59 protein-coding genes, 12 tRNA genes, 1 rRNA gene, 1 pseudogene and 1 other annotated feature (1 of these 74 only partly in view) are annotated in these 56,994 nt (G+C 44.9%); of the genes and pseudogenes, 15 read left to right on the top strand and 58 right to left on the bottom strand.

What is annotated here, in order from left to right; genetic code table 11:
- The 14 genes from ACFODW_RS05315 to ACFODW_RS05380 all read right to left on the bottom strand — a co-directional run.
- Positions 1-392 (bottom strand): 16S ribosomal RNA (locus ACFODW_RS05315); the annotation flags it as partial.
- A 137-nt stretch (positions 393-529) separates the two neighbouring features.
- A tRNA-Ile gene (locus ACFODW_RS05320) sits at positions 530-603 on the bottom strand.
- Between the two features lie 9 nt (positions 604-612).
- Positions 613-686, bottom strand: a tRNA-Gly gene (locus ACFODW_RS05325).
- A 32-nt stretch (positions 687-718) separates the two neighbouring features.
- Positions 719-795, bottom strand: a tRNA-Pro gene (locus ACFODW_RS05330).
- A 4-nt stretch (positions 796-799) separates the two neighbouring features.
- Positions 800-876, bottom strand: a tRNA-Arg gene (locus ACFODW_RS05335).
- Positions 877-936: 60 nt separating this feature from the next.
- Positions 937-1,020 (bottom strand) — tRNA-Leu (locus ACFODW_RS05340).
- Positions 1,021-1,082: 62 nt separating this feature from the next.
- A tRNA-Leu gene (locus ACFODW_RS05345) sits at positions 1,083-1,167 on the bottom strand.
- A gap of 14 nt (positions 1,168-1,181) precedes the next feature.
- Positions 1,182-1,257, bottom strand: a tRNA-Lys gene (locus ACFODW_RS05350).
- A 24-nt stretch (positions 1,258-1,281) separates the two neighbouring features.
- A tRNA-Gln gene (locus ACFODW_RS05355) sits at positions 1,282-1,356 on the bottom strand.
- Between the two features lie 4 nt (positions 1,357-1,360).
- Positions 1,361-1,437, bottom strand: a tRNA-Asp gene (locus ACFODW_RS05360).
- 24 nt (positions 1,438-1,461) lie between these two features.
- Positions 1,462-1,533, bottom strand: a tRNA-Glu gene (locus tag ACFODW_RS05365).
- An 8-nt stretch (positions 1,534-1,541) separates the two neighbouring features.
- Positions 1,542-1,632: transfer RNA gene (locus tag ACFODW_RS05370), tRNA-Ser, on the bottom strand.
- 3 nt (positions 1,633-1,635) lie between these two features.
- Positions 1,636-1,710 (bottom strand) — tRNA-Asn (locus ACFODW_RS05375).
- Positions 1,711-1,961: 251 nt separating this feature from the next.
- Positions 1,962-2,435 carry a SprT family protein gene (locus tag ACFODW_RS05380; protein WP_390304019.1) on the bottom strand — a complete coding sequence of 158 codons (474 nt, stop codon included), beginning with the start codon at positions 2,433-2,435 and terminating at the stop codon, positions 1,962-1,964.
- 215 nt (positions 2,436-2,650) lie between these two features.
- Here ACFODW_RS05380 and ACFODW_RS05385 point away from each other — a divergent pair, with 215 nt between their 5' ends.
- Positions 2,651-4,114, top strand: coding sequence for a catalase (locus ACFODW_RS05385; protein ID WP_390304021.1), 1,464 nt, complete (start codon positions 2,651-2,653; stop codon positions 4,112-4,114).
- 78 nt (positions 4,115-4,192) lie between these two features.
- Here the strand turns inward: ACFODW_RS05385 and ACFODW_RS05390 are convergent, their stop codons facing one another.
- The 14 genes from ACFODW_RS05390 to acpS all read right to left on the bottom strand — a co-directional run bounded on the left by ACFODW_RS05390 (position 4,193) and on the right by acpS (position 15,812).
- A complete protein-coding gene (locus ACFODW_RS05390; protein ID WP_390304023.1) occupies positions 4,193-6,346 on the bottom strand; it encodes a Tex family protein in 2,154 nt (717 codons plus the stop codon).
- Positions 6,347-6,444: 98 nt separating this feature from the next.
- Positions 6,445-7,041, bottom strand: a complete 597-nt coding sequence (locus ACFODW_RS05395) for a SpoIIE family protein phosphatase (protein WP_390304025.1) — start codon at positions 7,039-7,041, stop codon at positions 6,445-6,447.
- Positions 7,038-7,829, bottom strand: coding sequence for an RNA polymerase sigma factor SigB (gene sigB, locus ACFODW_RS05400; RefSeq protein ID WP_390304027.1), 792 nt, complete (start codon positions 7,827-7,829; stop codon positions 7,038-7,040). Before sigB ends, ACFODW_RS05395 begins: the two co-directional genes overlap by 4 nt.
- A complete protein-coding gene (gene rsbW / locus ACFODW_RS05405; protein ID WP_390304029.1) occupies positions 7,801-8,277 on the bottom strand; it encodes an anti-sigma B factor RsbW in 477 nt (158 codons plus the stop codon). Before rsbW ends, sigB begins: the two co-directional genes overlap by 29 nt.
- Positions 8,277-8,609 (bottom strand): STAS domain-containing protein, encoded by a 333-nt coding sequence (locus ACFODW_RS05410; protein WP_390304031.1) that lies wholly within the window; start codon positions 8,607-8,609, stop codon positions 8,277-8,279. The genes rsbW and ACFODW_RS05410 overlap by 1 nt, the downstream gene beginning before the upstream one ends.
- A gap of 125 nt (positions 8,610-8,734) precedes the next feature.
- Positions 8,735-9,748: a PP2C family protein-serine/threonine phosphatase gene (locus ACFODW_RS05415; RefSeq protein WP_390304033.1), complete on the bottom strand. Its 1,014-nt coding sequence runs from the start codon at positions 9,746-9,748 to the stop codon at positions 8,735-8,737.
- Positions 9,749-9,856: 108 nt separating this feature from the next.
- Positions 9,857-10,258: an anti-sigma regulatory factor gene (locus ACFODW_RS05420; RefSeq protein ID WP_390304035.1), complete on the bottom strand. Its 402-nt coding sequence runs from the start codon at positions 10,256-10,258 to the stop codon at positions 9,857-9,859.
- A 2-nt stretch (positions 10,259-10,260) separates the two neighbouring features.
- Positions 10,261-10,617 carry an STAS domain-containing protein gene (locus tag ACFODW_RS05425; protein ID WP_390304037.1) on the bottom strand — a complete coding sequence of 119 codons (357 nt, stop codon included), beginning with the start codon at positions 10,615-10,617 and terminating at the stop codon, positions 10,261-10,263.
- Between the two features lie 6 nt (positions 10,618-10,623).
- Positions 10,624-11,502, bottom strand: a complete 879-nt coding sequence (locus tag ACFODW_RS05430; RefSeq protein ID WP_390304039.1) for an RsbT co-antagonist protein RsbRA — start codon at positions 11,500-11,502, stop codon at positions 10,624-10,626.
- Between the two features lie 279 nt (positions 11,503-11,781).
- Positions 11,782-12,141, bottom strand: a complete 360-nt coding sequence (locus tag ACFODW_RS05435; protein ID WP_390304041.1) for a type II toxin-antitoxin system PemK/MazF family toxin — start codon at positions 12,139-12,141, stop codon at positions 11,782-11,784.
- Between the two features lie 3 nt (positions 12,142-12,144).
- A complete protein-coding gene (locus ACFODW_RS05440; RefSeq protein ID WP_390304043.1) occupies positions 12,145-12,435 on the bottom strand; it encodes a CopG family ribbon-helix-helix protein in 291 nt (96 codons plus the stop codon).
- A 372-nt stretch (positions 12,436-12,807) separates the two neighbouring features.
- Positions 12,808-13,827: a LolA family protein gene (locus ACFODW_RS05445; RefSeq protein ID WP_390304045.1), complete on the bottom strand. Its 1,020-nt coding sequence runs from the start codon at positions 13,825-13,827 to the stop codon at positions 12,808-12,810.
- Between the two features lie 52 nt (positions 13,828-13,879).
- The gene (locus ACFODW_RS05450) at positions 13,880-15,397 is read right to left on the bottom strand and encodes an NAD(P)H-hydrate dehydratase (RefSeq protein ID WP_390304047.1); all 1,518 of its coding nucleotides are present in this window, start codon (positions 15,395-15,397) and stop codon (positions 13,880-13,882) included.
- A gap of 58 nt (positions 15,398-15,455) precedes the next feature.
- Entirely contained in the window at positions 15,456-15,812 is a 357-nt protein-coding gene (gene acpS, locus ACFODW_RS05455; protein WP_390304049.1) for a holo-ACP synthase, read from the bottom strand.
- A gap of 146 nt (positions 15,813-15,958) precedes the next feature.
- Between acpS and ACFODW_RS05460 the strand changes: the two genes are divergently transcribed.
- A complete protein-coding gene (locus tag ACFODW_RS05460) occupies positions 15,959-16,729 on the top strand; it encodes a rhomboid family intramembrane serine protease (protein ID WP_390304051.1) in 771 nt (256 codons plus the stop codon).
- A 42-nt stretch (positions 16,730-16,771) separates the two neighbouring features.
- Here ACFODW_RS05460 and ACFODW_RS05465 read toward each other — a convergent pair whose 3' ends face one another.
- From ACFODW_RS05465 to ACFODW_RS05480, 4 genes are all read right to left on the bottom strand, one after another.
- A complete protein-coding gene (locus tag ACFODW_RS05465; protein ID WP_390304053.1) occupies positions 16,772-18,223 on the bottom strand; it encodes a PH domain-containing protein in 1,452 nt (483 codons plus the stop codon).
- Complete coding sequence (locus ACFODW_RS05470) at positions 18,213-18,692, bottom strand: PH domain-containing protein (RefSeq protein ID WP_390304055.1); 480 nt, start codon at positions 18,690-18,692, stop codon at positions 18,213-18,215. Before ACFODW_RS05470 ends, ACFODW_RS05465 begins: the two co-directional genes overlap by 11 nt.
- A 118-nt stretch (positions 18,693-18,810) precedes the next feature.
- Positions 18,811-20,277 carry a DEAD/DEAH box helicase gene (locus ACFODW_RS05475; protein ID WP_390304057.1) on the bottom strand — a complete coding sequence of 489 codons (1,467 nt, stop codon included), beginning with the start codon at positions 20,275-20,277 and terminating at the stop codon, positions 18,811-18,813.
- A gap of 146 nt (positions 20,278-20,423) precedes the next feature.
- On the bottom strand, positions 20,424-20,585 hold the full coding sequence (locus tag ACFODW_RS05480) for a hypothetical protein (RefSeq protein ID WP_390304059.1): 162 nt from the start codon (positions 20,583-20,585) through the stop codon (positions 20,424-20,426).
- A 109-nt stretch (positions 20,586-20,694) separates the two neighbouring features.
- On the opposite strand from ACFODW_RS05480, the gene ACFODW_RS05485 reads away from it, so the two are divergent.
- Together ACFODW_RS05485 and ACFODW_RS05490 are read left to right on the top strand one after the other, a co-directional pair.
- Positions 20,695-21,609: a DMT family transporter gene (locus tag ACFODW_RS05485; protein ID WP_390304251.1), complete on the top strand. Its 915-nt coding sequence runs from the start codon at positions 20,695-20,697 to the stop codon at positions 21,607-21,609.
- Positions 21,610-21,661: 52 nt separating this feature from the next.
- Complete coding sequence (locus ACFODW_RS05490; RefSeq protein ID WP_390304061.1) at positions 21,662-22,516, top strand: DegV family protein; 855 nt, start codon at positions 21,662-21,664, stop codon at positions 22,514-22,516.
- A 146-nt stretch (positions 22,517-22,662) separates the two neighbouring features.
- Here the strand turns inward: ACFODW_RS05490 and ACFODW_RS05495 are convergent, their stop codons facing one another.
- From ACFODW_RS05495 to ACFODW_RS05510, 4 genes are all read right to left on the bottom strand, one after another.
- Complete coding sequence (locus ACFODW_RS05495; protein WP_390304063.1) at positions 22,663-23,358, bottom strand: alpha/beta hydrolase; 696 nt, start codon at positions 23,356-23,358, stop codon at positions 22,663-22,665.
- 184 nt (positions 23,359-23,542) lie between these two features.
- A complete protein-coding gene (locus tag ACFODW_RS05500) occupies positions 23,543-23,911 on the bottom strand; it encodes a YppG family protein (protein WP_390304065.1) in 369 nt (122 codons plus the stop codon).
- 72 nt (positions 23,912-23,983) lie between these two features.
- Entirely contained in the window at positions 23,984-24,274 is a 291-nt protein-coding gene (locus ACFODW_RS05505) for a glutaredoxin family protein (protein WP_390304067.1), read from the bottom strand.
- A 92-nt stretch (positions 24,275-24,366) separates the two neighbouring features.
- Complete coding sequence (locus tag ACFODW_RS05510; RefSeq protein ID WP_390304069.1) at positions 24,367-25,281, bottom strand: diacylglycerol/lipid kinase family protein; 915 nt, start codon at positions 25,279-25,281, stop codon at positions 24,367-24,369.
- A gap of 128 nt (positions 25,282-25,409) precedes the next feature.
- Here ACFODW_RS05510 and ACFODW_RS05515 point away from each other — a divergent pair.
- The 3 genes and pseudogenes from ACFODW_RS05515 to ACFODW_RS05525 form a co-directional block, all read left to right on the top strand.
- Positions 25,410-25,574 (top strand): annotated as a pseudogene (locus ACFODW_RS05515) (phosphonate ABC transporter, permease protein PhnE); the annotation flags it as partial.
- Positions 25,575-25,642: 68 nt separating this feature from the next.
- Positions 25,643-27,241, top strand: coding sequence for a bifunctional metallophosphatase/5'-nucleotidase (locus tag ACFODW_RS05520; RefSeq protein WP_390304071.1), 1,599 nt, complete (start codon positions 25,643-25,645; stop codon positions 27,239-27,241).
- A gap of 137 nt (positions 27,242-27,378) precedes the next feature.
- A complete protein-coding gene (locus ACFODW_RS05525; RefSeq protein ID WP_390304253.1) occupies positions 27,379-28,026 on the top strand; it encodes a VOC family protein in 648 nt (215 codons plus the stop codon).
- 104 nt (positions 28,027-28,130) lie between these two features.
- Here ACFODW_RS05525 and ACFODW_RS05530 read toward each other — a convergent pair whose 3' ends face one another.
- Both ACFODW_RS05530 and ACFODW_RS05535 read right to left on the bottom strand, forming a co-directional pair.
- The gene (locus ACFODW_RS05530; RefSeq protein ID WP_390304073.1) at positions 28,131-28,451 is read right to left on the bottom strand and encodes a thioredoxin family protein; all 321 of its coding nucleotides are present in this window, start codon (positions 28,449-28,451) and stop codon (positions 28,131-28,133) included.
- A gap of 75 nt (positions 28,452-28,526) precedes the next feature.
- Positions 28,527-29,339: a DUF368 domain-containing protein gene (locus ACFODW_RS05535; protein WP_390304075.1), complete on the bottom strand. Its 813-nt coding sequence runs from the start codon at positions 29,337-29,339 to the stop codon at positions 28,527-28,529.
- Positions 29,340-29,546: 207 nt separating this feature from the next.
- On the opposite strand from ACFODW_RS05535, the gene ACFODW_RS05540 reads away from it, so the two are divergent.
- The 3 genes from ACFODW_RS05540 to ACFODW_RS05550 all read left to right on the top strand — a co-directional run bounded on the left by ACFODW_RS05540 (position 29,547) and on the right by ACFODW_RS05550 (position 30,579).
- Positions 29,547-29,705 carry a YfhE family protein gene (locus ACFODW_RS05540; RefSeq protein WP_390304078.1) on the top strand — a complete coding sequence of 53 codons (159 nt, stop codon included), beginning with the start codon at positions 29,547-29,549 and terminating at the stop codon, positions 29,703-29,705.
- Positions 29,706-29,836: 131 nt separating this feature from the next.
- Positions 29,837-30,268, top strand: coding sequence for a DUF4064 domain-containing protein (locus tag ACFODW_RS05545; protein ID WP_390304080.1), 432 nt, complete (start codon positions 29,837-29,839; stop codon positions 30,266-30,268).
- A gap of 131 nt (positions 30,269-30,399) precedes the next feature.
- Positions 30,400-30,579, top strand: a complete 180-nt coding sequence (locus ACFODW_RS05550; protein WP_390304082.1) for a hypothetical protein — start codon at positions 30,400-30,402, stop codon at positions 30,577-30,579.
- A 98-nt stretch (positions 30,580-30,677) separates the two neighbouring features.
- Here the strand turns inward: ACFODW_RS05550 and ACFODW_RS05555 are convergent, their stop codons facing one another.
- The 9 genes from ACFODW_RS05555 to ACFODW_RS05595 all read right to left on the bottom strand — a co-directional run bounded on the left by ACFODW_RS05555 (position 30,678) and on the right by ACFODW_RS05595 (position 42,966).
- On the bottom strand, positions 30,678-30,950 hold the full coding sequence (locus ACFODW_RS05555) for a YkvA family protein (RefSeq protein WP_390304084.1): 273 nt from the start codon (positions 30,948-30,950) through the stop codon (positions 30,678-30,680).
- Between the two features lie 86 nt (positions 30,951-31,036).
- On the bottom strand, positions 31,037-32,725 hold the full coding sequence (locus ACFODW_RS05560; protein WP_390304086.1) for a glycoside hydrolase family 13 protein: 1,689 nt from the start codon (positions 32,723-32,725) through the stop codon (positions 31,037-31,039).
- Between the two features lie 51 nt (positions 32,726-32,776).
- The gene (treR, locus tag ACFODW_RS05565) at positions 32,777-33,490 is read right to left on the bottom strand and encodes a trehalose operon repressor (protein ID WP_390304088.1); all 714 of its coding nucleotides are present in this window, start codon (positions 33,488-33,490) and stop codon (positions 32,777-32,779) included.
- Between the two features lie 11 nt (positions 33,491-33,501).
- The gene (treC, locus tag ACFODW_RS05570) at positions 33,502-35,157 is read right to left on the bottom strand and encodes an alpha,alpha-phosphotrehalase (RefSeq protein ID WP_390304090.1); all 1,656 of its coding nucleotides are present in this window, start codon (positions 35,155-35,157) and stop codon (positions 33,502-33,504) included.
- 30 nt (positions 35,158-35,187) lie between these two features.
- Entirely contained in the window at positions 35,188-37,140 is a 1,953-nt protein-coding gene (gene treP, locus ACFODW_RS05575) for a PTS system trehalose-specific EIIBC component (RefSeq protein WP_390304092.1), read from the bottom strand.
- A 249-nt stretch (positions 37,141-37,389) separates the two neighbouring features.
- Positions 37,390-38,889: a BCCT family transporter gene (locus ACFODW_RS05580; RefSeq protein ID WP_390304094.1), complete on the bottom strand. Its 1,500-nt coding sequence runs from the start codon at positions 38,887-38,889 to the stop codon at positions 37,390-37,392.
- A gap of 145 nt (positions 38,890-39,034) precedes the next feature.
- Positions 39,035-40,864, bottom strand: coding sequence for a translational GTPase TypA (typA, locus tag ACFODW_RS05585; protein ID WP_390304096.1), 1,830 nt, complete (start codon positions 40,862-40,864; stop codon positions 39,035-39,037).
- 83 nt (positions 40,865-40,947) lie between these two features.
- Positions 40,948-42,276, bottom strand: coding sequence for a sensor histidine kinase (locus ACFODW_RS05590; protein WP_390304098.1), 1,329 nt, complete (start codon positions 42,274-42,276; stop codon positions 40,948-40,950).
- A 3-nt stretch (positions 42,277-42,279) separates the two neighbouring features.
- Positions 42,280-42,966: a response regulator transcription factor gene (locus tag ACFODW_RS05595; protein WP_390304100.1), complete on the bottom strand. Its 687-nt coding sequence runs from the start codon at positions 42,964-42,966 to the stop codon at positions 42,280-42,282.
- 137 nt (positions 42,967-43,103) lie between these two features.
- On the opposite strand from ACFODW_RS05595, the gene ACFODW_RS05600 reads away from it, so the two are divergent.
- Entirely contained in the window at positions 43,104-44,417 is a 1,314-nt protein-coding gene (locus tag ACFODW_RS05600) for a S1C family serine protease (RefSeq protein ID WP_390304102.1), read from the top strand.
- Positions 44,418-44,501: 84 nt separating this feature from the next.
- On the opposite strand, the gene ACFODW_RS05605 is transcribed toward ACFODW_RS05600, so the two are convergent.
- Positions 44,502-45,182 carry a TraR/DksA C4-type zinc finger protein gene (locus ACFODW_RS05605; RefSeq protein WP_390304104.1) on the bottom strand — a complete coding sequence of 227 codons (681 nt, stop codon included), beginning with the start codon at positions 45,180-45,182 and terminating at the stop codon, positions 44,502-44,504.
- A gap of 65 nt (positions 45,183-45,247) precedes the next feature.
- Positions 45,248-45,694, bottom strand: a complete 447-nt coding sequence (locus ACFODW_RS05610; RefSeq protein ID WP_390304106.1) for a GNAT family N-acetyltransferase — start codon at positions 45,692-45,694, stop codon at positions 45,248-45,250.
- A 148-nt stretch (positions 45,695-45,842) separates the two neighbouring features.
- Here ACFODW_RS05610 and ACFODW_RS05615 point away from each other — a divergent pair, with 148 nt between their 5' ends.
- Entirely contained in the window at positions 45,843-46,718 is an 876-nt protein-coding gene (locus tag ACFODW_RS05615; RefSeq protein WP_390304108.1) for an NAD(P)-dependent oxidoreductase, read from the top strand.
- A gap of 111 nt (positions 46,719-46,829) precedes the next feature.
- Here ACFODW_RS05615 and ACFODW_RS05620 read toward each other — a convergent pair whose 3' ends face one another.
- The 5 genes from ACFODW_RS05620 to ACFODW_RS05640 all read right to left on the bottom strand — a co-directional run bounded on the left by ACFODW_RS05620 (position 46,830) and on the right by ACFODW_RS05640 (position 50,003).
- Positions 46,830-47,132, bottom strand: coding sequence for a hypothetical protein (locus ACFODW_RS05620; RefSeq protein WP_390304110.1), 303 nt, complete (start codon positions 47,130-47,132; stop codon positions 46,830-46,832).
- Between the two features lies 1 nt (position 47,133).
- Positions 47,134-47,817, bottom strand: a complete 684-nt coding sequence (locus tag ACFODW_RS05625; RefSeq protein ID WP_390304112.1) for a class I SAM-dependent methyltransferase — start codon at positions 47,815-47,817, stop codon at positions 47,134-47,136.
- A 247-nt stretch (positions 47,818-48,064) separates the two neighbouring features.
- Positions 48,065-48,262, bottom strand: coding sequence for a cold shock domain-containing protein (locus ACFODW_RS05630; RefSeq protein WP_390268574.1), 198 nt, complete (start codon positions 48,260-48,262; stop codon positions 48,065-48,067).
- 171 nt (positions 48,263-48,433) lie between these two features.
- Entirely contained in the window at positions 48,434-49,351 is a 918-nt protein-coding gene (locus ACFODW_RS05635; protein ID WP_390304114.1) for a metallophosphoesterase, read from the bottom strand.
- Between the two features lie 88 nt (positions 49,352-49,439).
- Positions 49,440-50,003, bottom strand: a complete 564-nt coding sequence (locus tag ACFODW_RS05640; RefSeq protein ID WP_390304116.1) for a YkoP family protein — start codon at positions 50,001-50,003, stop codon at positions 49,440-49,442.
- A 142-nt stretch (positions 50,004-50,145) separates the two neighbouring features.
- Between ACFODW_RS05640 and ACFODW_RS05645 the strand changes: the two genes are divergently transcribed.
- From ACFODW_RS05645 to ACFODW_RS05655, 3 genes are all read left to right on the top strand, one after another.
- Positions 50,146-51,264, top strand: a complete 1,119-nt coding sequence (locus tag ACFODW_RS05645) for an MGDG synthase family glycosyltransferase (RefSeq protein ID WP_390304118.1) — start codon at positions 50,146-50,148, stop codon at positions 51,262-51,264.
- A gap of 151 nt (positions 51,265-51,415) precedes the next feature.
- A complete protein-coding gene (trhO, locus tag ACFODW_RS05650; RefSeq protein ID WP_390304120.1) occupies positions 51,416-52,381 on the top strand; it encodes an oxygen-dependent tRNA uridine(34) hydroxylase TrhO in 966 nt (321 codons plus the stop codon).
- A gap of 112 nt (positions 52,382-52,493) precedes the next feature.
- Positions 52,494-52,973, top strand: a complete 480-nt coding sequence (locus ACFODW_RS05655; RefSeq protein ID WP_390304122.1) for a glutathione peroxidase — start codon at positions 52,494-52,496, stop codon at positions 52,971-52,973.
- A gap of 38 nt (positions 52,974-53,011) precedes the next feature.
- On the opposite strand, the gene proS is transcribed toward ACFODW_RS05655, so the two are convergent.
- The 4 genes from proS to ACFODW_RS05675 all read right to left on the bottom strand — a co-directional run.
- Entirely contained in the window at positions 53,012-54,451 is a 1,440-nt protein-coding gene (gene proS, locus ACFODW_RS05660; RefSeq protein ID WP_390304124.1) for a proline--tRNA ligase, read from the bottom strand.
- Between the two features lie 99 nt (positions 54,452-54,550).
- Positions 54,551-54,778: a binding site (T-box leader), on the bottom strand.
- Between the two features lie 172 nt (positions 54,779-54,950).
- Complete coding sequence (thiD, locus tag ACFODW_RS05665) at positions 54,951-55,790, bottom strand: bifunctional hydroxymethylpyrimidine kinase/phosphomethylpyrimidine kinase (protein ID WP_390304126.1); 840 nt, start codon at positions 55,788-55,790, stop codon at positions 54,951-54,953.
- A gap of 28 nt (positions 55,791-55,818) precedes the next feature.
- Entirely contained in the window at positions 55,819-56,304 is a 486-nt protein-coding gene (locus tag ACFODW_RS05670; protein ID WP_390304128.1) for a DUF456 domain-containing protein, read from the bottom strand.
- Positions 56,305-56,379: 75 nt separating this feature from the next.
- A protein-coding gene (locus tag ACFODW_RS05675; RefSeq protein ID WP_390304130.1) for an ABC transporter ATP-binding protein crosses the window boundary here: on the bottom strand, positions 56,380-56,994 show its end. 810 nt of this gene lie beyond the right edge of the window; 615 of the gene's 1,425 nt are visible here — the last part of the coding sequence; its start codon lies beyond the right edge, outside the window; the stop codon is at positions 56,380-56,382.

Here is a 56,994-nt window from a genome sequence, read left to right on the forward strand (position 1 = left end):
GAAGATTCCCTACTGCTGCCTCCCGTAGGAGTCTGGGCCGTGTCTCAGTCCCAGTGTGGCCGATCACCCTCTCAGGTCGGCTACGCATCGTCGCCTTGGTAGGCCATTACCCCACCAACTAGCTAATCCGCCGCGGGCCCATCTGTAAGCGACAGCCAAAGGCCGCCTTTCAACTTCCGTCCATGTGAATGGAAGTGTTATCCGGTATTAGCCCCGGTTTCCCGGGGTTATCCCAGTCTTGCAGGCAGGTTGCCCACGTGTTACTCACCCGTCCGCCGCTCGTTCCACAGGTGTCACCCCCGAAGGGGATCTACCTGCTTCCCGCGCTCGACTTGCATGTATTAGGCACGCCGCCAGCGTTCGTCCTGAGCCAAGATCAAACTCTCCAAAAAANTTGTTTCTTCTTGACATACTGGTTGTTTTGTTCAGTTTTCAAAGAGCAAATTGTTTGTGTTGCTTATGAACGCAACTTCTTAATAGTAACATGAAGTGAAATTCATGTCAACACTTATTTTCGCTTGGAGCGAAATGGGCCTGAGTGGACTCGAACCACCGACCTCACGCTTATCAGGCGTGCGCTCTAACCAGCTGAGCTACAGGCCCAAATGAAAATGGAGCGGGTGAAGGGAATCGAACCCTCGTCATCAGCTTGGAAGGCTGAGGTTTTACCATTAAACTACACCCGCAAAGTTTGATAGATAATAGAACTGTATTCCTATGGTCGGGAAGACAGGATTCGAACCTGCGACCCCATGGTCCCAAACCATGTGCTCTACCAAGCTGAGCTACTTCCCGTATATGGCGCGCCCGAGAGGAGTCGAACCCCTAACCTCTTGATCCGTAGTCAAACGCTCTATCCAATTGAGCTACGGGCGCTTTAAGAACAACGTTTACCAATATAACATATCGGTTAACTGAAGTCAACAATTAATTGAGTGCGGCCGAGAGGACTTGAACCTCCACGGGAAAAATTCCCACTAGGCCCTCAACCTAGCGCGTCTGCCATTCCGCCACGGCCGCATTTGAATGAATATAATGATTAATGAAAAAAAGAAATGCTGTGATGATCACAGCAATGGTGATGCGGATGAAGGGAGTCGAACCCCCACGTCCTAAACGGACACTAGAGCCTGATTCTAGCGCGTCTGCCAATTCCGCCACATCCGCATAACACAATAGTATGGTGAGCCATGGAGGATTCGAACCTCCGACCCTCTGATTAAAAGTCAGATGCTCTGCCAGCTGAGCTAATGGCTCGAAATAAATCACACAAAAATGAAATGGCTGGGCTACCAGGATTCGAACCTGGGGTACACGGGATCAAAACCCGATGCCTTACCGCTTGGCTATAGCCCAACAGTGGCGGTCCGGACGGGACTCGAACCCGCGACCTCCTGCGTGACAGGCAGGCATTCTAACCAGCTGAACTACCGGACCCAACCTATATTTTTGTAAAAAAGATGACCCGTACGGGATTCGAACCCGTGTTACCGCCGTGAAAGGGCGGTGTCTTAACCACTTGACCAACGGGCCATATAGAATGGCGGAGAAGGAGGGATTTGAACCCTCGCGCCGCTTACGCGACCTACACCCTTAGCAGGGGCGCCTCTTCAGCCACTTGAGTACTTCTCCGTATGGCTCCACAGGCAGGATTCGAACCTGCGACCGATCGGTTAACAGCCGATAGCTCTACCACTGAGCTACTGTGGAATAATATACAATAAGTATAAAATGAAGTAGCATCCAAATGTCGTAAACTCTGTGAAGTTTCGGTCGAACTTTGTTGCGATTCGTTTTCCGCAACGTTTAATATAATACATTGTTTTTCTTTGAATGTCAACAGTTTTTTAAGAAATTATTTTTGAATTCTGTCGGCTTTTGCTGTCATGTCTTGCTTCAAAATGTCAGCTTAATTAATTTACCATGGATAAATAGATCCGTCAATGGTTTTATTTAAAAATCTATTTTCGTTGTGTTCCCTGCGTAACAGGCTTCAGCTTCCCTTTACACCTTCCGCAGCTGTACTTTTTCACATTCACCCTACGCACTCTTTTATATTCCATGCCGCATTTAGTACATATGTATATATGGTTATGCCTATTTTTTTGGGATGGAAGTGGATTGCAGTGTCTTGGTGAGCCTGTCTGGAGCAGCAAGGCTTTAAATTCTGGATCTCCATGTTTATAACCTTTTCCTTCTATATGAAGGTGATAATGGCACAGCTCATGTTTAATAATACCTTCGAATTCGGTGCGGTCCATTTCTTCTGCATATTTGGGATTCAACTCAATTACTTTTCTTGCAGGTATGTATCTTCCACCAGTTGTCCTAAGCCGCTTGTTAAATCTGACTTCATGCAAAAACGGCTTTGCGAAGTATTCAGTTGATATTCGATCTACCAGTTGATAGAGCTCTTTATCATTTAGTAAGCTCATTTGAATAACTTCCCTTTCTATTTGCTCTTTATATTCTATTATATATATTGTTCCGTTCCCTATCAAACAGTTTTCTACATGATACCAAAAATATTGTCATTTTTTTCAGTAATTTATAATCAGTGTAATTAAATATTGAATTTTATTTGGAATGTATTATAATTGGTTGTAGGCAACATTTTAAATTATAACTGTTAGAGAGAGGGGATTAACATATGGCCAATAATAGAAAGAACCTAACTACAGCTGCAGGTGCACCGGTAGGGGACAATCAAAATTCCATTACCGCAGGACAGCGCGGTCCTGTATTGATACAGGATTTCCATCTCTTGGAAAAACTTGCGCACTTTAATAGGGAACGTATTCCGGAGCGGGTGGTCCACGCTAAGGGTGCTGGTGCACATGGCTACTTCGAAGTGACAAATGATGAAATCTCTAAATATACAAAAGCTGATTTCCTCAGTGAAAAAGGGAAGCGTACAGATATGTTCATCCGCTTTTCTACAGTAGCAGGTGAAGTAGGTTCTGCTGATACTGTGCGAGATCCGCGCGGCTTCTCAGTAAAGTTCTATACAGAAGAGGGGAACTATGATCTGGTGGGAAACAATACACCAGTCTTCTTTATCCGTGATGCCATCAAATTCCCGGACTTTATCCATACACAGAAACGCAATCCTAAAACAGGATTAAAAGATCCGAATATGGTGTGGGACTTCTGGTCCTTGTCACCGGAGTCTCTCCATCAGATAACATATCTTCACGGGGATCGCGGCATCCCTGCAACATACCGGCACATGAACGGGTATGGCAGCCATACATTCAAGTGGGTCAACGACGAAGGAGATCAGTTCTGGGTGAAATACCATTTCGTCAGCGACCAGGGGGTGAAAGGACTGGATCCCGAACTGGCTGATAAGCTTGCCGGCGAAAACCCCGACTATCATCGGGAGGATTTGCATAATGCGATTGAAGAGGGTGATTATCCTTCTTGGACGCTATATGTTCAAATTATTCCTTTCGAGGATTACAAGACTTATAAATGGGACCTATTCGACGTAACAAAAACTGTATCCAAAAAGGACTACCCTCGCATTGAGGTCGGTAAAATGGTACTCAACCGCAATCCTGAGAACCATTTTGCTGAAGTGGAACAGGCTGCATTTGCCCCGGGTCAGTTTGTCCCTGGAATTGAAGCTTCACCAGATAAAATGCTTCAAGGCCGAATCTTCAGTTATGCAGATGCCCACCGATATCGTTTAGGTGTAAACAACCACCAGATTCCGGTCAACCGTCCGAAAAATGAAGTCCAAAATTACCAGCGCGATGGTTACATGTCCGTGGACGGAAACGGTGGCAGCAAGCCAAACTATGAACCAAACAGCTTAAACGGCCCTGCAGAGGACCTTACTAAGAAAACAACGCCATTTGATGTGGAAGGCCAAGCAGACAGTGTATCTTATAATAGCGATGATCATTACACCCAGGCCGGGGATCTTTACCGCCTAATGAGCGATGATGAGAAGGCACGCCTTGTCAAAAACTTTGCTGATCATTTAAGACCGGTTGAAAGTGAAGAAATAAAACTTCGCCAGATTGAACACTTCTATAAAGCCGACCCTGAATGGGGATCAGCAATAGCTGAAGATCTGGGGCTGTCTGTTCCGGAGAGCGTAAAATAAACCAAACCTTTCTATATAAGGGATGCCGTTCAGGATCCCTTGCTACATGAAAAACCCGGCTGTAAAAGCCGGGTTTTCTTAATTCTCTTCATTTACCATAGTCAAGGCGATTCTTCCCTTATCCACATCCACTTGTTCTACCCAGACGGTAACCACATCTCCAACAGAAGCAATATCCATTGGATGCTTGACAAATCGTTTGGACATTTTCGAAATATGCACCAAGCCATCCTGTTTGACTCCTATGTCTACGAAAACTCCGAAGTCGACGACATTCCTCACCGTTCCCTGCATTTCCATGCCCGGCTTAAGATCCTCCAACGTCAACACATTGCGCTTCAATAAAGGCTGGGGGAAATCATCCCGTGGGTCCCGCTCAGGGCGGCTAAGCGCCTGGATGATATCTTCCAGAGTGAGCTCACCAACCTCCAAAGCCTCACCCATCTCCTTTTTATTCAAAGAGTTTAGCTGCTCCCTCAGTTTTTCAGTGCCAATATCCTCGCTGGTACAACCAACAAATGCTAGGAGTTTCTCTGTCTGTTTATAACTCTCTGGGTGAATAGGGGTACGGTCCAATGGGTGTTCTCCATCAGGGATACGCAGGAAGCCGATCCCCTGTTCATATGTTTTTGCCCCGAGGCGAGGTATCTTTTTCAATTGCTTTCTATTCGTAAACTTCCCTTCATCATCCCTCTTCTTCACAATATTGTTTGCAACAGTTTTACTTAGCCCTGCTACATATTGTAGGAGAGACGATGATGCAGTATTCACGTTCACTCCCACCTGATTAACTGCTGTCTCTACCACAAAAGTTAACGATTCATTCAATGCCTTCTGGCTGACATCATGCTGGTACTGCCCTACACCGATCGACTTTGGGTCAATTTTCACCAATTCCGCGAGCGGATCCTGTACTCGCCGCGCGATGGAGGCAGCACTTCTCTCTTCTACCTGGAGATCGGGGAATTCCTCTCTAGCCAATTTTGAAGCTGAATATACACTGGCACCGGCTTCATTCACAATAATATATGGGATATCCAGTTCATTTCCTGAAATCACGTCAGAAATAAACTGCTCTGTTTCCCTTGAGGCTGTACCATTCCCTATAGCAATCAGTTCAATACCGAATTTCTTGACCAGATTCATAACCATCTTTTCTGCTCCAGCCTTATCATTTCTAGGTGCGGTCGGATACATCACGCCAACTTCCAGCACTTTCCCTGTTTCATCTACTACCGCTAATTTGCAGCCAGTACGGAATGCGGGGTCGACCCCAAGAATCCTTTTGTCCTTCAACGGCGGCTGTAAAAGAAGATTTTTAAGATTGGTTGAGAAAACCTCGATTGCCTGTGCTTCCGCCTTTTCAGAAAGACTGTTCCTAATTTCCCTCTCTATCGACGGTTGGACCAGCCTCTTATAGCTGTCTTCAATGGACGCTTCAATGAGTTTACCTGCTTCCAGATTACCATTCCTTTTAATGATTTTCTTTTGCAAAAAGCTGTAAATGCGTTCAATTGGTGCGTGTACGGCTACCTTTAGAACCCCCTCTTTTTCCCCGCGGTTTATCGCCAGAATTCGGTGGGAAACCATGGATCTTACAGGCTCATCAAAATCATAGTACATTTCAAAGACACCTTTTTCATCTTTCTCGGCATCCTTTGCTTCCGAATGGATTTTACCTCTTTTAAAAGTCTCCTCTCGAATAAACTCTCTGAAAGCCGGATCATCAGATATCCATTCGGCGAGGATATCGTTAACTCCTTCCAAAACTTCCTTTACTGAATGGAGTTCATGCTCTTCAGACACATATTTTTCCGCTTCTGTAGATATCTGAATGGAGGTTTGCTCCCAGACCTGCTGTGCCAGAGGCTCTAATCCTTTTTCTTTAGCAATTGCAGCTTTTGTTCGTCTCTTCTGCTTATATGGGCGATAGAGATCTTCTACACGTTGTAGCTGGACAGCCTGATTAATTTTATGTTCCAGCTCTTCCGTCAATTTACCTTGTTCCTCAATAATCCGCAAAACTTCCTGTTTTCTGTCTGCCAGATTCCGCGCATATGTCCACTTGTCTTGAACCTCTTTAATTTGCACCTCATCCAGCCCGCCTGTGGCCTCTTTGCGGTAGCGGGCAATGAACGGAACTGTGTTTCCTTCATCTAATAATGCTATAACTTTTTCTACCGTCTTGGCATGTATGCTGGTTTCTTCAGCTACCCATTTGGTCAAATCCAATATAGTTTCCTCCTTTATGCTGTATTATGGCCTTCGCGATTCTTATGTACATAGGAAAAGGCTGGCACACTTCGGATGCCAGCCTCGTTCTAAGGGGTTCAGCTATTATAGCGTATTGCAATCAATGTTGTGTCGTCATCCCTGACTTTATCGCTAACTAATTCGAAGGTTCGTGTAATATCTTTAACATTCTGATTGAGGAGATATCGCTGTGATAAATCTTTATCCGTTACTCCATCTGAGAACATGATGAAATTCGTTTCCGGCTCGAGTTTTTGCTGCACCACTTTAAAAGGCCTTTGATATCCGGCAAGGTAACCTCCATTAGGAATATTGCGCTTCTTCTTCTGGTCATTCGTGATCGTCATCACGCCAATATTGCCAATGGAGGAAAAAGAGACCATTTCTGCTTTATAATCCAGCTTTAATATTCCGATCACTACGCCTCTTTTACCAGATAATTCTTTGTTGCAAATTTTCACAAGCTGTTCCACCGTAGCATGGACATTATCTTTGATTATATCTATGACAATCTGTGAAGACTCCTTGGCGAACTCTCCGCTTCCCAGACCGTCTGCCAGTGCACAGACAAATTCGTCTTCAGATTCCGTGTAGAAATAACTGTCTCCACAATAGTAATTGCTTTTTTTAGGACGCTGAAATACAGAAACTTCTACCCTCTTGGATGGTGTCAATCAAATACCTCCGAGCTTTCAGATTGAATGGCCTCACGGAGCTTGCGCAGTGCACGGCGCTGAAGTCTAGATACATGCATCTGGGAAATACCCAGCATTTCACCGGTTTCTTTTTGGCTCAGATTATCAAAATAGGTGCATTGCAGAATCTGTTGTTCCCTTTCAGATAGAATAGGGAGGACTTTCTCCAAAATCATCTTCTGGTCTATATTCTGATACCCATCCTCTTCGTTTCCTACCAAGTCAAGAATAGATACAGTACTGCCATCAGAATCCGCTTCTATTTTATGGTCTACAGAAAGGGCTTTGTAACTTTTTCCCATTTCCATGGTCTCCAAAATATCCTCTTCCGATGCATCCAGATATTCAGCAATCTCTTTGACGGTCGGGGACTTCTGGTTCGCGGTGGTTAATTCATCTACGGCTTTTCGGATCTTAGGTCCAAGTTCCTTGATTCTGCGTGGTACATGGACACTCCAAGTTTTATCACGGATAAACCGTTTGATCTCTCCGATGATAGTGGGGATAGCGAAAGATTCAAAGGATTTACCAAAAGATGCATCGTACCTTCTGACAGCTGCCAGCAACCCAATCATCCCGACTTGTACCAAGTCTTCATGGATGGTGCTGTTTTTGGAGTATTTTCTGGCAATGGATTCGACAAGATCCTTATATGTTAGTACAATCCTCTCCTGTACTGCTTCATCTGTCGGATCCTTCTGCAAATATTCAATCCACTGGTAAACCTCATCTCTCCCCCTATTGTGTGGTTGAGATTTGGTCGTCATCAAAGCCCACCTCTGTTTCATCCAGGTACTTGGTCATCAGCACTATGACCCCGTAGTTGCTGTTAATCTGTACTTTATCCATGAGTGCATCAATCAGGAACAGACCAAAACCCCCTTCTCTCAGACTTTCAACAGATTCCGTGTTTTTGTATGGACCAATTCCATCTTTGATCTCATTCAAATCAAAACTGCCGCCATGGTCTGCCACCATCACTTCTAAACGGTCATCATATACGCCAAAACCGACGGTAACTTCCCCGTCCTCCTGCTCCTGGTACGCATGATCCACCGCATTGGTGATAGCTTCGGATATAGCTACTTTCAAATCTTCAATATCTTCATACGAAAAACCCATCCTGTTTGCGATGCCCGAGACACTAAGTCGAATGACTCCGACATATTCCGCCTTGGCAGGAACCTTCATCTCCACAAAATCAAATTGTTCCATTATTCACTTCCACCTCGAATCGTAGCATTAATGTCCATAATTTCATCCAGTGCCGTAATTTTGAAAAGGCGGTAGACCCTATCCTGTATGTTGACTAATTTCATTTTACTGTCATTTTCATTCGTCGATTTCAGAGCACTGATAAAAATGCCCAGGCCTGTACTATCCATATAATTAACGTTTTCCAAGTCAACTTCCACTATATGGCCAGACTGCCTGGTTAATGGCAACAGGGTGTCTTTCAGTTTGGGTGCAGTGTATGCATCTATTTCACCAGATAAGTTTAAGATTGATTTATCATTGCCTTCCACAACATTCAGTTCCAAATTCATAAATTTTAACCTCCTGGATCGCTGATGATATGTAGTAAAGTTATCATATAAGCGAATTATATCTTAGTATCTGCTACATTTATTCTTACCACATTTCATTACTTATTACCCATTTTCCCGAGGCCCTAAACTTCTTTTCGTAAAATAAGCAGGGTGAAATCATCTCTTAACTGAAAATCCTGGAGCCGTTCGAAATGCTTGTATACCTGAGTAACCATCTCCTGTGCGGGAAGATGGGAATATGTCCGTATTACATCCAAAACTTCGTCCATTTCGATGAACCGGTCGCCGTCGCGGCACTCGGTCACTCCGTCGGTCAACAGTATGACCATATCGCCTTTTTTAATATCCTGCTCATACTGCTGATACCCCGCATCAGCTGAAACACCCAGCACTAGGCCGCGCGCCTCTATCTCCTGGAATTTATCAGTTTCTGCATTATAGTAGAATCCAGGTTCATGACCCGCCGAAGCATACCGCAGTTTGCTTAATTCAGGCAGATACTGTGCATAGAACATGGTGATGAACATACTTGGGTCTACGTTCCGTTCTACCACGCGGTTCAAGTTCTTCAGAATAGCCTCCGGAGTCATCGATTCCTCGGGATAACTGTCCATGGAATATTTAATCATAGACATGCATAAAGCAGCTGGAATGCCTTTACCGATAACATCTGCAATCGCTATTCCGATGGAGCCATCTTCCCCTTTTACAAAGTGATGATAATCCCCGTTCATCTGGTGGGCAGGAACGCTCACTACCCCGATATCCAATCCTTCCACATCAGGCTTGGATGTTCCCAGAAGAGTTTCTTGCATGCTCGCCGCCACGGAGATTTCCGATTTCAAAGCAAGCTGCTGCTCTCTTAGCATTTGTATCTCCTGATGCGCTAATCCATAAGAAATCATAGCCTCCAGAAGAAAATCCATCGAATGCTGAAACTCCTCGGAAAGACCCGGATATAACTCGGACAGCGCCTGTATATGCAAGTTCACTATTTCTTCGGGAAGGATGTGATTTTTAATGAATGATTTACTGACTTGTTCCACTCCGTATAAAGATTGTTCATCCTGTGTTTGGATATAGTGCTTCAATAAATCCTTATATGTGGCTGCATCTAATTTAACAACTTCATCCATGGTTTGTTCCTCCCCCCGTCCTCTATCGACCGGCATGTTCCTTTTTTTGATTTGGTTCCGTTTGTTTTAGCAACGCATTTACTTGCAGCACATTCAATTACGCTGCGGCTACCGGACCCATTTTATCGACTTTATCGTCGTCCCTTTTCCTGCCTCCGATTGTATATCAAATTCATCCATCAAGCGCTTCACACCCGGTAATCCCGCTCCCAGCCCTCCGGATGTGGAATAGCCATCCTGCATGACTTGGCTGATGTCCCCGATTCCCGGACCGGAATCAATAGCAGTCATGGACAGACCCTTATGCTCCATATTATCAATAACCTCGAAGCAGATCTGTCCTTCTTCCGCATATAAATATATATTACGGGCTAATTCGGATATCGCTGTCGCAATACGGGCCTGATCAACTGTACCGAAACCTATTTCTTTTGCTATGTCCCGCCCCAGTTGTCTCGCACCGACGATATCCCACTCTTTTTGTATATTCACGCATGATTGGGGTTTCATACCTATTCCCCCAATTCCTGATAAAGTTTAATAAGACCCTGTTCCAGGTCCAAGGCAGTTGGAACGTTCTTTAAATGTATGCCCAAATCTATAAGGGTCATTGCAACTGCAGGCTGGATACCGGTTAAAACCACTTTGGCCCCCATAAGGTCTGACATTGTCACTACATCGCCCAATACCTTTGCAATGAAGGAATCGATAATTTCAACAGAGGTCAAGTCAATGACGACCCCCGAAGCACCGCTTTCATGTATTTTACTCAGCAGATCCTCCTGGAACTGGATGGCTGTTTTATCATCTATTTCCGTTTGTATGGATATTAATAAGTAATTGTTCAGTTTTAAAATAGGTATTCGCAATTAGGATCACTCCCCTTGTCCTTTCTGTATAGAGCCAAGAATCTCGTCAATATTGTTGTCTTTTCCTTCTATATCTACAATTTTCCTGTCGGTAATCTCGAGGGCCCTTGTGAAGCCTTTTTTCAACGAGCTCTTCGTTGGGAATTTACTCAAATCGATGCCCAGGTTGACAATCGTCTGTGCAATTTCAGGGCGAATTCCTACTAGGATGCAGGTGGCGCCTACCAGACGGACCGCCTCTGCAGCCTGAATGATATGGTGGGCAACCATAGTATCTACAACCGGCACCCCGGTAATATCAATCAGGACCACTTCCGATCCATTCTTGATGACTCCCTCCAGCAGATTCTCCATAATCAGTTTAGCTCTTTCTGTGTCTATTGTACCGATCAAAGGCATGACCGTTATACCTTCCGTGACAGGGATGAGAGGTGCAGACAGTTCCTGCAGTGCTACACGCTGCAACGAAACAATATGCTCCCAACTGCCGGAATACTCGTTGACGAGCTCGCGGATGATAGGTTCCACCCATTTATCGACACTTTCCAAGACTTCTGAAATAAAGGCCGAATCCACTTTCTCGGACTGGCTAAGTATATAATCGATTGTCACCCTTCTAAACACTTGCAGGCCGTCCGTAATATAGCTTAAAGGCCAACCGAGATTAATGATTTTTTCGGAAAAATTCTCCACGGTTGAAGTAGCACCCTGGCTTTTGATGCTGGTGAATATTACGTTGACAAATTCCCGGTTCGTGCTTTCAAAAAGCTCATCAGAAATTGTCGAAGTATAATTTCCGTCTTTCAATGATTCAATCTCGTCCAGCCACATTTGAACAATGGTGTCACTGTTATCAAGCGCGATACGCTTAAATTTCTCGTCCATGATATTCCCCTTCCATATCCTAAATTATTATGGATATTGTTACATGACAACATAATAAGTGCAAATAATACTCTTTATTCCGCACAAGGTTCATCTTAGTATAATGTATATTGTAACATAGAATCGGGTATACACTTAACGAAAGCCATCCGTGTACCCGTTCAGGAAAAGGGACGATTAAAACGTGGAGGCTGTTCCTGTTTTATAGGAAGCCTTCATCCGGAATTCTACCATCTTGAACAATTAAAAACCCCTTGTATCCATTTACAAGGGGCTTGCCTATTGATCATATAAATCTTTGAGTCCAAGACTTATTTCCAATGCCTGGTTGATTTTTTTCATCATTTCTTTATCCAGTTTCGTGATTTTATCCGTTAGCCGCTGTTTATCCAGAGTCCTAATCTGTTCCAGCAATATAACGGAATTGCGGTCAAAACCATAGCGCTTAGCATCTATTTCTACATGTGTCGGTAGTTTTGCTTTCTGGATCTGCGCTGTAATTGCCGCCACGATGACGGTGGGACTAAAGCGATTGCCTATATCATTCTGTAGGATCAACACTGGGCGTACGCCTCCCTGTTCTGATCCGACCACAGGGGAAAGATCGGCGAAATATACTTCGCCTCTTTGCACGATCAAGCTTTACACCCCGATCACAGAACGCTCTGAGGTATGGACAGCCTCCTCTTCAGCTTGGAAAGCTTCCGAAGCGATAGTAAGGTTGATCCGTCCCATTTCCTCGTAACCCTTTTGCATCGCTTCATGAAAATGCTGTACGTGCTCTTCTTTCTTATGCTGCAGATAGCTCTTTGTCGCCTGGCATATGAAATCACTTAAGTCACTGTTCTCATATTTCATAACTCCATCCACCTCATCCAATAGGTTTGTAGGTAATTTAACTAAGATCTCCTGTAGACTCTCTGACAAAACCATACACCTCCGCCAACTGATGAACGATCTCTCTGAAATTCATTTTTAATCATATCATTGAAACTGGACTATTGCAAAGGGGTATCGCGAGATTTTTAAAAAAATCTTTGTTTTTGTCGTTTAGTTTACTTTTTTTGGTGGTATAAAAAACAATTGAAACACTCCTACCGGCGTCTATATAAATTTAATAATGAAAACAGTTGCTTTTCCGGCAGGATTCCAACCGCCCATAGTACCTCCTTTTCCTCACACTCCAATTAAATATATGCTCCAATTTCGCAATCATGTTTAAAGAATGGGAAAACAGCAGATTTACGGGCAAAAATAAGAGCAGACCCCCCTCCGCAATAGGAGTGTCTGCCTTCTGTCCAATTATCACTTCACTTCTCTTCCTTCCACTGACCTGGCTATCTCAATAAACTCTTCCCGTGTCAGGTCTTCGCTTGCCACTGTATAATCTACTCCATTGTGATGCCACTCTATCTTATTCTCTGATACAGCGGCCACCGACGGTCCAAGATTGACGATATCGCCATTTACCGGCTGAGGAGAAGAAAGAGTCGGAAGAATTTCTGCCGTCTCCTGAACCAAAGTGAAATTCTTTTCCCCTTTATAAGTCATGATTACCCGTTTGCCATTTTCCAGATCTACTTCTTTTTCCTCTTCCAATTCAGCCCCGGCTACAAATGTTGGATACACTACCTCCAACTCCTCGGCACCCACTTGGCCTGAAACAGGCGTTTCATTTGCCGATGTAGTCATGTTTTTATCCATAGAGAAATCCTCTTCTCCAAAATCAGGATCCATTTCGAACTCCGAAAAGCTGACTTGTACGAGGGCATTCTGATCCTTGTCCAAAACTTTCACCAGTGTAGGTGTATAGCTGTTTTTATCGAAGTGTATCTCCTGATACGGCAGATTACTATTGCTTTGATAGTTTGTTTTGGTGGTAAAAATATACTTGGATTCCGTTGCTTCAAAGGTTGCTTCCTCATCTGAAAGGACATCATTCACTAGTGATTGGTATAAATAAGGCTGGCTTGAATTCTCCGGCCATTCAGACTGGAATTTGAAGCTTTTATTCAAAGCAGGAGTCAATACAAACACGCCATCTTCATTTTTCAGGATGATCTGATTTCCCTTTTCCTCTTGATCACTTGTCAATGACACCCGGTAGAAGTCTTCTTTTTCATGCCATATATCAATCTGGAATACTTGATCTTCCTGGCCTGTACTCATTACCATCTCCGCTTTTGCTTTGTATCCTGTCATGTCCTCCAGATTATCTTGCAATTTCGAGACGACATCTTCCTGCGACTTTTCCCCACATGCGGCAAGTACAAAAACCAATCCCAATCCCAATATCACTACCATCATATTGCGTATACTCTTCATTGACATATCTCCCTTGTCTCAGTCAAACATTAGGGAACATTGCCGCGCAATATCAAGAAATCGTACGATAGGCCATGGAAATGCCCTCGATGACATCTGACGCTGTCAAATCATGATGGGCACGCTTATATTCGACCATCAAGTCAGCTGCCATACCATGGACAAAACATGCATTACACAATGCCTGAAAAATTTGCTGATCTTGCATTACCATTGCATGAACCATACCGGTCAGCACATCACCGCTCCCCCCTTTAGCGAGGCCCGGGTTGCCGGTGCTGGTAACGGCTTGCCGTCCGTCAGGGGCAGTAATGATGGTATGCCTTCCTTTTAAAATCAGATAAACCTCGTACTCTTTAGCAAACTCAGCCGACAGCTGAAAAGGATGTTTCAAAATCTCGGAGATGGGCAGATTTAACAATCCCGACATTTCCCCAGGATGAGGTGTCAGTATGGTTGGATGTTCTCTTTGTGACAATGATTCAAGCTGGTCCTTAATATGGTGAAGCCCGTCTGCGTCTATTATAAGCGGGCCCTTGGAGTCATGGAGGACACGGTGAATGAGCCCGGCAGTTTGGGCACTCCTCCCTAATCCAATGCCGACAGCCACTGCATCGTACCCGCTTAGTGAAAGGGAGGGATCATCAACCAAGTATCCATCCATGTCAGAGAGGGGCAGATACATAGCCTCCATACAAGTCGGAGCAATCATCTGGATGACCCTTTCTGAACTCCCGACAGTCAATAGACCTGTCCCTGTCTTCAAGGAAGCCTTCGCCGCCATTGCTGCAGCCCCTGGCATGTTGGCACTCCCACCGATAATCAGCCCTTTGCCATGCTTTCCCTTATGGGCATACTTTTCCCGTTTCGGCATGGTCTGCTGGAACTGTTCTGCTGTCCAGAGCTGTCTATTGGCATATTTGCGGAAAGACTCGGCAGGGAATCCAATGTCCAGTTTTTCCCAGTCGCCGTAATAGTTAGCGGTATTTTCAAGGAATGCTGTCATTTTTGGCGCTCCCACTATATAAGTTAGGTCAGCTTGTACTGCCTGGAAGCCGGCAATCCCCTCATCCGCTGGTAATCCCGATGGGAGGTCGACAGATATCACCTTTGCCTTTGAATGGCTGATGCAGTCGGCGATTTCTCCTAATGGTTCCCGCAATTCCCCCGAAATACCGATTCCGACCATAGCGTCGACAATCACATCCGTTTCCGCCAGCCTGGCCAACATGCGCTGCTTGTCATCGGCCGAAAACAGCCTTCCCCCATAATTCAAGTAGAGGTTTTTGTGGTAGTGGGCATTCCCAGTGATTTTATCATCGGGCACTACCTGGACAACCTGAACATCATAGAGCATATTGTGTAATGTCCTTGCAATGACAAACCCATCTCCTCCGTTATTGCCGGCCCCTGCAAACACAGTAATCCTGCTGGAACTGTCGAGCATCTCTTTCATTTTCCCGCTGATGGCCCTTCCAGCATTCTCCATTAGTATCCTTCCGTCCAACCCTGCTACATGCATCGTGTAATGGTCAATATCGTACATTTCTTTTGCGGTGACAATATACAATTTGTTCCCTCCTACCCGCACTAAAATATATGAGACAATCCTAGCAATTATGCAACCGTCATTCTTCAATGATTACTTGGGCAGCCGCATAATCCTTGCTGTGGGTTATCGATATAAACAGCTTACTATCCTCATAGCCCTTAGCCCGTATAGCCGGCGCTCCACCTTTGTCAGAGGATACTTCTATATGCTGGAAACTCAATTTTCCGATGCCTGTTCCGGCCGCCTTAGCCAAAGCTTCTTTGGCTGCAAACCTGCCGGCTAGGAACTCGACTTTTCTGCGAGGATTCCCCATTTCCATAAATCTCTTCTTTTCTTTTGGGGTAAGTACCCTTTCGGCGAGACGGCTCCCCCTTTGCAAGCTCCTGCTGATCCGTTCAAGATCTACAATATCCAAACCGATTCCTTTTATCATTTCATTCCAGTCCTTCCTGATTTACATTGCAGCCGAGCCGACGGCCACTCGAGTACAAACGAGTGGTTATACGATCCGAAATTTACTATTATAATAATAGTAACCGATAGATAAAGAAATGAAAATTCATCTGCAGGAGGATATGCATGTTCATTCGGAATGAAAGAAGTATCAAAGAATTCATCCAGTTTTACCCCGTTACGGGGATTATTGTAATTATCAACCTTTCCCTCTGGCTGCTCATCAACTTTCTTCAGCTTCCATTTGGGCAGTCCATCTACCAATGGGGAGTAGGAAGCAATTTCTTCATCGAAAACGGGCAGTATTGGCGTCTGATTACACCTATATTCCTGCACGGGGACTTGATCCATGTCCTGTTCAATTCATTTGCGCTTGTCCTCTTCGGGCCTGCTCTGGAACAAATGATTGGAAAAGGCAAATTCATCATAGCCTACCTAGGGGCCGGCGTAGTGGGTAATATAGCCACTTTTCTTCTGGGGCCATCATCCATCATATATACACATCTTGGAGCCTCTGGATCCATTTACGGACTTTTTGGCATGTATCTGTATTTAATCGCCTTCCGCAAGCATTTAATTGATCCCGGAAGCAGACAGATTGTCATGGTCTTCCTGCTGATTGGTGTAGTGATGACTTTCCTCCGGCCAGGCATCAATGTCCATGCACATATCTTCGGATTAATTGGAGGATTTCTGCTCGGGACCATGCTGTTTTCAAATGCAAGTCCCTATTCCCCTTGGAGAAACCGCCATCATTTCCGCCAAAGGGGAGAAGACGAGATCGGCTTTGATCCTAACCGCTGGCAAAAGAAACGCCTCAGCCCGTCAACAAAGAAAAAAATCATATGGACTGTGGTCCTGTTACTCTTCCTTATCGCCTGGTGGAATCGAACGTAAAGAAGAACAGACTGTCCCTCATCAGGTCGCAGTCTGTTCTTCTTATTTTCCTCCGGCCGGATGGCCATTGGCTGAATACCAATCAGCCAAGCGGTCTGCTTCCGACTCATCCATCTGTTTGATTTGATAATGCTTCCCGGCGCCAAGCTTGCCGATAATCGATACTTTCTGGGTCGCCAGCCTTTGCACCTGCTGTAATTTATGCTGTCTTTTTTCAAATGCCTGGATCCTTTTATGAAACATTCTTACCGTAACCCTTCCAAAGATACGGTACCGTATACTCATCCTTTTTTCACTTACAGCAAAGCCGCTGTCCCGATATTGCAAATAGCCCAGGCATAGTGCTCCTATAGCCAGGATTACTACCGCCCAGAGAATGGGAGGAAACATATACCAGAAAACCGCTCCAACTAGCAGGAAGGGCAGGGCGGCCCGCGACAAATAATACTTTCTTGCTCTTTTGGGCAGTGGGCGAAGCTTTTTCGGCTCCGCTGCATAATCAGGCAGAATATCTTCTAAGAAAGGTTCCACTTCAGCACGTTTCATCATTGGGAAGAGAATGGTGGAGAAGTCTTCCCCTTTATCCATCGACCCACCGGCTACCTCCGCAAAAACGGCAGCATATCCGAATGGCTGCCTGACGAGACTTTCGGCAAAACCGACAGCTTGGATTCTTTTCAATGGAATGGTTATTTGCTTCTTTTCCAACAGGCCCCGTGTGATGAACAGCTCCTCATCTTTTTTAACTATCGTAAAGTTGCCGTATTTTATCATCGTACCGGCAATCCCGAGAATCCACAGAAGTAATAGTACGAGGATGCCTAAGCCTACCATCAGTACAATACTCAGACCAATCACCCAATCGGCTGTCGAGTCATAAACCCTTTCGGGGATGAACTGTTGAATTTGTGAAAAGAAAAAAGCAAAGACCGCAAGAACCACACCGGCACTTCCGGAAGTAGTACCCGCCAAGAACAAGCGCTTAAAAGTTATTTGATAAGTTGGGTAACTGGGTTCATCCTCTACCACGCCTGAACCCTCGTCCATCCGCTCATCTCTCGAGCTCTTCAGTTCTTCCCGCAACTGCTCCGCTTCCCGTAATTTGACAGCCTTCAGGGAGGCTTCTGCATCCATCCCGCCTCCTGCCGTCTCAATTTGAACCTTTGTCAGGCGAAAGATACGATGAAGAATTCCTGATGTTAAATCGATGGATTGGATGCGGTTAATGGAAATAAACCGCTTCTTCCGGATGAATACACCGTATTCAATCCGCAGCTCTCCTTCCTCCACTCGGTAAGTAAACCGGTACCAAGAAACAATACTCACTGCTGCCATAATGACAAGTATCGCTGTACCGGCCACCGCAAAGTACGTAAACAAGTCATCCCGGAACGTGACAAACCCGAAAACGATCGGAAAAATTGCTTCTTTTAATACCCTGATGAAATTAAAGAGAATCCCAACCGGGTGCAGTCGTCTCGGTTCAGACATCATCTTCGTCCACCCTTGCCAGCGCTGAGAGCCGATCCCTCAATTCAGAAGCATCTTCTTCCAATAAAGCGGGTATTTCATGCGTAGTGGCAGCTGTAGAGATAGTGACAGTGGCTAGACGGAATCGTTTTAAGATTGGCCCCTGCTTTGTGTCTACATGCTGGACTCGCATCATGGGAACCAGTGTCCTGGTGACAATGAGGATTCCATACTGTATGTAGATTTCCTGTTCAAACACTTCATACCGCCATCGCCGCCACCTAAATTTCGGAAGCAGAAATACAAATAGATATGTACTAATGGCACTGAGTGCAGCGGCTGCAATTACGATACTCCATGGGAAATCATACAGATATGATACTACCACCCCTGCAACTGTCGCCAGCCATAGAATGACTGCATAGATGGCTGCTGTGATCCTCCAAGCTTTCATGGCTTCCTGTGCAATTGTGTTGCCCGGCGGCTGTCTCATTTTCTCTCCCCCATTTCCTTTTATCTCATTTCCTACGGTACAGCTGCTATTAAGGTTTCATTATTTATATAACAAAAAAAGCTCCTATTCTAAAAGGAGCTTTTTTCCGGTGTATTAATTAATCACGGTTGCGGCGCTTCTGAAAATTCCCTTTTCTGTTGCGTCCGCCCTGGTTGCGGCCTCCTTGGTTCCGACCGCCCCCCTGTCCGCGTTTTCCGAAAGGACGTTTATTGTTGGACCGGCGGTTATCCTTGCCTTTTTTCACACTGATTGGCGCCGCAGATGATATCTTGACCGGTGTATCCCTGCGTTCCTTCGTCAGCATCTTCAAGGCAGCTGAAATAACAGTTACAGAATCATGGTCTTCCAACAGCTCGTTCGCTGTTTCATGATAGGATTTCAATTCAGCCTTTTCGATGGTTTTCCTGATTTTATCCAATGTAACCTGCTGTTGGCCACGCTGTGCATCTTGGTTTGTTGGTGGCGTCAGACGCTTCATTTTGCTCTTGGTGGTTCTTTCAATCACCTGCAGATGAGCCATTTCCCTTGGGGTGATAAAAGAAATTGCTTCCCCGGTCCGGCCCGCTCTTCCGGTTCGGCCAATACGGTGGACATAGCTTTCCGGATCTTGCGGAATATCAAAATTATAAACATGTGTCACACCGGATATATCCAATCCTCGGGCTGCAACGTCCGTAGCCACGAGCACATCCACCCGGTTGTTCTTGAATTTATTCAGAACAGACATCCGTTTCCCCTGTGTCAGGTCCCCATGGATCCCCTCTGCGCGGTATCCTCTGGTCTGGAGGCCTTCTGCCACTTCATCTACACGCTTTTTCGTCCGCGCAAAGACGATAGCAAGCTCTGGAGAATTAATATCCAGATGATTGTTGAGTGTATCGAATTTAAATTTCTCCGGAATTTCAATGAAATACTGGTCGATATTCTCCACAGTCATCTCTTTTGCTTTTACTTTTATTTCCTTTGGCTCTTTCATCAAGTTAGTAGCGATATCGCGGATTTCTTTCGGCATTGTTGCAGAGAACAACAGGGTCTGCCTTTCTTCCGGGATGCCCTTCAAGATGTCACGGATATCGTCAATGAAGCCCATGTTGAGCATTTCATCCGCCTCATCCAATATGGCAACCTCTACCATATCAATCCGGATGGTTTTTCTGCGCATATGATCCAGCAGTCTCCCAGGGGTTGCCACTACAATTTGCGGGCCGTCCTTCAAAGCCTTGATCTGCCTGTCCATATGCTGGCCGCCGAACACAGACAACGCACGGATTCCTGTAAACTTGGCAATCCGGTTGAGCTCTTCCGCCACCTGGATAGCCAGTTCCCTTGTAGGGGCTACAACTAGTCCCTGTACTTTACGCTGTTTTGGGTCGATTTTTTCGAGCATCGGTATGCCGAACGCAGCCGTCTTTCCTGTCCCTGTCTGCGCTTGCCCGATGACATCATTACCCTCCATTGCAAGCGGGATCGTTTCCGCCTGTATTGGTGTTGCTTCTTCAAATCCCATATTTTCCAATGCTTTTAAAATAGGGTTTGAGATACCAAGCTCATTAAATTTCGTCACTTGAACTTCTACTCCTTCTTTTCATCAAAATTTATTCTCAAAAGAGGCCTGTCATTTTTCACATACTATAGATTCATTAATAATTATCCCCGTCGAATATCCAGAATAAACGTATTCAATTAATACGCAGGGGAAGTATTGGGAAACTACGATTGCGCCATATCTGACGCTGGTCGCTGACTAGTTGCACGTTCAACATAAACCGTTCCAACTGGTCCGGTATCATGATTTGCCTTCCAGCGTGCAAAATAGGCTTCGCCAGTTTCTGGCAAGAGGCCTCGCTCGAAAATGAATGCAATATTCATCATAACATAATTTTCCTTCCGCCACTAACTATGCGAAATGATTTTTTGGCGGATGCATGATAAAATGGACAAGATTATTCAGTTATGAATGAAAATTAAAGGAGGTTTGACATTGCGCCGCCCTCCATTCAATCCATACGCAGCGATCGTAATAGGGGTGATCAGCATCTCTGCGTCAGCTGTACTGGTCAAGCTTGCTGATCAGGCACCAGCTGCAATCATTGCAAATTACCGCTTGCTTTTTGCAGTACTGCTTATGCTTCCAGTCATATTATTAAAATACCGGCATGAATTCCGGGATATCAGCAGGAAAGATTGGAGTTTATCCATCCTCGCAGGTATTTTCCTTGCCCTGCACTTTATTCTCTGGTTTGAGTCCTTGAATTATACATCTGTGGCAAGTTCGGTTGTCCTCGTAACATTACAGCCGATTTTTGCTTTCCTGGGAACTTATCTCTTCTTTCAGGAACGTTTCTCCCCTGGTGCCATCATCAGTATGCTCATCGCGCTTTTCGGGAGTTTCATTATTGCCTGGGGGGATTTTCAGATAAGCGGGATTGCCCTATGGGGAGACTTGCTCGCGCTGCTCGGGGCCATCGGGGTAACCATATATTTCCTGATGGGGCAGAGGGTAAGAAGAAACTTGTCCTTGATGACATACACCTTTGTTGTTTACGGAGCAAGCTCTATTACCCTGATCTTATATAACCTAGCCCTGCAAAACCCATTCTTCGGTTATCCAGCAGATCATTGGTGGTTGTTCCTGGCATTGGCTGTCTTTCCAACCTTTCTTGGCCATTCCTTGTTTAACTGGGCTCTGAAATGGATGAGTACATCCACGATTTCCATGGCAATCGTTTTTGAACCGGTCGGTGCTTCCATCTTGGCTTACATCATTCTGGGTGAGGTGATCACTTGGCCGCAGCTGCTCGGCGGTACCATTGTCATCTTTGGTCTGTTCCTGTTTATTATGAGCACGACAAGAAAGACAAAGATTACAATTGCACGCAAAGAGGGAAATAATTAAAGCAAGACAAGGAATAGATATAAATAATACCTTTAAAAAAGCAGGTGACGTCATGAGTATACAATTAATGACCGACAGTGGGGCCGACATCCCGCAGCGCTTGAGAGAAGAACTGTCCCTCACCATAGTACCGCTGTATTTACACTTTAATGACGGACAATACCGAACAGGAATTGACATGAATCTTGACAGTTATCACAGAAAAGTGGCTGAAACAAAGGAGCTCCCCCGTTCTGCCGCTCCAAGCCCAAGCGACTTCTACAAGGCATATAAACAGGCAGATCCGGACCGCCCCATTTTAATGCTCAGTTTGTCCATGGGACTCAGCAGTACGTACGAGAACGCAATAATGGGGAAGAACATGCTGTTGGAAGAAGAGCCTGAACGGAAGATTGAAGTGATCAACACAAAGACCGCTTCCTGCGGGATTGCCCTGCTTCTTCATGAAGCTTCCGAAAAGATAAAAGATGGGCTCGCCTTTGAGAAGCTTGTTACCCATATGGAGGAACGGGTGGAGAAGACTGCCACCTTGTTTGTCCTGAAGACTTTGGAAAACCTGATCATCGGAGGTCGCTTGGATAAAGTGAAAGGGACGATCGCCAAAACCCTGAACATCAAGTTGCTGATGAAAGCAAGTGATGAAGGCACCATAGAAGTCATGGAAAAAGTCCGCGGCGACAAAAAATCCATCCGGCGGTTCATCGATCTGATCGGTGAGAACACCGTGCATGCAGAGGAAAAAATCCTCTGCATGAGCCATTGCAATGCAGAGCAAAAAGCGAAAGAAGTGATGGATGAAGTGTCCGGAAAATACGGCTTTAAAGACGCCTACCTCATGGACATGGGACCGCTGATCGCCACATACGGTGGTGAGGGTGCACTTGTCATCTCTTTCTTCAAAGATTGATCGAAGGCTCTGGGGCATCGGGTCAGCAGCGTGCGGACTGTGCTCAACAAATTGACGCCAATTCAGCACTCCCGGCCTTTATAAGGTGTCTCCAGCAAAGATGACTTATCGCCAAATAGCAGCACCTGCAGGATAAGCAGGTGCTGCTATTTTTCTTTCCCTGTAAGGAAATCAAATACCATCTGATTAAGTGTATCTTTATCTTCCCCAAGGCATATTAGATGTCTGGAACGTTCAAAGAAGACTACTTCTTTCTTTTCTGAAGGAATTTCCTTATCCAGATAATAGGCTGTTTTATACGGGACCATTCCATCCTGCTGGCCTTGGGCAATCAATACTGGCGATTTGATTTTCTTCAAATAACGGCGGGTGAATTTCACCAGCTTTAGAAATTCCAGATTGGCCTTCAAAGGTACCTGCCCCATCTTCTGCCGGTAATGCTGATACAATTTATTTTTATCTAGGTTGCCTTTCACTCCATCTGCAAGTATGGATGCTGCATCAAGCCCCATCTGCCGGAAGGAGAGGTATTTTCCCGAGGTGGCCAGCAAAACAAGATTATCCACTTTGTATTTGGCGGCCAGATAGGAAGCAATCATCCCTCCCATCGAAAACCCGATCAGATAGACCTTGTTACACTCTTCCTTCAAGTGTTTCAAGGAATCCTCCGCCGTACGAATCCACTTTTTATATGAAGCGCCCTCCAAATCCAACTCCTTGCCATGTCCCGGCAAGGTAGGCACTTCAATTCTCCAGTCTGTATGTTCCCTCAAAAAATCAGCTAACGGCCCTACTTCATATGGGCCGCCAGTATAACCATGAATGATTAAACATCCGACCATTTTCCATTCCCCTTCTCCTGATTCCATCTTTCTTCTTTTACCCTGTTTTCCCCTTTGGTATTACATTTCACAGAAGGAAAACAGCAGATTTCCTTTCCCACCTTTTCCAGTTTACGGAATAATGGGGCTTTTAGGAAACAAAAAAGCTGATATGCAATTGGACTTTGCATCAGCTTCACAGTTGTCACCTGATATTTTTCAAGAGGGTACCGAATTCTTTTATAATCGGGGAGACCTGATGATAGGTGTTTGCAAGCTGACTGACAGTAGCAATCATCTTATCAAGGTCTACCTGCCCCTCATTGTTTTGAAAATGGGCGGAGAGATGATTAGCAGGCTTAGCTCCTGAAAATGGCGATGGATGTTCTACGGAACCGACTGGGGGCCAATGCTCCGGCTGCTTGGGTTTAGCAAATGCTTCGTACGGTGTCTCCGGGTATGCTTGTGTATGATAAAATTGGGGAGTATACTGCGTTGTATGCTGGATATATGGCAGATAGGGCGATGAGTGTATCGTCTGTGATGGATAACCTTCATAACGGAAATTATTCATAAAACACACCCTCTTCCCCTATTATTATCTGCTATAATCTATGCATTGCATAGCGAAAGTGTGTCGGCAGCACTAATAACTGCTGTAGCCATTATAGTGTGTATTATAATAATCGTTATTACCCAGTCCGAGGTTATTTTTTATCCTGTTTTTCTGATAGCCCAGTACAGGCCCCTCATTCCCATTAATGAAAGTTGCAGGGGTTCCATAGATTCCCATATCCTGCAGTTCTCTCATATATTTAGTGTTCTTGGAAACATTCTTTATCTCGTAAGGTACATTCCATTCATCCATCTGGCTAATCAATTTATTGCATTGCGAGTTATCTTCACTTACATAGATTGTTACCTGTTTATCCTTCATAGATGAGTATTCCTCCCTGGGGTGATTGGCTAATTCCTTCTATACACAGCGTACCCACGTGATTTGCCGGATAAACCCATAACTGGAAAATGCTACTTAAAGTTTTTGCCGATCATCCGAAGATGGCCCGGAAGGATGGCAATATGCGCAGGCGTTGCTCCCTCGAGTTCTCCATCCATATCGGCCTCTTTGGAAGCCGGCGTAGCAATTCTCAAATCTTTCGCCTGAAAGTGCTCCAGTTCTGTAAAGTCCTCTAAATCCGTATGGGGATTGCGTATCGATAAAAGCTCCCGAAAAGTGGCAAGTGTCGATGTCTTGATAACCAGTACATCAAGAAGTCCATCATCAGCCTGGATTGTGGGAATAGGCAATTCCCGCGTTCCCAAATACTTTCCATTCAATACGATAATCAATACAGCTTCATCCTCATATTTCTTCCCACCATCAGCTATGATTTCATAAGAGAACGGCTCGGTCTGATTAACTGTACGTAGGGTGCTCATAAAGTAACTTAGCACACCTAAATTTTTCTTCTGATCAGCATCTATATTACGGGATGTTTCTGCCACCAGTCCAATCCCCCAGAAATTAAGAAAGTATCGATCTTCGGCTTTACCTACATCTATGTCCAAGACTTCCCCTGCCAAGATAGCACCAGCAGCTTCTTCCAAATCCTGCGGAATTCCCAGCATTCTGCTGAAATCATTGGAAGTGCCGCCGGGAAGGACAGCCACAACAGGGCGCTGGTCCAGCTCAGCTATACTATTAATGCATTGATGAACCGTTCCATCTCCTCCTAAGATAATTAGAAGATCAACCTCCCTGCTGTAATCCCTGCAAATCCTGACAGACTCCTCGGCAGAGCGGGACTTCACCACCCTTAATTCCCGAATTCCTTCAGAAAGTAGGGGCAGAGTCTGGGACAGTTTCCACTTCAATTCTTCATTTCCGGCATTTCCATTATATATAAATAATGCTTTTTCATATTTAACAGCAGTATTATCCATTTTTCACTATCCTTTCCGCTTCTATTTATTTATTTCCTCCCCATTGATTTTAAAAACCCCCAGTGCAAGAGGCTTTCAAACTTCTTTTTATTGGCTTTCAGTTTAGATATTTAAGCGTAATATAATTATCTTCCGTCTTGGGTATCGTCGGGGCAGGAGACATCGGAACCATGATTATCTTTGCATCAAATAACCGAAACTGGAATGAAATGGGGATGATTTTCCTGGCTATTATCGTAGTAGTTACGGTTATTTACTTTTTCTCATCCCGAATAAGAAGTAAAATTGTATAGATCTAAAGCCCTTTCAGGAAAGGTTACTCCCTGCAGGGTCTTTTATTTTACCTGGAAAGGAAGTTACTATGAAACGAACAGCAACCATTCAGTTATTCTATACCAGTGATGTCCACGGTCATGCAATGCCTGTATCCTATGGAACAAAAGAAGAAATAGACATTGGCCTGGCTAAGTATGCAACTGCAGTAAAAGGCGCAAGAGCAAAAAATCCTGACCTGCTCGTAGCAGATAATGGAGATCTGATTCAAGGAACCCCATTGATGACACATTTCGTTAAGAAGTATGCCGCTGAGGAAAACCCAATGGTAGGCATTATGAATCGAATTGGGATAGAAGCTGGGGTTCTGGGAAATCACGAGTTCAACTTCGGTAAAAATATCCTTCAGACTGCGGTCGATCAGTCCAACTTCCCTTGGCTCTCTGCCAACATTCTGGATATCCAATCGGGGAAAACCTACTTCGGCCCTCCGTATAAGCTGAAAGTTATGGATAACGGCATCCGGATTGCCTTTGTCGGAGTAACTACTCACTACATACCAAATTGGGAAGCGCCGGAGCATATTGCCGGGCTGAAGTTTGCCGATGCTTTTTCCACGCTGAAATATTGGGTGGAATATATTAGGGAAAACGAACGGCCGAATATTATAATAGGTATGTATCATGGTGGTTTGGAAAGAGACCCGCAGACAGGCGAACCGACAGAGGCATTGACAGGGGAAAATCAAGGATACCAAATGTGTACGGAGATAGAGGGACTGGATATACTGCTAACCGGTCATCAGCATCGCCAGCTGGTTTCCACCATCCACGGGGTGCTGGCCGTTCAGCCGGGCAACAATGCAGAGACATACGGAAAAGTAGAGATCGTGTTGGAAAAGCAGCAAGATCAATGGAAAATCTCTGCTAAAGATGCTTCCATTGAAACGTTGGAAGGAATAGAGGCGGATTCTGATATCCTCCGTTACATGGAGGATATCGAAACTTCCACGCAAAGCTGGCTGGATGAGCCTGTTGGATTCATTGAAGGGGAGATGCTCATCGATGACCCATTCCAGGCAAGAATAGAGAAACATCCATTTATCGAATTCATTCAAAAAGTTCAAATGGAAGAAAGCGACGTTGATATTTCTGTTACTGCCCTTCTGAATAACGAAGCCAGAGGTTTTGGCAAACGCGTAACCATGCGGGACATCGTTTCCAATTACATGTACCCAAATACCTTAGTAGTGTTGGAGCTGAATGGCAAGGACATTAAGGCTGCTCTGGAAAAAAGTGCGGATTACTTCATCCTTGATGGAATGGGAAACATTGCGGTCAATCCTTCGTACATGGAACCAAAACCCCAGCATTATAACTATGATATGTGGGAGGGCATTCAATACACCATAAACGTTTCCAATCCGTCCGGGGAAAGAGTTGAAAATATAACCTATCAAGGTAAGCCACTGCAGGAAGAAGAAACATATCAAGTCGTACTGAATAACTACCGGGCCTCAGGTGGAGGAAACTATGACATGTTCAAAGGCAAGCCGGTTGTAAAAGAAATTCAGAAAGACGCCGTTGAGTTGATCCGCAGCTACTTCGAAAAGTATGAAACAGTTCCGGCCACTGCAACGCCAAACTTTGTCATAAAGGCAGGAGACAAGGGCATAAGCTGCCGTTAAGCAAAGGGCGGTTGTACTGAGCAAGTCACCTGCATTTTTCTTCTCCTTTACTTTTACTATATCATGGAACAGACTTTCCATAATACTCTCTGCCAGCTACAATAAAGGTAAAAGTCATTCAGAGAAGGGATGGTTTGATGCTGGCACTCGACCATATAGTTATTGCGGCAAAAGACCCGGTACAGGCAGCCGGAGAATATAAGAGGAATCGGAATATAATCACCGTTCAGGGTGGAAAGCATCCTAAATGGGGGACTGCCAACCATTTGGCATTTTTCCAAAATGACTGCTATATTGAGTGGATAGGAGTAGAAGATTGGCAGACTGCCTCCAATTCGGACAATCCGCTGATTGCACATCTAGCAGATGTACTGCAGGAAGGTCGGGAAGGCATCATCCGACTGGCTTTCCGGACCGATAATATGGATAATTACCTGCAGCACTTCCAAGCATCAGGTATCCCATATAGCGGGCCATTCCCAGGAAGCAGAATGCGGCCGGACGGAAATAAGCTGGAGTGGAGAATGCTTTTTCCTGAAGGGCAGAAAGAGAAAAATTTACCCTTCCTCATTGAGTGGGGTGAGATGATGAACAGCCCGGCAGACCCCCGAGATATCAACAAGGTGGAAATTTCATCTGTTTCCTATCCGGGAACCCTGCTTCAGGAATGGGGAGAGATCTTCCAATTCAAAAAGACGGGGCAAACAGTCGCCCTCGCAAATTGTCTGTTGAAAGAACAGGAGGCCGGAAATCCCCTTTCCTTTGAATTGTCACGCAAGCATTAACTAATCACTCTCCCTTCATAGGAGGGGAAGCACTCGTCAAGTTTATAGAAATTAATACAGTAAATAAAAACATGATCACCCGTTTGAGGATGATCATGTTTTTATTAGCCGAGCTGCTGATGGAGGAATTCACTTACAGACTCTGGAGTCTTCGTATAGGCGCTGTGCTGATGGGCAAGCTTTTCACCATCTTTGAAAACCAGAATGCTTGGTATTCCCATTACCTCATATTCCTGCGCAAGCCCTTCGACTTCATCACTATTGACCTGATACCAGTCAAATTGTTTGAACTCTTCAATCACTCCATCAATGAACATATCCATCCTTTTGCAATCCGGGCACCAGTCTGCAAAGAATTTTACGATAACCGGTTCATCACTCTGGATGATTTCATCAAATTTTTCCCTTGTTTCTATATGTTCCATCTCTATACAACTCCCTCTTATCTATTTATCCTCATTGTAACGGTTCCCTGCTGCAATGTCTTATGACATGCTCCTTTACTGATGCTCCAACCGCCCCAAAATATATGCTGCAGTCAGGCCGGCAGCAAAGGTGAGAATGCTCGCCAACACTTCCCCTCCACTATTTGGCCAACCGGGGAAAACAACGAAAACAGAACCCAGCACCAACCCGATCACAACCGCAAATGTTCCGGTATAATAATTTTTCAAGCAAAAATGGATTACTTTACTCATCACTATGATTCCCAGGACAATCCCTAATCCGATAACAGCTATCAAGTCCAATTGCAAATTGCTGATAGCCGACATGACGGTTGCATATACACCGATGATCAGCAATATCAGCGACCCGCTGATACCTGGCAGAATCATTGCACTGCTTGCAATGAAGCCAGAAAAGAACAATAGGAAATAAGTGGTCATCGTAATATTCTGGATGACAGTTCCCTCTTCCGGTGTAATAAAAGCCATGGAGCCTACCAGTATTGTTCCAATAATCAGTAGGACTATATGCTTCCCTTGAAAATTATGCTTGGCATCCGCCTTATTAAACAGGTAAGGCAGGACTCCCAATATTAAGCCAAGGAAAAAGAACTGGGTCGGACCAGGATGATGTTCGAACAGCCATTCCATCAAGCTGGCAAGTAGAAATATGGCAAGTACAATGCCAATACCAAGTGGAACAAGAAACCCTAGATGCTTTTTCCATTCTTTGCTCAGCAGCCCATTAACTGCTGCAATCAATCTATCATATATTCCAAGCACTACTGCCATTGTACCACCGCTGACGCCAGGCACCACATCACTCGTCCCCATCAACATCCCACGGTATAAATTTTTCCATTCCATAATGAACATATCTCCTCTATGTATCTCTCTATCTATCGCCATCAAACATTTTCATTATATCAAATCTTGCTCCATATTATTACTAAAAGCATATTACAGACTGCTAACACGTATTATTCACCTTTTAGAAGCCTGTTAATGTTTAATGAATGCATTTGCGGGAAATTGGATTATAAGAAAAGCTTTTAAAGAAAGGAGTTTTCAATTATGGCAAAAGTACAGTATCAGCCAGCCCAAAATAAACAGCTTACAGATGCCCAAGAAATTCATTACGCCAAAGAATTCAAACGGGCAGACGCTGCTGCCGGGTACCGCAGACAAAGAGTACGGAACGCGAAAGAGGAAAATCCTGACCTCATTAGATAACGGGGAAAGATAAACACCTTGTTAGATTAAACAAGGTGTTTTATTATTGCATTATATTGGTCTGAAACTTTTCGCCTTTTGCATCATACAAAGTAAGTAGTATATTTTAAATAATAAAAAGGGGTTGCACGATGAAACGTACTGGAGAAGTTATTTTGACAATCGTTGGGATGCTTGCTTATTTATTTTTTGCTGTCGTCGGCGGCTTTATGGTGTGGATGGGCAATAACCGCTCACTGCTGCAGGAGCTTCCATCTGAAATGTCCCGCCAGGGTATGGAGATGTCCGAAGCCGAATTGAATTCCATGGTGGAAATGATGGGCAATAGTGGTTTGTTATTCCTCATCACTTCCTTATCAGCTGTCATCCTTGGGATTATTTCGTTGATACTCTTAAGGAGGAATAAAAAACCAAAACCCGCAGGAATCATACTGATTGTAACTGCTGTCATCAGCTCTGTAATCATGTTCATCGCAGGGTTTGCAGGCGGTCTTTTCTACCTGATTGCGGGCATTATGGCGTTAGTCAGAAAACCGAAACCTGCCATTCAGAATGAACTATAGTTTATGCGCTATTAATATCCGGAATGCCGATTACATATCCTGATAGAGAGGGAAAAACTCCATAGGGGGGAGTTCCACTCAAGAACCGGATGGGAAATCGGTGTTTTACCTTGCTCAATGGGGTGTTCAGAATGAAACGTTATTTAACGGCAATCCTTATTGCCATCAGTGCCTTGATCATCATTATAGGCATTAGTATCGATCTATACTGGAGTGGCATTGCTTCCTGGGGAATCGCCCTCATATGCCTGGTGTTTGCAGCATATTACACCAAATATATACCCAATGACAAAAAGAAGGGAAAATCATAAAGGCAAGGCTGCCGAGACAGTCTTGCCTTTTGATGAGCATGAGAAATCCCAAACTTTTTCCACTTCATAAAACCTTACTTTAACTAGGTTCCCGCCGATTATAGATCATATTTTTCCTTTAATGATGCAGGAGCTGTTTTAACCATCTGCTGAAGAAGAAAAGAGGTAACTGCTATATCATCCACCACTCCGAAAAGCAGTAAAAAGTCCGGAACCAAATCAATGGGCAGCAGTATATAACCGACAGCTAAACCCGCAAACAGGACTTTCTTTGGCAATACTACTTCTTTAGAAAGGAAAAAATCTTTTATAAACGGAACAGATTTTCTGAATCTGAATATGAATCGAATTCTCTTCCATAATCTCCACATTTGTCACTCACCACCTTACTTCTTTCATTCACTATTTGCCACCAAGGAAAACACCCGTCCAGAAGTTATCCTGGACGGGCAGCACATTACTTTCCTTTATAAACTCTAACTTCATAAGGCTTAAGAGTGAAGGCGGCATAGCTGTCTGACGGGAATTCACCGTACCCGTAATTCCCAATCATACTCTCTTCGGCAGTAAAAGAAATCTCCTGCGGCAGCTTAAATTCTACTTCATCGTCACTGAAATTGCAGACCACCAGCAATTTCTGTTCTTCATAGTTACGCATGTACGCATAGATTTTCTCATGATCAGGTAATATCAATTGATAATCACCATAGACGATAATAGGATGTTTTTTTCGGAGCCTAATCAGTTCTCGGTAATAATGAAAGATGGATTGTTCATCTTCGACCGCCTGTTCCGCATTGATATTCAAATAGTTCGGATTTACCTTAATCCATGGCTCACCTGTTGTAAATCCTCCATGCTTTGTATGGTTCCATTGGAAAGGAGTACGTGCATTATCTCTTCCCTTGGCATAAATGGATTCCATTACACTGGCAGGATCTTCTCCATTTTCCTCCACCTTTTCCTTATACATATTCAGCGTCTCGATGTCCTCATAATCTTCAATTGAGTCGAATTGCACGTTGGTCATGCCGATTTCTTCTCCCTGGTAGATATAAGGGGTTCCCTGAAGCATATGAAGGAATGTACCCAGCATTTTTGCTGACTCCAGACGGTATTCTTTATCATTGCCAAAGCGGGAAACTATACGTGGCTGATCATGATTATTCAGGTATAGGCTGTTCCATCCGACACCATTCAGGCCAACCTGCCACTTCGTAATGCTTTCCTTCAAGTCCGTAAGTTCAAGGGGCTTTAGATCCCACTTTCCGTTTGGACCTGAGTCTAGATCCATATGTTCAAATTGGAAGACCATATTCAGCTCATTGCGTGACGGATCCGTGTATTTTTGTGCCTCTTCTACACCGACACCCGGCATTTCCCCGACTGTCATCACATTGTAGAGGTCAAGTGCTTCCTCATTCATCTCCTGCAGAAACTCATGGATGCGCGGACCATCCCTGAAATATTTACTTCCTGAGGCATACTTTTCTCCTTCCTTTACTTTCCCATCCGGAAGGCCAGGTACTTTGGAAATGAAGTTGATGACATCCATGCGGAAGCCGTCAATTCCTCTATCCAGCCACCATTTCATCATGTCGTAGATTTCCCGGCGAAGCTCCGGATTCTCCCAGTTCAAGTCTGGCTGCTTTTTACTGAACAGATGGAGGTAGTATTCATTGGTATTTTCATCATATTCCCAGGCTGAACCACTGAAGGAAGATTTCCAATTATTCGGTTCTCTTCCATTCCTGCCCGGATGCCATATGTAATAGTCGCGATATGGATTGTTCTTTGATTTTTTTGCCTCCTGGAACCAATAGTGTTCATCAGATGAGTGGTTTACTACCAAATCCATAATCAGCTTCATATCACGATTATGCAGCTCATCCCGAAGTTCTTCCCAATCCTCCATCGTGCCAAAGTCCTTCATAATTGCCTTGTAGTCAGAAATGTCATATCCATTATCATCATTCGGGGACTCATATACAGGGGACAGCCAGACAACATCCACTCCCAGATCCTTCAGATAATCAACCTTCTCTGTGATTCCTTTGATGTCTCCGATGCCGTCTCCATCACTATCATAGAAACTTCGCGGATAGATTTGATAAACGACACTTTCTTTCCACCAGTTTTTGTCCATTGATTACCCTCCATATGCGGAACACCACCTCCAAAGTGATGAGGTGGTGTTCTAGATTTTAACTCTTCTTGCAAAGTCGACAAACCTAAATTTGTCGGGACGGTGCCGTGACTCGGAGTATTGGAACAAGCTGGTGTCTTCCAAATATACCTGGCTTTTAATTACCACTATGTTTGAAAAACCCTCCAAGTCCAATAATTTTTTATCCTCCGGGCTTGGCTCTTCCACAATGATTTCTTTTTGGGCAAAGGAGATGGTAAGTCCAAGCTCCTGCTCAATGTATCGATAAATAGAATCTTCACAAACTTCCCTTGGCAGCTTTGGCACATACCGTTCACTGAAATAATCCTTATCCAGAATGATTCGTTCTTCTGCGATTTCTCGGACCCTGCTGACCTGCCAGACTTTTTCTTCCCCTATTTGGAGCAAGTCGGCGATCTCTTCACCTTCATGGACGTAGTCAAGCTCCTCTACGATAGTTTTACTGGACAGGTTAAGACTCCTATCGAGTTCCTTAAAACTGACAATTCCGGAAACCGGGAAAGAGAACTTATTGAGATCAATGACAACAGATCCCTTTCCACGGATTTTTTGGATATAGCCGTTATTGGATAGAAGATCGAGTGCCTTACGAATCGTTTCTCTTGACGACTTATATTCATCAGCCAATTCATTTTCAGATGGAAGCATAGAAGAAGCCGGCCATACATTAGCTTGTATTTTTTCCACTAAATCTTCGTAGATTGTCAAATACTTCTTTTTCATGGAAAGTACCTCTACTTCACGTAATAAACAACAGATTCATATGGCCGTAAAACCAACTGTTGCAGGGATTTTCCCGAATCCTGATAGTTAGACAACAGAATTTCCAGTTCCCCTGCTTCCACTGGGATGTTTATCTCGGTTTCCTCTGCATAGAAGTTGCTGATGACGATCAGCTTCTCGCCATTCCAATTTCTCGTATACGCGAAAACCTGCGGATCGTCTTCTAAAAGCAGCTCATAATCTCCGTACGTAATAATGTCATATTTTTTCCGCAGGCGGATCAGCTCTTGATAATGATAATAGATGGAATTAGGGTCTTCTACCGCTTGAGCCGCATTAATGCTGGGATAGTTTTCAGCAGGCTGGATCCACGGTGTACCATCAGAAAAACCAGCGTTATTCTTGTCGGACCACTGCATCGGAGTCCTGGCATTATCCCTGGACTTCTGCCGGAGGATAGCCAGAGTCTCTTCTTCAGATTTCCCTTCTTCCTTAAGAGCGGCAAATGCATTAAGCGATTCAACGTCCCGGTACTGATCCAAGGAAGTGAATTTCGGGTTAGTCATGCCGATTTCCTCGCCCTGATACACATATGGTGTACCCTTCATCATATGGATAGTGGTACCAAGCATTTTCGCAGACTCTATTCGATATTGCTCATCATCACCGAACCTGGATACGGCACGGGGCTGGTCATGATTGCACCAGAACAAGGCATTCCAGCCGCCGCCTTTATGCATTCCAACTTGCCAGTCTGAAAGAATCTTCTTTAACTGAAGGAAATCAAACGGCTCTTCCGTCCACTTTTCTCCATTTGGATAATCCACTTTGAGATGGTGAAATTGGAAGGTCATATCCAGCTCTTCCCTGTCCGGATTTGTGTACAATACACAGTTTTCTAAAGTAGTGGAAGACATTTCTCCGACAGTCATCATATTATACGGCGATAAGACAGCTTGATTCATTTCATGCAAATATTCATGGATTCTTGGCCCATCTGTATAGAATTTCCTGCCATCGCCAGTATCATCACTCGGAAAGCGCTGGTCCTTCGAAATCAGATTAATTACGTCCAGGCGGAAGCCATCAATGCCCTTCTCCGCCCAGAAACGGACCATTTCATACACCTTATTCCGGAGCCGCTCATTCTCCCAATTCAAATCTCCCTGTGTGACATCGAAAAGATGGAGGTAGTATTGGCCTGTCTTTTCATCATATTCCCATGCAGGGCCTCCGAATTTCGACTGCCAGTTATTCGGCTCCTCCCCGTCCACAGGATCTTTCCATATATAGAAATCGCGATATTCATTGTCTTTTGAGGAAGCCGCCTGCTTAAACCACTCATGCTCTGTTGAAGTGTGGTTGATGACCAGGTCCATAATCAGCTTCATTCCGCGCTTATGCGTTTCTTCCAGCAGTTGTTCAAAGTCCTCCATGGTCCCATAGGAAGGGTCAATGGAATAATAATCGCTGATATCATAACCATTATCCTTTTGAGGAGACTGGTAGACAGGTGTCAGCCATAATACATCCACACCAAGCTTCTTTAAATAATCCAGCCTTTGGATGACCCCCTGTATATCTCCCGTTCCACTCCCTGTCGTATCCTGGAAGCTTTTCGGATAGATTTGATATACTGTTGCTCTTTTCCACCATGCTTCACTCATATTTTCCACTCCTTCATGTGCTCGGTCATATTAATGGGTATTCAACTTGCGCTTGGCAATAAGGTAAGTAATCACGAAAGGCACGACAAGTACAATCGCCATTCCGATGAAGAAGGATACCCAGTTTTCTCCCACAATCGACAGGAATGCTGGAAGGCCGCCTATCCCGATGGAAGTTGCCTGTACGCCTTGAATGGTAATAAAAGCACCGGCAATCGCTGTACCAATCAATGCGGCAATGAATGGATATTTGAACCGGATATTAACCCCGAACATCGCAGGCTCTGTTACACCTAGAAATGCTGACACCCCGGCGGTACCGGCTAATCCTTTCAATTTCTCTTCCCTTGCAACAAGCATCATGGCGAATACAGCAGCACCCTGGGCAATATTAGACAGGGCTACAATTGGCCATAGGAAAGTGGTGCCCGTACTTCCGATTAGCTGAAGGTCTACAGCGAGGAAAGTATGATGCATCCCGGTTATGACAAGTGGTGCATATAATGCTCCATATAACAGGCCGCCCACCAGAGGGAAGGTCTGGAATACCGTTACAATTCCTCCTGTAATCCATTCCCCAACAGTAAATGTCACTGGTCCAATGATAATGAATGCGAGAAAACCAGTAACCAATAACGCAACAGGTGCTACGACCAGCAGTTGCAGCGAATCGATGACACGCTTACGCAGCCAAATCTCTATTTTGGACAGCACCCACGCAGCAACCAATACAGGCAAGACTTGGCCTTGGTAACCCATTTGGCTTACTTCAAGCCCAAACAAATTCCATGTTGGTGCTGTACCATCAACTACCGCCTGTGCATATTCACTGGCTGGCATTAGAGCGGGGTGTACAAGTATTAGTCCCAAAACAATACCGAGCAGTGGATTTCCGCCAAATCGGTTGACCGCCGACCATCCGATCAACGCTGGTAGGAACGTGAAGGCAGTATTGGCAATGATATTGATCATCTCAGCCATACCGGCCCACTGTGGATACATTTCAACAATCGGCTGATCACTGAACAAAGGATTGACAAGGATATTGTTCAGACCAAGCAGTAGACCCGCAGTTACAATTGCAGGCAGGATTGGAATAAAAATATCTGCCAGAACTTTTACACCGCGTTGGAGAATGTTCTGTTTGTTTCCTCCTGCTTCCTTTACCTCTTCTTTTGAGGCTTCGCTGATTCCGGTCTCATCTACCATTGCCTTATATACCTTATCAACGGTACCCTGGCCTATTACTACCTGGAACTGTCCGTTAGCAGCAAACGAGCCCTTAACGAGATCCAAATTTTCAAGCGCTTCCTGATTGACTTTGTCTTCGTCATTCAGCGCGAAACGCAATCTTGTGACACAATGGGTTGCGGCATTGATATTATCCAGGCCGCCTACAGCTGCCACAATATCCTTTGCCTCTTGCCCATAAGGTGTATCGCTTACTGAACTTTTATCTGTCTCCATATCTTCTGTCTGATCAGGGACTTGTCCTTCCTCGGAGCCTTCTACCCCTTTCATTCCCGCTTTCAATAGAACGGTGTTACCAGCAGAGGCATCTGTCTCTTTGGTCTTTTCGAAAGATTCCAATGCATCTCCGTTCGTAATGATGACTGGGGTAATATGGCTTGCTGCCTTTTCCTTGATAAAGTCCAAATCAAAAGTGATCAGCGGGTCTCCTGCTTTCACTTGATCCCCTTGGGAAACATGGGCTTCAAACCCTTCACCGTCAAGGGCAACCGTTTCCAAACCAATGTGTATCAGCACTTCTACCCCGGACGCGGTTTGCAGTCCGACTGCATGCTTCGTCGGGAATACTTGAACAATCTGGCCGTCAACCGGAGATAGAACTTTCCCGTCAACAGGCTCGACTGCCAGTCCATCACCCATCATTTTCTGTGCGAATGTAGGATCAGGGACATCTTCTAGTTGGATGATTTTTCCCGTCAGTGGGGATAAAATATCCATTATATCGTTAGCCATGATGAATCCTCCCTTAAACTTTCCATGTAGACATAAACTTGTATATACATGTTAGGATTCCAGTATAACTTGTACATACAAGTTTTGCAACGGCTTTCACCTAAAACCTCTTTTTCCCTCTTTCCCGAATATATTGAAATTTAATCTACTTGAGAAGGTATGCGGTGTTACCGTTCACATGTTCAGCCAAGGGTGTTCCGGAAGAGTGTCTTTCTATAGCGAAAGGGGCACAATGCTGTGCCCCTTTCGCTATCTATTTGCCTTTTGTATATTTGCAGCGGGCTTATCTTCCTTCAGTGCCTTATAGAAGGAAAATACCATCAGCAGCATCAGAAATGAAAAGGGAAGGGCGGCAGAGATCAATGCATTCTGTAATGCCTGCAGTCCTCCGGTATACAGAAGTACGGCAGCGATCCCTGACTGCGCAAATCCCCAGACAAATTTCACCATCGTCGGCGGCGAGAGAGAGCCGTTCGTTGTCTGCATACCCAGTACAAAAGTAGCCGAATCAGCTGAGGTAATAAAAAACGTGCCGATCAGCAGGATGGCCAATAACGACAGCACCATACCCCAGGGGAACTCGCTGAACAATCCAAACAACACTTGTTCATCCGGGAGGTTGGCGAGCTCCGCCCCATGATTCTGCGCATCGATTCCTGAAATGCCAAAGGCCGAAAACCACATGAATCCCACAATAGATGGAACAAAAATCACACCAGCCAGGAATTCACGGATGGTTCTCCCCCTTGATACCCTTGCAATGAATATGCCTACAAATGGAGCCCAGGCAATCCACCATGCCCAGAAGAAAACGGTCCAGTCCATGAGCCATGCGCGTTCATCCGCATCGTTGGGGGAGATGCGAAGGCTCTCAGCAGGTAGCTTTTGAAAATAATCCCCGATACCATGTGTGAAGGAATTGAGGATATATATCGTCGGACCAAAGATAAGGGTGGCGAAGAATAGTATGACAGCTAACGTCATATTGGCATTGCTCAGATATTTAATCCCCTTGCCTAGTCCCGTGTAAGCAGACAATAGAAACAGTACCGTAACCGTCCCGATAATCAGCAGCTGTACCCAAAATTCATTAGGCACACCAAATAAGTAGGAGAATCCACCGTTTATCTGTGTAGCACCAAAACCAAGGGTGGTCGCCACCCCTACAATTGTGGCAAAAACGGCGATGACATCCACGATCTTTCCAAAACTTCCTTTCACTCTTTCTCCAAAGATAGGCTCCAGTGTAGCACTGATCAACCCGGGTTTATCATGCCGGAAGATAAAATAGGCAAGGACCAGCCCTGTTACTGCATAAATCCCCCACGCATTTATTCCGTAATGAAAAAAAGTAATTCTCAAAGCATCTTCCAGCGCCTCCCTTGTTCCCGGCTCTGCCATGGCAGGTGTTTCGATATATTGTGAGAGCGGGGAAGCTACCCCATAAAACACCAGGCCAATCCCCATCCCCGCACTAAACAGCATGGCAAACCAGCTGGGATAGCTGAATTCAGGTTTCTCTCCTGGCTTGCCCAAGCGTATCTTGCCGTATGGGCTGAAAATTAGATAGATACAAAAGAGGAGGAACAACGTCACAATCAACAAATAATACCATCCAAAATGAACAGAGATATAACTCATGATGCTGCCGGAGATATCCTCAAACGGAGCAGGCGCAACCACGCCAAAGAATGACAAAAGCAGAGTAATCCCTAAGGTTATCCAGAATACTAGGGTCAATTTTTTCATTTCCATCCGCCTTTCCAAACCATGTATGCCGTAGAACGGCGATTTCCTCTGGTTAGTATGAGTGTAATAAAAGATTCCTATTCGGCGGCCTTAGAGCATAAAAAAGCCGTCATGGACGCTACTCGTGCCCATGACGGCTTAAACTTTATCCCAGTTTGGATTTTTTCGCTGCTTTTTCCCGTTCATTCTTATTCAATATCTTTTTACGGAGGCGAACTGCCTCAGGTGTTACCTCACAGTACTCATCATCATCCAAGTATTCGATTGCTTCCTCCAGAGACATGTCACGGTTTTTCTTAATAACACTGGTCTGGTCCTTGGTTGCGGAGCGGACATTGGTCAAATGCTTTTCCTTGGTAATATTTACGGTGAGATCATTCTCGCGATTATGCTCACCAACAATCATCCCTGCATAAACCTCTGTACCCGGCTCTACAAAAATGACGCCACGGTCCTCCAGTTGCATGATGCCGTAGGTAGAAGCTTTCCCATTTTCCAAAGAAACCAGCACACCTTCACGCCTTCCGCCTACCTGTCCTTTGACAAGTGGCTCATAAGTGTCAAAGGTGTGATTGATGATACCGTAACCACGGGTCTGGGACATGAATTCTGTGGAATATCCCAGCAATCCACGGGAAGGGACCTTGAATTCAAGGCGCACCTGGCCATTACCCTGATTCACCATATCAAGCATTTCGCCTTTACGGGCACCAAGGGATTCCATGACTGCTCCTGTGTAATCTTCGGGAACATCTACTTGCACCCGTTCCACTGGCTCACACTTCACTCCATCTATTTCCTTAATGATCACCTGTGGTTTAGACAGTTGCAGTTCATACCCTTCCCTGCGCATGTTTTCAATCAGGATGGAAAGATGCAATTCCCCCCTCCCGGAAACAATCCAGGTATCCGGTGAATCAGTTGGGTCCACTCGCAGACTGACATCTGTTTCCAGCTGTTTCATTAAACGTTCTTCAATTTTGCGGGCTGTAATATACTTACCTTCACGACCTGCAAACGGGCTGTTGTTTACGAGGAAAGTCATCTGCAGGGTAGGCTCGTCGATACGGAGCCACGGCAGACCCTCCGGATGATCCGGCGGACAGATGGTCTCCCCGACATTAAGATCTTCCATACCGGCAATGGCCACGATATCTCCCGCCTGAGCTTCCGTGATTTCCATCCGTTTCAGGCCGATAAAGCCAAACAATTTACTGATACGGAAGGATTTTTGTGTGCCATCCTTTTTCAAGACCACGACCTGGTCGCCTACTTTCATGGTCCCGCGCACTACACGCCCGACACCTATACGACCTACATAGTCATTATAATCAAGCAGTGTAACCTGGAATTGCAACGGCTCGTCCTTTGTATCCTTGGGTGCAGGGATATGGTCCAGGATGGTGGTGAAAATAGGATCCATTGTCTCCTGCTGATCTTCCGGCTCTTCACCGCTCGTCCCATTCAAAGCAGAGGCGTAGACAACCGGGAATTCCAACTGTTCATCATCGGCTCCCAGTTCAATGAACAAATCAAGAACTTCATCCACTACTTCCGACGGGCGCGCATTTGGCCTGTCGATTTTATTCAACACTACAATTGGTGTAAGCTTCTGCTCCAACGCCTTCTTCAACACGAAACGGGTCTGCGGCATGGTTCCCTCATAAGCATCTACTACGAGGGCCACCCCGTCTACCATTTTCATGATCCTCTCGACTTCTCCTCCAAAGTCAGCATGTCCAGGTGTATCCAATATATTAATGGTTGTATCTTTATAGTTGATCGCTGTATTCTTTGCCAGGATGGTGATTCCACGTTCTCTTTCAATATCACCGGAATCCATTGCCCTCTCGTCTACGTGCTCGTTTTCACGGAAAGTACCCGAGTACTTGAGCATCTGGTCCACCAGGGTAGTTTTTCCATGGTCAACGTGGGCAATGATTGCAATGTTACGAATATCTTCTCTTAATTGCATAAATTGTACGCTCCTCTGTAAATAGAGATGATTCAAACCAATCAATTATAACATATATTTCTTTCCGAATGTTATAACATAGACTATTTTCTAAAAAAAACCTCGAATTTCGCCCCGCCGAGCGAGGAATCCTCAAGCCGTATGCCTCCGCCGGACTGCTCAACAATCGCCCGGGCGATAGCCAGCCCTAAACCGGTTTCCCCATTTTTTCCTTTTACAAACCTGTGGAAAATATGGGGTGCCATATCAGGGGCAACTCCTTCACCGTCATCCTCGATCCTCATCAGCATTTCGTCTCTTGTCCGGCTGATTTCTATCTTCACCACTGTCCGGGCATGGCGAATTCCATTGATGACCAGATTCAACAATGCTTGGAGCATCTTTTCTTCATCGGCAGAAATTACCAGCCCCTCTTTCACTTGATGGCTCAGCTCTATTCCCCGCTCATTCGCGATCGGCAGAGCCCGGTCTACCACCCTTTCCGTCAGCTGCCCTAGATCTACTTCTGATTCATCATACACCTCGGGAGCACTATCCAACTTGGCTAGGAGTGTCATCTCATTGATGATCTTCTTCAACCGGCTGACCTCGGTCACCATGACTTCCAGACCTTTTTCCTTATCATTTTCATCAAAAATACCGTCTTTTATCCCTTCTGCATATCCTTGGATCGTCATTAAAGGTGTTTTCAATTCATGGCTGGCATTTTGGAAAAAGGTCTGCTGGGAATTGATATACCTCTGGAGTTCTTGGGCCATTTCATAAACACTTTGCCCGACTTCCTTAATTTCCCCGGTCGCTTCAATCTCCTCTATTTGATCAAATTGCCGTTTTTCAATTTTCTTCATCTGCCATTTCAGGCGCGTAAGAGGGGTTACCAACTTGTTGGTTAGAAAATAACTGATCACCCCTGCACTAGCTGCACCAATCAAAAAAACGACGATTATCAGAAAGATGAAATCCTGTTGGACAGCAGATATATCACTCATGGGCGTCAGCAGAATCAATTCCAACCCTAGAGATTCAGGGTAGAATAGAATTCTGGAGGTTACAAAATTACTGCCTCCGTATTCCCACAATGCCTCTGTATTATCGGAGAAATCATTACTTTGGTAAAATCCTTCGGCAATCTCATTCGACATGGTTGAAAAAAGCACCGCATCCTGATTCCGGTCATACAGGAACAGCTGCAGATCCTGCTGTTCCAGAACTTCATTGAAGTGCTGGATATTCATGCTGCCATATTGATCCGTCATAAGGTTTACAATGACCTCTCCGCTCTGTTCCAGTTGGCGCCGTTCATCCTCAATCAACAGGTCAAGTATTAGGGAATAAATGACAATACTTGCGATGCCCATGATGATGACCAACAGAGCCGTGAAAGCGATATTCAACTGATGCTGCAGCTTCATCGCCTAGCCCTCATCTCTTCGCAGACGGTAGCCATATCCCCAGACCGTCTCAAGAGGGAGGTCTGCAATCTTTTTACGTATACGTTTAACGAGATCATCCACTGCGCGATCACTTCCGAAATAGTCCTCTCCCCAAATCCTAGTAAGTAACTCCTCCCGGGAAAACGCCCGGTTGACGTTATCCGCTAATAACAGCAGCATATCAAATTCCTTGGTTGTAATATCCTGCTCCTTCCCATTCCAAAATAAACGCCGTTCATTCCTATAGATGAGGAGCTGACCGGCCACCACCTTATCATGTGAGTCACCATTCTGCTGAAGAGCAGGCTGGGCTCTTTTAAACAGCCTCTTGACCCTGGCCACCAGTTCTCTTGGACTGAAAGGCTTGGTCAAATAGTCATCTCCTCCCAGCTCTAGGCCGAGAATTTTATCAATCTCTTCGTCCTTTGCGGAAATGATAATAATGGGAACATCGCTCTCCTCTCTGATTTTTTTACAAAATTCATAGCCGTCCATGCCTGGAAGCATGATATCCAGCACCCACATAGAAGGAGGATCTTCCCTCCACTGTTCCCATGCCTCTTCAGCCGACTCGACAACCGTGACGTGATAACCTTCCTTTTTCAAATAGGCCGAAACGATATTCTGGATATTTCGATCATCTTCTACTACACCAATATATTCATTCATGTTTCATCACCTCTGTACATAATCATCTCTATCTTACCATATTACTTTTACACATTTTTTCCACAATTTTACCGAATCTATCCTAACAGGATTATTTATAATAAACATATAAACAAGCAGAGAAAGGATGATCGACAGTGAAAGATTCAGATCAAGAGCGTTCATTTGACCATACAAAAGATCAGGATGATTCCACACAGGAAAATTCAGGAAATGGATCTTCCTATCAAGCACCAGTAGACGAATCGGCACATTCACCGACACTGGAAGAGAAAAAATCCAAAAATAATCCAAGAAAGGCTTCAGGTAAAAGTGCCTTGATGGGAGGAGTTGTCGGTGGTATCCTCTCCGCCATCATAGTCTCCCTCGTGTTTATGTTTGGGTTCACACCATCCAGTACGTCAGGAGACAATCAGTCCGGTGATGAAGAGGTTCCGGCAACTTCCATGGTTGAAAGTATTTCAAACGAAGATGCTGCTACCTCAGAGAATATCAGTGAGACGGCTGAAGCAGTGGTTGGGATTGTAAATCTCCAGCAGCAAAACATATGGATGGAAAGCCAGGAATCCGGCGCAGGATCAGGCATTGTCTATAAGAAAGAAGGCGGAAAAGCCTATGTTGTCACCAATCACCATGTAGTGGAGGGAGCCGAGGAATTGGAAGTGGTCATCAATGATGAAGAAAGAGTTCCAGCCAAGATTTTAGGTTCTGATGCTTTGACAGACCTGGCTGTATTGGAAATAGACGGATCACATATTGATACTGTCGCAAGCCTGGGGTCATCATCAGAGCTTAAAGTCGGCGAACCAGTAATGGCCATAGGAAATCCTCTTGGCCTGGAATTTGCCAACACGGTGACCCAAGGTATCATCAGTGGTATGAACAGGTCTGTAAGTGTGGACACAAATGGGGACAGCCGTGCGGACTGGGTCACTGAAGTCCTGCAGACAGATGCAGCAATCAACCCTGGTAACAGTGGCGGTGCCTTGGTGGACGCAGAAGGAAATGTGATTGGCATCAATTCCATGAAGATAGCCAGTGAACAAGTCGAAGGCATCGGTTTTGCGATACCAATTGATCAAGCACTGCCAATCATGGAAGAGCTGCGCAAGAACGGAGAAATCGTACGGCCGCTTATCGGCATAACTACTGCTTCTCTGAATCAAGTGCCACCTCAAGTGCAGCTAGAATTGAGCTTGCCGGAAGATGTGGAAGGCGGGATGGTTATTGCCGAGGTGCAGGAAGGATCTGCCGCTGAAAAAGCAGGTCTCAAGAGGTTCGATGTCATCACAGCCATCAATGGAAATAAGGTGACCTCCATCCTAGAATTAAGACAGTACCTGTATTCAGAAGCTTCTATCGGAGAAACCGTTGAGATAGAATTCTATCGGGACGGAAATAAAGAAACGGTCAATCTTGAACTTGAAGCCCGTGAACAGAATCAGCTCTAAAAAAATCTCCACCTGTGCCAAGGGCATAGGTGGAGATTTTTTGTTTGAACATCTGATCTTTTCCGCTTTACATTTGGATTGCGGCTAACTATCCCTCCGGTCCTGTTCCTCTTCGTATTTATTATGATGATAGGAAGGGCCGGCATAATTTCCATCTATATCAGCAGACAGCCATCCTTCCAAATCCTCCGCTTCCGCTGTATTTTCCTCACTGTTCGGAAACATATCCTCATAGTTTTCCTTGTCTTCATAGAAATCGGAAGGAGATTCCGAGGTCCCATATCTGCTTACATCCTGCCAAGAGTCTTCTGCATCATAATTGACTTGTTCTTCATCTGTCACCTCATCCGGATTGATGTTCGGGCTGAATACCTCTTCCTCCACCGTCCGGCTATGTTCAAACGTATTATCTGCCGCATGCTCCACACATCTGTCCGTAGTAGGGACAGCCATCAGCCGCTCAAAGGGAATATCTTCTCCACATTTGCTGCAGATCCCGTATGTTCCCTGGTCAATGGCATGCAGAGCTTCATTTATTTCTTCCAATTCCTTTTCCGCATGGTCATTGAGGGCTATATCCTTTTCTCTTTCGTATAATTCAGTCCCAAAATCACCTGGGTGGTTGTCATAATTGGATAACTCGCTCATCGATTCCTTGACCGCTTCTAATGAATTTCCGAAGTGGTCTTCTACATGGGGGATCAATTCATTTTGTCGTTCCAATAGTGCGGCTTTACACTGTTCCATCTGGTCGGTAGTGATCATCTTGGATCATCCTCCATTTTAAAGTATGCTACTCATACTATGTGTAAAAGCCATGTATTGATTCTTTACGGACGTTCCCAAATCATGTCAATATGGGGAATATCATCCTCCATAAAAGTTTCGGATATTTGCCGGAATCCCAAGGAAACATAAAACTTTTTCAAGTACTCTTGGGCCATGATATGAATTTGATCTTCCTGCCACACTCCGGTTATGTATTCAATTGCTCTTTCCATCAACTCCCTGCCGTAGCCATTGCCGCGATACTTTTCTGCCACCATGACACGTCCGATGGAAGGCTTATCATATTTGCTGCCTGCAGGCAATAAACGGACAAGGGCTGCCGTGTCCCCATCCACTTCCAGGTAGTAGTGGAGTGCATGCTGGTCAAAACCATCCAATTCCGGATATGGGCAATTTTGTTCTACAACAAAAACCTCCACCCTCGCCCTCAGCAGCCGGTATAATTCCTCATTGGTCAATTCAGCAAAAGATTTACAATTCCATTTCAACTTTTAGCCTCTCCTTTTTTCTTCTAACTATAGCAGAACGACCAGCCGGATGCCCGGAGAAGGTAATCGGCTAATTTTTGCTATATCTGACAGGATTTAGCTGATTTTTGTCGAATTTAACGGTTAAAGGGAAAAGGAGGAATCCTCATTGCAGAAAAATGACATAGTAATAGGCTTTATAGGAACTGGAGTAATGGGTAAGAGTATGGCCGGCAACCTGTTGAAAGCCGGTTATCCCCTTCATATTTTCACAAGAACGAAAGAGAAAGCGCAGGAGCTGATCGACCAGGGAGCTGTTTGGAAGGAAAGCATAGCGGAGATAGCCAGAGATTCGGACGTGATCATTACCATGGTCGGCTACCCGAAAGACGTGGAAGACGTCTACTTCGGAGATAACGGTATACTTGCTCATGCTTTACCGGGTACTTATACCATTGATATGACTACATCTAAGCCGGCACTGGCAAAAGAAATCTTTGATAAAGCGAGAAAAAGAGAGATCGAGGCGCTGGATGCCCCTGTATCCGGGGGTGATATCGGAGCCAAGAATGGCGGCCTTGCCATAATGGCAGGCGGAAATGAAGAAGCATATAGGAAAGTTCTGCCGATTTTTGAAGTGATGGGCGAGAATATCATCCTGCAGGGCGAAGCAGGGGCCGGTCAGCATACAAAGCTGGCGAACCAAATTACCATCGCCTCGAATATGGTCGGCGTCTGCGAAGCGATCTCATATGCTAAAAAGGCAGGCTTAAGCCCAGGCCGTGTTCTGGACAGCATTACTACCGGTGCTGCAGGCAGCTTTTCATTGTCGAAACTCGGCCCACGCATGTTGAAGGGCGACTATGCTCCAGGTTTTTATGTCAAACATTTTATCAAAGACATGACAATCGCTCTGGAGTCTGCACAGGAAATGGGCTTGTCCACTCCCGGCCTTTCCCTTTCGCTGGATCTTTACCGGGAATTGGCAGAGCAAGGGGGGAGCGACAGCGGCACTCAGGCACTGATCAAGCTTTTTGAACAGTAATTGGAAGACGAGATAGAGACAGATATGTTTTATCAGAAGAAATAAAAACACACAAATGGTATAACACTTAATTTCAAGGATTATGCAATAGAAAAAAGGGGAAGCGGCAGACTACTTCGGCTGCCGCTTCTCTATTTCTCCCTGGACCGCAAAAGCTAGATCATCATTTCCGAAAAGCTGCAATGCATTCAGCACGGTCTGATCTGCTATATTTTCCGATTCATTTTTAGGTACTGCCAATTCGAGCATATCCTGTAGTGTCTGATTTTTGGACTGCCCAGGGTAGGCTTCCTCATATAGAGCTACTGGATCAATTTCATTATTGACACACCATTGCACATAGATCAGGATCATCATCCGCTCATCATTCTGATAGCTTTCGATGACCTTCTTCTCCATCTCATTATTGCTCATTTCATCCACCTGCTTTCTGCAGCATAAATACCCACATAAACGTTAGCGACTGTTTCAATTCCAGAGGCAGTGACCGGATATGTTGATCCATAACCCCTTGTTTAAAAACACCGAACCCGTCCATATATTCAAGACCCTCTTCCGCAGCAAGCTGCTGAAATTCCCAGGGCATCATCGTATTGCAGATTACCTTTTCACCGAGCAGGCGCGGGTAGCTGTTTGTCCGGGGAGCAGCTGTCGGCCCTAGAATTCCGGCACAGACCATACCGTCGTCTCTTAATACCCTTTTCATTTCACGCAAGGCTGCCAGAGGCGATTCTGTCCATTCCAAAACATTTATTGCCATAACAGCATCATGACTTCCATCCTCATAAGGTAGGTTGCTGGCGTCTCCTTCCCTAAAAGAAATACTGCCTTCCCCCGCCCTATCTGCCGCGGCTATCATTTCACCTGATAAATCAATGCCGGAAACAGTATAACCTGAACGGTACAGTTTTTGTGAACCATAACCGTCTCCACAGCCAATATCAAGGACCTTGCTGCCTTTTGGTACATGCTTTTCCACAAACGGAACAATATCTTTCCTACTCCCATTCTCCCACATATCCCGGCTACGGGATCTCCAGAATGACGCCCGGTCATTCCACGCCGTCTCCGCCTCTCTCTTCCAGCTGAATTCATCCATTCTCCCAGCTCCTTTTCTACATGCTAAAGGACAACTTGAAAAAATAATAACAACCTTGGTATAACGACGGTTGATATCCTGTTTATCATCGATTACACTCTTCGCTGTCCACAGAAGATTGTCCTACAGAAGTATACGTGTCTTCCGGCAGCTCCATGTCTTCTTATTAAAGGAATAATATCTCCACTTCATAACAAAAAAGGTCTACCCCATATAGGGATAAACCTTTTCTTCTGATCTCTATCTATTATAGAGCGACAACGTTAGCTGCTTGTGGTCCACGGTTGCCTTCTACGATTTCAAATTCAACGTCTTGGCCTTCTTCAAGCGTTTTGAAACCTTCAGCTTGGATAGCTGAGAAGTGTACGAATACATCGTCTCCGTCTTCACGCTCGATGAAACCAAAACCTTTTTCTGCATTAAACCATTTTACTTTACCAGTCATTTAAAATGACCTCCTTATACAAATATCGTGCAAAGTATAATTGAGTCATAAATACTTTTACACCACTTTGTTAAAGAGATCGTAAAGTATTATTCATCCTTCAATTTCCTTTTGCTATCCTTACTTTAACCCTTTTAGAATTAAAATGCAAGCATTTATAAAATTAATTTCTTATGAGGCAGCGGAGTGCTTATCAAGCCTGGCTCCCACATCTTTCCGAGTCTCCACGGCCTGTGTTTCCTCTACCGGCAGCTCAATCTGATGGAACGTAATCTCCGGCCGGCTGCCGAAACGGATATTTACCCCGGTCTGGCCCAAACCCTCACTTATATAGAATGGCCGGCCGCGGAAGTACTGCATGCCTTTCACCATATCCATGCGAACCAATTTGCCCATCTTTACCAGGTGATACGGTTTTGGCCAATGAATCTGACCGCCATGAAAATGGCCCGCAAGCAAATAGTTGAAATGATATTCTTCCATTTCCAAAACCACATTAGGATCATGGGTCAGGACCAAATTGTAACCATTCTGCAAGCCCTCATAGGACTTGGACAAGTTACTTCTTCCTGTTCCATAATCATCTATGCCGATAATGTTTAGGGAAATTCCGTTTATATCAATTGCTTTATTTTCATTTTGCAGTGTATGGATTCCATAATCGATGAGCATTTGCTTTAATCGGCGGAACGGCTCCTCTTTCAGGACATAGTCATGATTCCCAAAGTTGGCATAGGTGCCGTATTTCGGGTTGATTTTTCCAATTACTTCTAGATAAGGAGCCAGCCTTTTAATGCTTCTCTTCCGATCAAGAAAATCTCCTGTCAATGCAATCAAGTCAATATGCTGCTTATTTATATAATTATATAATTCCTGTGGGGTAATGGATAGATTCTCCAAGTGGATATCAGAGAGGTGAAGAATGCGCAATGGTTTGGTTTTTTCTTGATCTGTTTTTTCTTGATCTGCTTTCTCTCGCTCTATCTTTTCCAAATTGATTTGGTTGATTTGAACGGATTTAGTATTTCGGTAGCCACTGTATAATAGAGCTATTACACCTATTAGAATGGCTGCTGTTAAAAGATACATTCTTATCCCTCCTCTCTATCCATTATAAAGGGAGGAGGGGGTGGATTTCACTTGTAATTTATGGATAAGTATTGGTTATCCGTATTGGTTATCCGTTTGAATATTTTCGGAACAGATGGTCCTTTGACATGAATAAATACATAGGGAAAGATTCGTTCTTCTGTATGGAACGTGCCGAAGACAGAAAATGAATGGGAGCAAGCGCTGCTTTCTTAAAATATTTATAATATGGATTCGATATCGGCCTGGTATCAAACCCCAATTTCCGGCACCCTCTGTGAAGCAATGTAATGCCTATCAACCCTTTTACTTTTTCATCATATCCTTGGCTCTGCAAATATTTCGCAATAAATGGAAGAGATTCCTGGACGCTTTTATAAATAAAGATCGCCTTTCTCACTTCGCCATAGCCTTCCATTTTCCTCAGCAGCATGACATTGTGGAGATGGATTTTTAAGAGAACATCATTCTTTTTTATCATCGTTCCATCAGAGAGCTGGACAGATTTCCCCTTATACCTGGTTAATCGTGCCCGTATGACGGTTTTTTCCCCCTCTGAAGATTCAATATGCTGCAGCCTGGTAAAACGATAATAAATTGGGTCGACGATATCCCAAAACAAAATACATATTTTCCTTAGTTGTAATTTCATACCGTTTCTCCTCGTCAAAATTAATGAATGAACTCACCTATAATCTGACTGCATTGGACATCTGTTATGTCTGGTAATTTAAGGTTTGCTGCATGAAACGCTGCACCTTCCATAAAATAAGTGCCGAAGGAGAAGGATGAGTATGCCAAGAATACTGTTTATGCCTCTATTGCGCTTGCCCTCGGGGCATCACCATGCTGCTGACAGCCTGAAGCACCAGCTGGAAGAGACAGGAAAAGAATTTATCTGCGAAAAAGCCGAGTTGATTTCCCATAGCTACGGCAGAGCAGAGTCCGTGGTTTCTGCTGTCTATTTACAGTGGATCCACAGATTACCAAAGCTTTACAGCATGGTGTACAAATTTGGCGCCCTTAAGCAACAGTCCCAGCACAAGAGATACTACCTTTATGAATGGCTGTTTCAAAAAAAGATTCAGCAATTGATTCAGGAGAAAGGCCCGGATGTGGTGATCTGTACCCATGCCCTTCCTTCTTACCTGCTATCACAACTTAAAAGCAGCGGGAAATGGAAGGGAAAGGTCATCAATGTATACACGGACTTTTTTATTAATAACCTCTGGGGGATTAATGGCATAGATTATCATTTTGTTCCTAGTCTGCATGTGAAACAGGATTTACTGAAAAAAGGCGTTCCCGCCGAACATGTAATTGTCTCAGGGATCCCGATCCATCCCCTTTTTCAAAGGGATCCTATACGTCCGGTTAGTCCGTCTGAAAAATATACTATTATCATCAGCGGGGGAAATATGGGGGCCGGTTCTATTAAGGAATTGTTACTACAGCTGAGACCTGGGGGACGTGTCCACTATAAAGTCCTCTGCGGAAAGAACACCCGGCTGCATCAATCCCTCCGCAGTTCCGTTTACACGAACGTTTCCCCTATTCCATATATATCATCAAAAAAGGAAATGAATGAATTGTACAATGAGGCAGATGCCCTCATCACGAAACCGGGCGGCATCACCATCACCGAGTGCCTGTGGAAAAGAATTCCCACATTTGTTTATGAAGCTCTTCCGGGTCAGGAGGAAGTAAATCTAACATATTTGAAGGATCAGGGACTTGTCCATCATCTTCCATATTGGAAAAGCAATACAGCCAATCTGGAAGATATTATATTGGAAGTGCTTCAGGATGAGGATCGACTATCCCGTTGGCAAGGGCAAATGGAAATATTCCACCAAGGGCTGGAGGAAAGAGATGTAACAAGCTATATCAAAGGCATTTGCCAGGATGTCTGACTGAATTTCAGCTTGCCATTGGGCAATATAACAGGTATGTTGTCTTTTCCCGGAAAAATTGATAAAATAAATCCTTGCAAGATTATAAAATTGAATACCGACTACCATACATTTATATCTTGCAAATATGAATGAATAGGTGGTAATAATCATGGAAACTAATTATCGTGTGCTGTTGTACTATAACTATGTGCATATCGAGGATCCGGAAACATATGCAGACGAGCACTTGAAGTTCTGCAAGGACCTTGGCCTGAAAGGACGCATACTTGTAGCCGAAGAAGGAATTAATGGTACAGTGTCCGGCACAGTAGAACAGACGAATAAATACATGGAAGCAATGCATAACGATCCCCGCTTCGCTGACATGGTATTTAAGGTGGACGAGCATGACGGCCATGCATTCAAGAAAATGCACGTACGGCCGCGGAATGAGCTGGTGACACTGCGTTTGGAAGATGATATCAACCCGCATGAAACGACAGGGGAATATCTCGACCCAAAGGAATTCTATGAAGCGATGCAGGACGAGGATACAGTTGTACTTGACGCAAGAAATGATTACGAATATGATCTGGGACATTTCCGCGGGGCTATCCGTCCTGATATTGAAACCTTCCGTGAACTTCCGGAGTGGGTTGAGAAAAACAAACACCTTATTGAAGGAAAGAAAATTCTGACCTACTGTACCGGCGGAATCCGCTGCGAAAAATTCTCCGGATGGCTGGTAAAAGAAGGTTTCGAAGATGTAGCACAGCTGCATGGCGGGATTGTCACATATGGAAAAGACCCGGAAGTACAAGGAGAACTATGGGACGGAAAATGCTACGTATTCGATGAACGCATTTCTGTACTAGTCAATCAGAAAGAACACGTTGTAGTCGGCGTCGACTATTTTGATGGCGAACCTTGTGAACGGTATGTTAATTGTGCAAACCCAGAATGTAATAAACAAATTCTCTGCTCAGAAGAGAATGAGCATAAATATCTTCGGGGCTGCACCCACGAGTGCCGTGTCAGCCCACGGAACATGTATGTAAAAGAACACGACCTCTCTGAAGAGGAAGTGGAGCATCGTCTCAATCAGATTGATGAAACATTGAAACAAGAAGCATAATGAATGTTAAGAAGACAGCCTTTAGGGCTGTCTTTTTTCATCTCTCTTTAAGGCAATATTTTGACAATGATCAAGCCTATTGCTATCCTTTCCATAAGAGGAGGGTCAAACTTTGAGTATCTATGATTTTTCAGCGACAACTATTGAGGGAGAAGAGAAATCACTGGAAGTATATAAAGGCAAGGTGCTTCTGATTGTCAATACTGCAAGCAAATGCGGGTTTACCCCGCAGTTTGAAGCATTGCAAAGTCTCTACGAGGAATATAAAGATCAAGGGTTTGAAATTCTTGGGTTTCCGAGCAATCAATTCAAAGAGCAAGACCCAGGAACCGATGAGGAAATCGCCGAGTTTTGCCAGAAAAATTATGGGGTGACCTTCCAGATGTTCAGTAAAGTGGATGTCAAAGGAGAGAATGCCCACCCTCTGTTCAATTACCTCACCAACCAGAAAAAGGGAATAATGACTAATCAGATCAAATGGAACTTTACTAAATTCCTGATTAACAGACAGGGGGAGGTCATTGAGCGCTATGCTCCCCAGGCCAAACCGGAAAGCCTCCGCAAAGATATTGTGGAAGCACTCCAGAAATAGACAAAAATGGACGCATTAAACATGCGTCCATTTTTGTATTAATATGCTTTTGCCCAGTATACTAGTTCTTTTGCTTCTTTCCCACAGCATACACAGGTATCAGATACTTTTTCCTGTTCAAATGGTATGCATCGTGAAGTGGCTGTTGTCTCCTCTTTGATTTTCTCTTCACAGGCTGTATCCCCACACCACATAGCTTTGAGGAAGCCTGGGTTTTCCTCTAATTTCTGTGCAAATTCTTTCATGTCCTTAGCAACACTTGTCTTCTGATCTCGATGGGCCAATGCCTTCTCAAACAGATTTTCCTGAATCTCATCAAGCAAGGCCGGAAGCCGGGTCTCGAGGTTCTCAAGGGGAACGAATTCCTTTTCACCTGTATCCCGACGGACAAGCACCACCTGTCCTTTCTCGATATCCTTTGGCCCCATCTCAATCCGGACAGGTATCCCTTTCATTTCATATTCATTGAATTTCCATCCTGGCATCTTATCACTGCCATCAATATCCACACGTGCGAGGTGCTTCAGTCTGTCGCGCAGATCATAAGCCTTGTCGAGCACCCCTTCTTTATGCTGGGCGATCGGTACAATCATCGCCTGTGTTGGCGCAATCCTTGGAGGGATGACCAAGCCGCGGTTGTCACCGTGGACCATAATCAGGGCACCAATCAACCGTGTGGTAATTCCCCAGGACGTCTGGTGCACATGCTGTTGCTCTCCATTTTCATCGAGATAGGAAATATCAAAAGCCTCGGCAAATCCCGAACCGAAATGATGGGAAGTACCCGATTGCAGAGCTTTCCCGTCATGCATGAGACTTTCAATTGTCAGTGTATATTTTGCACCTGCAAATTTTTCCTTTTCGGTTTTCTTTCCTTTTAAAACAGGGATTGCCAGATAGTTTTCCACAACATCTGCATAGACTTCCAGCATTCTGTTGGCTTCTTGCTCTGCATCTTCATACGTAGCATGGGCCGTATGTCCTTCTTGCCATAAAAACTCCAGGGAGCGGAGGAATGGCCGAGTGGTCTTTTCCCAGCGTACTACATTGCTCCACTGGTTATACAGCATTGGCAGGTCGCGATAAGAATGGATGTTTTTCGAGTAGTATTCACAGAACAGCGCCTCTGAGGTAGGACGGACGACCAACCGCTCACTCAACTCTTCCTCTCCCCCATGGGTTACCCAGGCAACCTCTGGAGCGAAACCTTCCACATGGTCTTTCTCTTTCTGCAGAAGGCCTTCAGGGATAAACAATGGGAAGGAGACATTGGAGTGTCCTGTCTCTTTAATCTGCCTGTCCAGTTCATCACGGATATTCTCCCAAATAGCAAAGCCATCCGGCTTAATGATCATTGTTCCCCTTACCGGGCCATAATCGACCAGGTCAGCCTGCTTGACTACATCGGTATACCATTGTGCGAAATCATCTTCCATGGCAGTAATTTTTTCAACAAACTGCTTATTCTTCTTACCCACACTCAACACCTCTTATCTCAGAATATGTATGTTTCTGGGAAATGCCGGTGTCCCGGCAGTCCCTGAAGCTTAAGAAAGTACAAAAAAATCCTCCATCCGTAAAGGGACCGAGGTTTGGTGGTACCACCCTTGTTTGCAGAATCATTAAATAACCCTGCACACTCTAATGGATAACGGACATGAACCGCGCACGCCTTGCAGCAGCATCCTGCCTGTCCGGCGGCGAACTTAGAGGCAGGTTCCGATAAGGCCTTCAGGAATTCGCAGCAACCATTCCCTCTCTTAAAAAGACCATCCTATCATACTAGTCCTCATCAACGTTTCCTTTATATTTCTTAATATATATTTATGTATACACAAAGTCAAGGTCTATCGGCCCAGGCACCTTTATATAGGGCAAGCAATCCGCACTAACATAAGCATAGCCTTTCATAAAAAAACCGGGCACGGGCCCCCTTTATTATCTCCATCACCATTACTTGCCCCCCTTTCGTAACTATTAATCCAACCTTACAGTTTCCACTTGAATGGCAGGTCCAGGACCATACTTGCGTACTGCCGCGTGATAGGTCGGGCCTACCACATCCGTATACGAAAAGCTATGTTCAATCGCTGCCGTCACAAACTCCTTCGCCGACCGTACAGCCTCTTTGACTGATTTCCCTTTAGCCATATAAGCGGCAACTGCAGCAGAATAGGTACAGCCGGCTCCGCTTGTATTTACCGTGTCAATCCTCGGTGCTGTCAATGTCGTAAGATCTTCTCCATCATACAGTACGTCGATAGCCGGCCCTTTCAGTCTACCGCCTTTTATTAGAACACTCGGCGCCCCGAGGGCATGTAAATCAACAGCAGCCTGCTTAAGTTCATCCACGGTATCCAATTTTCTTCCCCCCAGTAATAAAGAAGCTTCCGGAACATTAGGCGTTATGATTTTTGCACAAGGTATTAACCTGTCCACCAGCGCATCTATTGCATCATCCTTCAGCAGCTTGGAATCCATCTTTCCAATCATGACGGGATCGACAACGACCGATGTAATATCGTATTCCTCGATCAAACGGGCGGTTAACTTAATGACTTCTTTGGTAAACAGCATACCGGTTTTTAAGGCATCTGCACCTACTTGGCGCATCAATGTTGCAAACTGCGCTTCAATCGCTTCGATGGTCTGCACGTGAACATTCCTGCCTGTTGACGGATGTTTGCCTACAATTGCACTGATCACACTCATTCCGTATACATCCAATTCCTGGAAAGTCTTTAAGTCGGCCTGGATTCCGGCACTTCCGCCGGCAGCCGACCCTGCTATCGTTACGACCCTTGGAGGATATTCCAACTTAGCACACCTTCTTCCTTCTCTTTTGTTAAAACCAAATGACAATAAAAAACCAGACAATCATAATGAATTGAAGGATGATCTTGGCAAAAGCACCGCCCAAAAATCCCAGCAAAGATCCAATGGAAGCACGTACAGCTTCCGAGGCAGTTCTTCTTTGGACCAACTCAATGGCCAATACAGCTATAAATGGGACGATAATAATCCCGAAAGGAGGATAAATAAATGAGCCGATAATCACTGCGACCGCAGCGGCGTGCTCTCCCATTTTACTGCCTCCAAACCTTCTTACAAAGTAGCTGTTGGCGATGATGTCCGCTCCGATGAGAATAACGGTAAAGACAATCATGACCAGCCAAAAGAACGTTGTCAGCTCAGCGGAATTCAATACAAAGTGATACAACAGGAACCCCGCCCAAATAACTAGTACTGACGGAATTATAGGGAAAACGATCCCTGCAAAAGCAGCAATGAACAACACAATAATGAGGACCCATATAATGAAATCCAGCATGGTTTACCTCCCATCAATAAAGTTTACCCGGTTCTAATCTCACTTTCCCCACCTATCAGAAGGATATCACAACTTCTATACATTCCGGATGGATTCGTACTCAATAACCCTGCTGCTGATCCGTTCCAGCAAGGGGCCATCATGGCTGATAGCAAGTATACCGATGCTCTGCTCATTAGCATGATTCAGTACCGCATCCCATATGCTGGCCTGTGTGTAAGCATCCAGCATGGTAGTCATCTCATCTGCAATGATATATTTCACGGATGGGTGGAAGGCCCGGGCCAGACAAATTCTTTGCAATTCACCACCAGAAAGTTCGCTAGGGTACCGTTCCAGCCATTCCGGACGGATTCCAAGGGTTCGCATAATTTCCGGATTAGTGATCCCTGCTTCCTTCCAGACTTTTTTCAGCTTCCAACGAGGGTTTACCGCCCGTTCAGGGTGCTGCCAAATAAGCTGGACGGGATGTACCTTGCTCACTCCTTTTGATTGGCCTTCTATTTTCACCTTCCCTTCGAGCGGGTTCCTGTAACCGGCCAGAACCTGAGCCAGGGTGGTTTTGCCCGATCCGCTGATCCCATATAACCCGACCACTTCACCTCTTTTTATGGCCATGTCCAGGTTTTTAAACAGATAGCTCCCTCGCTCATAGCGGTACGCTATACCATCAGCTTTCAGTTCCCCTTT

The sequence above is a fragment of the Virgibacillus sediminis genome (assembly GCF_042643265.1).
GTDB lineage: Bacteria > Bacillota > Bacilli > Bacillales > Amphibacillaceae > Virgibacillus_O > Virgibacillus_O sediminis.

What these genes read in the sequence shown, in the direction of transcription:
- ACFODW_RS05380 (WP_390304019.1), bottom strand. Translation starts at nt 2,435, where the DNA reads ATGAGCTTACTAAATGATAAAGAGCTCTATCAACTGGTAGATCGAATA.
- ACFODW_RS05385 (WP_390304021.1), top strand. Translation starts at nt 2,651, where the DNA reads ATGGCCAATAATAGAAAGAACCTAACTACAGCTGCAGGTGCACCGGTA.
- sigB (WP_390304027.1), bottom strand. Translation starts at nt 7,829, where the DNA reads ATGACGACCAAATCTCAACCACACAATAGGGGGAGAGATGAGGTTTAC.
- rsbW (WP_390304029.1), bottom strand. Translation starts at nt 8,277, where the DNA reads ATGGAACAATTTGATTTTGTGGAGATGAAGGTTCCTGCCAAGGCGGAA.
- ACFODW_RS05410 (WP_390304031.1), bottom strand. Translation starts at nt 8,609, where the DNA reads ATGAATTTGGAACTGAATGTTGTGGAAGGCAATGATAAATCAATCTTA.
- ACFODW_RS05415 (WP_390304033.1), bottom strand. Translation starts at nt 9,748, where the DNA reads ATGGATGAAGTTGTTAAATTAGATGCAGCCACATATAAGGATTTATTG.
- ACFODW_RS05420 (WP_390304035.1), bottom strand. Translation starts at nt 10,258, where the DNA reads ATGAAACCCCAATCATGCGTGAATATACAAAAAGAGTGGGATATCGTC.
- ACFODW_RS05430 (WP_390304039.1), bottom strand. Translation starts at nt 11,502, where the DNA reads ATGGACGAGAAATTTAAGCGTATCGCGCTTGATAACAGTGACACCATT.
- ACFODW_RS05440 (WP_390304043.1), bottom strand. Translation starts at nt 12,435, where the DNA reads ATGGTTTTGTCAGAGAGTCTACAGGAGATCTTAGTTAAATTACCTACA.
- ACFODW_RS05445 (WP_390304045.1), bottom strand. Translation starts at nt 13,827, where the DNA reads ATGAAGAGTATACGCAATATGATGGTAGTGATATTGGGATTGGGATTG.
- acpS (WP_390304049.1), bottom strand. Translation starts at nt 15,812, where the DNA reads ATGATAAAAGGAATCGGTTTGGATATTGTAGATCTTGAACGGATCAGC.
- ACFODW_RS05460 (WP_390304051.1), top strand. Translation starts at nt 15,959, where the DNA reads ATGTTCATTCGGAATGAAAGAAGTATCAAAGAATTCATCCAGTTTTAC.
- ACFODW_RS05465 (WP_390304053.1), bottom strand. Translation starts at nt 18,223, where the DNA reads ATGATGTCTGAACCGAGACGACTGCACCCGGTTGGGATTCTCTTTAAT.
- ACFODW_RS05470 (WP_390304055.1), bottom strand. Translation starts at nt 18,692, where the DNA reads ATGAGACAGCCGCCGGGCAACACAATTGCACAGGAAGCCATGAAAGCT.
- ACFODW_RS05480 (WP_390304059.1), bottom strand. Translation starts at nt 20,585, where the DNA reads ATGATGAATATTGCATTCATTTTCGAGCGAGGCCTCTTGCCAGAAACT.
- ACFODW_RS05490 (WP_390304061.1), top strand. Translation starts at nt 21,662, where the DNA reads ATGAGTATACAATTAATGACCGACAGTGGGGCCGACATCCCGCAGCGC.
- ACFODW_RS05495 (WP_390304063.1), bottom strand. Translation starts at nt 23,358, where the DNA reads ATGGTCGGATGTTTAATCATTCATGGTTATACTGGCGGCCCATATGAA.
- ACFODW_RS05500 (WP_390304065.1), bottom strand. Translation starts at nt 23,911, where the DNA reads ATGAATAATTTCCGTTATGAAGGTTATCCATCACAGACGATACACTCA.
- ACFODW_RS05505 (WP_390304067.1), bottom strand. Translation starts at nt 24,274, where the DNA reads ATGAAGGATAAACAGGTAACAATCTATGTAAGTGAAGATAACTCGCAA.
- ACFODW_RS05510 (WP_390304069.1), bottom strand. Translation starts at nt 25,281, where the DNA reads ATGGATAATACTGCTGTTAAATATGAAAAAGCATTATTTATATATAAT.
- ACFODW_RS05520 (WP_390304071.1), top strand. Translation starts at nt 25,643, where the DNA reads ATGAAACGAACAGCAACCATTCAGTTATTCTATACCAGTGATGTCCAC.
- ACFODW_RS05525 (WP_390304253.1), top strand. Translation starts at nt 27,379, where the DNA reads ATGCTGGCACTCGACCATATAGTTATTGCGGCAAAAGACCCGGTACAG.
- ACFODW_RS05530 (WP_390304073.1), bottom strand. Translation starts at nt 28,451, where the DNA reads ATGGAACATATAGAAACAAGGGAAAAATTTGATGAAATCATCCAGAGT.
- ACFODW_RS05535 (WP_390304075.1), bottom strand. Translation starts at nt 29,339, where the DNA reads ATGGAATGGAAAAATTTATACCGTGGGATGTTGATGGGGACGAGTGAT.
- ACFODW_RS05540 (WP_390304078.1), top strand. Translation starts at nt 29,547, where the DNA reads ATGGCAAAAGTACAGTATCAGCCAGCCCAAAATAAACAGCTTACAGAT.
- ACFODW_RS05545 (WP_390304080.1), top strand. Translation starts at nt 29,837, where the DNA reads ATGAAACGTACTGGAGAAGTTATTTTGACAATCGTTGGGATGCTTGCT.
- ACFODW_RS05550 (WP_390304082.1), top strand. Translation starts at nt 30,400, where the DNA reads ATGAAACGTTATTTAACGGCAATCCTTATTGCCATCAGTGCCTTGATC.
- ACFODW_RS05555 (WP_390304084.1), bottom strand. Translation starts at nt 30,950, where the DNA reads ATGTGGAGATTATGGAAGAGAATTCGATTCATATTCAGATTCAGAAAA.
- ACFODW_RS05560 (WP_390304086.1), bottom strand. Translation starts at nt 32,725, where the DNA reads ATGGACAAAAACTGGTGGAAAGAAAGTGTCGTTTATCAAATCTATCCG.
- treR (WP_390304088.1), bottom strand. Translation starts at nt 33,490, where the DNA reads ATGAAAAAGAAGTATTTGACAATCTACGAAGATTTAGTGGAAAAAATA.
- treC (WP_390304090.1), bottom strand. Translation starts at nt 35,157, where the DNA reads ATGAGTGAAGCATGGTGGAAAAGAGCAACAGTATATCAAATCTATCCG.
- treP (WP_390304092.1), bottom strand. Translation starts at nt 37,140, where the DNA reads ATGGCTAACGATATAATGGATATTTTATCCCCACTGACGGGAAAAATC.
- ACFODW_RS05580 (WP_390304094.1), bottom strand. Translation starts at nt 38,889, where the DNA reads ATGAAAAAATTGACCCTAGTATTCTGGATAACCTTAGGGATTACTCTG.
- typA (WP_390304096.1), bottom strand. Translation starts at nt 40,864, where the DNA reads ATGCAATTAAGAGAAGATATTCGTAACATTGCAATCATTGCCCACGTT.
- ACFODW_RS05590 (WP_390304098.1), bottom strand. Translation starts at nt 42,276, where the DNA reads ATGAAGCTGCAGCATCAGTTGAATATCGCTTTCACGGCTCTGTTGGTC.
- ACFODW_RS05595 (WP_390304100.1), bottom strand. Translation starts at nt 42,966, where the DNA reads ATGAATGAATATATTGGTGTAGTAGAAGATGATCGAAATATCCAGAAT.
- ACFODW_RS05605 (WP_390304104.1), bottom strand. Translation starts at nt 45,182, where the DNA reads ATGATCACTACCGACCAGATGGAACAGTGTAAAGCCGCACTATTGGAA.
- ACFODW_RS05620 (WP_390304110.1), bottom strand. Translation starts at nt 47,132, where the DNA reads ATGAGCAATAATGAGATGGAGAAGAAGGTCATCGAAAGCTATCAGAAT.
- ACFODW_RS05625 (WP_390304112.1), bottom strand. Translation starts at nt 47,817, where the DNA reads ATGGATGAATTCAGCTGGAAGAGAGAGGCGGAGACGGCGTGGAATGAC.
- ACFODW_RS05630 (WP_390268574.1), bottom strand. Translation starts at nt 48,262, where the DNA reads ATGACTGGTAAAGTAAAATGGTTTAATGCAGAAAAAGGTTTTGGTTTC.
- ACFODW_RS05635 (WP_390304114.1), bottom strand. Translation starts at nt 49,351, where the DNA reads ATGTATCTTTTAACAGCAGCCATTCTAATAGGTGTAATAGCTCTATTA.
- ACFODW_RS05640 (WP_390304116.1), bottom strand. Translation starts at nt 50,003, where the DNA reads ATGAAATTACAACTAAGGAAAATATGTATTTTGTTTTGGGATATCGTC.
- ACFODW_RS05645 (WP_390304118.1), top strand. Translation starts at nt 50,146, where the DNA reads ATGCCAAGAATACTGTTTATGCCTCTATTGCGCTTGCCCTCGGGGCAT.
- trhO (WP_390304120.1), top strand. Translation starts at nt 51,416, where the DNA reads ATGGAAACTAATTATCGTGTGCTGTTGTACTATAACTATGTGCATATC.
- ACFODW_RS05670 (WP_390304128.1), bottom strand. Translation starts at nt 56,304, where the DNA reads ATGCTGGATTTCATTATATGGGTCCTCATTATTGTGTTGTTCATTGCT.